This window comes from Pseudonocardia sp. Ae331_Ps2, assembly GCF_001932405.1.
Taxonomy (GTDB): domain Bacteria; phylum Actinomycetota; class Actinomycetes; order Mycobacteriales; family Pseudonocardiaceae; genus Pseudonocardia.
In genome coordinates this window covers 1,412,806-1,459,084 of the sequence record NZ_MCIM01000001.1, presented here as the reverse complement: position 1 = coordinate 1,459,084, position 46,279 = coordinate 1,412,806, and the positions used below count along the sequence as shown (strand labels likewise).

Below are 46,279 nucleotides of genomic sequence, written 5' to 3'. Positions count from 1 at the left end.
GAGGACAGCGGTGTAGGTGACAGGATCAGACATGCAGGACCTCGGTGACGGTGTCGATCTGTGCTGGACCGAACCGATCTACCGGGGTCCTGCCCCGTTCCCGCTCATCTCACCACCCTCGGCGTGTCGCCACGACCTGCCACCCCGCTACTGAGAACACCTCAATCTCACCGGTGGACAACAGCTGCAGGTCCAGGACTTTCCGATGGCCGCCGTGCGTGAAGCCGTCATGAACGCAGTGGCTCACGGAGACCACCGGACCGGCCGACCCATCCAGGTCGAACATTCGCCGGACTGGTTGACGATCACCTCGCCCGGTCCCCTTGTGGCGGGCGTGACTCCGGAGAACATCCTGCGTCACCCTCACCGGGCCCGGTTCCGATCGTTGTTCGGAGCGCTCCGCCATCTCGGGCTGGTGGAGCAGGTGGGGCTCGGGGTGGACCGCATGTACCGGGAGATGCTCAGGGTGGGCCGCAATCCCCCGAGAATCACGGAGGACCGCGACCAGGTCTCGGTGACTTTCGTCTCCGATCAGCCGAATATGAGGGTCGCACGGTATGTGAACCAACTCGGTCCGGAGCGGCGGGACGACCTGGATGTCCTGCTGATCCTCGCCGTCCTTCGCCGCAGGCGCAGCGTCGCGGCCTCCGCCGTGGCATCTGTCATCCAGCGTTCGCTCGACGACACGCAGGCTTTGCTGCGCCGGCTGGCGGAGGGAGAGGCCGCCGTTCTGGAACCGACTCAGGGGACCGCTCATCGGAGGCAGCCCAACTACCGGCTCCGCGGCCCCGTGCTTGCTGAGCTGGGATCCGCCGTCGCGTACCACCGAGCCCCGAGTGACGAGCGGGACCGCAAGATCGTCGAGCACGTCCAAGAGTACGGGTCGATCAACAACAGAACGGTGCAGAACCTGTTCGACGTGGACGTCCACCGCGGCTCCGCGATCCTTCGAGAGCTCGTGGAGCGAGGCGTCGTCATCCGTACCTCCGAGCAGACTCGGGGAAACGCGGTGAGGTACAGCCCAGGCCCAGAGTTCCCGGTCTCGGCTCGCCGCCGGCGGGAGCGGTAGTTGTCGGTGACCCGGGTAGCGTCGTGACGGCGCCGGCCACGAGCAGTTCCCGTGGATCGGAGCCCGTGCCGAGAGGAGCCCCGTGACCACCGACAGCGCCGCGCGTCCCACCACCGCGAGGAGCGAAGGCGGATCGCGTTCGACCACCGCGTACCGCGCCCTGGAGAACGACCTGCGTGCCGCCATCGGCGGGGAGGTCCGGTTCGACGCGGGCAGCCGTGCGATGTGGTCGGCGGACGCCTCGAACTACCGGGGCGTCCCGATCGGCGTGATCGCCCCGCGCGACGCCGCCGACGTCGAGGCCGCCATGGCCGTGTGCCGCGCGCACGACGTCCCGGTCATGCCGGTCGGGTCCCGCACCTCCATCGCGGGCCAGGCCGTCAACACCGCGGTCGCGATGGACTTCCGCACGCACATGGACGCGATCCTGTCCGTGGACCCCGACGCCCGCACCGCGACCGTGCAGCCCGGCGCCGTCTGCGACGCCGTGCGCGACGCCGGCAAGCCGCACGGGCTGACGTTCGGCCCGGACCCGTCGACGCACAACCGCTGCTCGATCGGCGGCATGATCGGCAACAACGCCTGCGGCTCGCACTCGGTGGCCTGGGGCAAGACCGTCGACAACGTCCGCGAGCTGGAGGTCCTCACCTACCGCGGTGAGCGGATCGTCCTCGGCGGCGAGGGCACCGAGACCGGCGCGATCCCGGACGCGCTGCGCGCACTCGGGACGAGGGTCGCCGGCGACGTCGAGAAGCACGTGCCCGAGCTGACCCGGCGGGTGTCGGGCTACAACCTCGACCAGCTCGTGCCGGGGAACGTGAACCTGGCGAAGGCACTGGTCGGCACCGAGGGGACCTGCGCGACGATCCTGTCCGCGACCGTCGACCTGGTCGAGTCCCCGCCCGCCCGTGCGCTGGCCGTGCTCGGCTTCCCGGACGCCTACCATGCCGCGGACAACGTGATGATCGTCCGCGAGCAGAAGCCGCTGACCATCGAGGGCATGGACGCCGGGCTGATCGCCTCGCTGCGGGCGCTGCGCCCCGACGAGACGACCAGCCGGATGCTGCCCGAGGGCAAGGGCTGGCTCTACGTCGAGACCGGCGGCGCCACCCGCGCCGAGGCCGAGGCCGCCGCGCAGGCCGTCGTCGACGCGATGAAGGCCTACACGACCGGCGCCGTCGTCGTCGGTGAGCCGAAGCAGATGGCCGCGCTGTGGAAGGTCCGAGAGGAGGGCGCCGGGCTGCTGACCCGCTCGCCCGAGGGCGGCGAGGCCTGGCCCGGCTGGGAGGACGCCGCCGTCCCGCCGGAGCGCTTCGGCGCCTACCTGCGCGAGTTCGACAAGGTCCTGGAGTCCCACGGCCGCAAGGGCATCTACTACGGCCACTTCGGCGACGGCTGCCTGCACGTGCGGATCGACTTCGACCTGCTCACCAAGCCCGGTGTGCAGAACTTCCGCGACTTCATGATCGCGGCCGCGGACCTCGTCGTCGCGCACGGCGGGTCGCTGTCCGGCGAGCACGGCGACGGCCAGGCCCGCGCCGAGCTTCTCCCGCGGATGTACCCGCCGCAGATCATCACCGCCTTCGAGGACTTCAAGGGGATCTGGGACCCGGACGACCGGATGAACCCGGGTCGCGTCGTGCGCCCGGCGACGATGGACGAGAACCTGCGCGTCCAGCTCGGCATGCCCACCATGCCGGACGAGCCGAAGCTGGCCTTCGGCCACGACCGCGGCAGCTTCCACCGGGCGACCCGGCGCTGCCTGGGTGTCGGCAAGTGCGCCGTCGACACCGGCTCCGGGGTGATGTGCCCCAGCTGGAACGTGACCAAGGAGGAGAAGCACTCCACCCGCGGCCGCGCCCGGCTGCTGTTCGAGATGGCGAACGGCGAGATCATCACCGCCGGCTGGCAGTCCGACGAGGTCGCCGAGTCGCTCGACCTGTGCCTGTCCTGCAAGGGCTGCAAGTCCGACTGCCCGGTCGGGGTCGACATGGCCTCGTACAAGACCGAGTTCCTCGCGAACCGCTACCACCGGAAGCTGCGCCCGCGCACGCACTACTCGATGGGTGCGCTCCCGCGCTGGCTGCGCGCGGTCGGGGTGCTGCCGGCCGCGGCCGTCGACGGGCTGAACCGGCTCGCGCAGGTCCCGTTCCTGGCGAAGGTCGCGAAGAAGGCGGGTGGCATCGACGCCCGCCGCGCCATCCCGCCGATCGCCCGGGAGACCTACACCGCCCAGGCCGCCCGCGGGCTGCCCATGTCGACGGTGCCGGACCTCGGTGTTCCGCCCGGCAGCCGCGGCCCGCTGCTGCTGTGGACCGACACCTTCACCGACCACTTCGACCCGGAGATCGCCGCCGATGCCGTCGCGGTGCTGACCGGGCTCGGGTACCGGGTGGAGCTGCCCCCGCGCAACGTCTGCTGCGGCCTGACCTGGACCTCCACCGGCCAGGTCACCGCGGCCCGCCGGGTGCTGGCGCGCAGCCTGCGCGCGATCGGCCCGGCGCTCGACGCCGGGATCCCGGTCGTCGGGCTGGAGCCGTCCTGCACCGCGGCGCTGCGCAGCGACGCCGCCGAGCTCCTGCCCGACGAGCCCCGGGTGAAGGCCCTGAAGAACCAGGTGTCGACCTTCGCCGAGCTGCTGGCCCGGCATGCCGACGAGCTGTCCGCCGTCGCGGGCGAGGGCAACGGCGCGGCGCTGGTGCAGATCCACTGCCACCAGCACGCCGAGCTGGGCTCCCAGCCCGACCGCGCGGTGCTCGCGGCACTCGGCGTCGACGCCACCGTGCTCGACTCCGGCTGCTGCGGTCTGGCCGGCAACTTCGGCTTCGAGGACGGCCACTACGACGTCTCGATGGCGTGTGCCGAGCGGGCCCTGCTGCCCGCGGTCCGGGCCGCCGACGAGTCCGTGGCCCTGCTGGCCGACGGCTACTCCTGCCGCACCCAGGTCCGCCAGGCCGGCGAACGGGAGCCGGTGCACCTGGCCCAGATCGCGTACCGCGCCCTGCGAGGGTGATCGTCGGGAGTGAGGGGCCCGGTGCCGGATCCGGAACCGGACCCCTCACCCGTGGTGATCATGCAGGGCGCCGACGAGGAGGACCCATGTCCGACGACCGACGGGCGCTGGTGCTGGGCGGCGGCGGGCTGACCGGCATCGCCTGGATGTACGGGCTGCTGGCCGGGCTCCTCGCCGACGGCGTCGACCTGCGGGACGCCGACCTCGTCGTCGGGACCTCGGCGGGGTCGGTGGTGGGCGCCAACCTGGCGGTCGGGCGTGACCCGGCCGCGCTCGCGCAGACCCAGCTCGCCCCGCCGTCCGGGGAGATCGCCGCGACCCTCGGGCTGCGGCTCGCGGTCCGCTACGGTCTCGCCGCGCTCGCCGGCCCGCGCGACGCGACCCGGGTGCGGGCCCGGATCGGCCGCCTCGCCCTCGACGCCGAGACGGTGCCGGAGGCGGATCGGATCGCGGTGATCCGGTCCCGGCTGGACGGCGCCGACTGGCCTGCCGACCGGGACCTGCGGGTGACCGCCGTCGACGCCCACACCGGCGCGTTCCGGGCCTTCGGCCGTGACGACGGCGTCGAGCTCGCCACCGCGGTCGCCGCCAGCTGCGCGGTGCCCGGCGTCTGGCCGCCGGTCACGGCCGCGGGCACCCGCTGGATCGACGGCGGGGCCCGCTCGGCCGCCAACGCCGACCTCGCCGCCGGGTACGGCCGGGTCGTCGTCATCGCGCCGCTCTCCCTGGGGCTCGGTGGGGCCGGGACACCGCGGGTGCAGGCCGAGGCGCTCGGCGCGCTGGCCCGGGTCGCCGTCGTCGAGCCCGACCGGCGTTCGCGCCGGGCGTTCGGGCGCAACCCCCTCGACCCGGCCCGCCGCCCCGCGTCGGCGCGGGCCGGCCGGGCGCAGGCGGCGGACGTCGCCGCCGAGGTCGCACGGGTCTGGCGCTGAGCCGGGCCCGCATTCCCGCCAGAGACGGATCCCACGGGCCGGTATGAGCGTGCGCCGGTGCGGGTAGCCGACGGACATGACTGTTCCCACGATCAAGCTGAACGACGGCCGGCAGATCTCGCAGCTGGGTTTCGGTGTCTTCCAGATCGAGCCCGGTGACACCGCGGACAAGGTCAAGGCGGCCCTGGACCTCGGCTACCGGCACATCGACACCGCGCAGATGTACGGCAACGAGGAGGGCGTCGGCAAGGCCGTCGCCGACTCCGGCATCCCGCGCGACGAGCTGTGGATCACCACCAAGCTGAACAACGACGGGCACAGCCGCGAGGCCGCGGTCCGCAAGCTCGACGAGAGCCTCACCAAGCTCGGCCTCGACCACGTGGACCTCTACCTGATCCACTGGCCGCAGCCGAAGCAGGACCGCTACGTCGAGACCTGGCAGGGCCTCGAGGACGCGCAGAAGGCGGGCAAGGCGCTGTCCATCGGCGTCTCGAACTTCCAGACCGACCACCTCGACCGGCTGGCGAAGGAGACCTCCACGGTCCCGGCGGTCAACCAGATCGAGTTCCACCCGCGCCTGGTGCAGCGCGAGCTGCGCGAGTACCTCCAGCAGCACGACATCGCGCTGGAGGCGTGGAGCCCGATCGGCCAGGGCAAGGGACTGCTCGAGGCGCCCGAGCTGACGGAGATCGCCCAGCGGGTCGGCAAGTCGGCCGCGCAGGTCGTGCTCCGCTGGCACATCCAGCTCGGGAACATCGTGTTCCCGAAGTCGAACAACCCGGAGCGCATCAAGGAGAACTTCGAGATCTTCGACTTCGCGCTGAGCGAGGACGACATCGCCGCGGTGGAGAAGCTCCACACCGGCAAGCGCATCGGCCCGGACCCCGACGACTTCGGCTGATCCGCGCCCCGCGACACCACGGCCCGGCACCCTCGCGCAGGGGCGCCGGGCCGTCGTCGTGACGGGGAGGGTGACGCGTGTCACTCCGGATGTTTCCGGTGGGCACGGCGCCGGTCGTCACCCGACGGGGGCCCGCCCCGGGGCGACCCGGTGGACGTGGGCGCACACGTCCGTACGGTGGGGACGATGTTGGCGATCACCGAGAACGCCGCCGAGGCGATCAAGACCCTGAGCACCGACGCCGAGCTGCCCGAGGACGGGGGCCTGCGCATCTCCGCGCCGGACCCGGCGCAGGGGCTGGAGCTGGCCCTCGCGCAGGCGGGCGACGCGCAGGACACCGTGCTGCGAGGGGAGGGCATCACCGTCTTCCTCGAGCCGGCCGCGGCCCAGCTGCTGGACGACAAGGTCCTCGACGTCCAGCCCGTGGCGACCGAGCAGGGCGAGCAGGAGCTGCGCTTCGCAATCGTCGAGCAGCCCGATGCTGCGGACGCCCCGCAGGCCTGACCCCACCCCGACCGCGCGTCGTGGCCCCACCGGACACCGGTGGGGCCACGGTCGTCCCGGAGCGACTCAGAGTTCGGTGACGGTCCCGTCGCGCACGTCCCAGCGGCGGGTGGCGCGCACCGTGTCGAGCATCCGCCGGTCGTGGGTCACCAGCAGGACGGTCCCGTCGAACTCCTCGACCGCCCGTTCCAGCTGCTCGATGGCGGGCAGGTCGAGGTGGTTGGTCGGCTCGTCGAGCACCAGCAGGTTCACCCCGCGTGCCTGGAGCAGCGCCAGCGCGGCGCGGGTCCGCTCACCGGGCGACAGCGACGCCGCCGTCCGCAGCACCTGGTCGGCGCCCAGGGAGAACTTCGCGAGCAGCGTCCGCACCTCGGACTCCGGCCAGTCCGGCACCTGCTCGCCGAAGGCGCGCAGCAGCGTCGCCTCCCCGAGGAAGGCCCCGCGGGCCTGGTCGATCTCGCCGACCAGCACCCCCGAGCCGAGACCGGCCGAACCCGAGTCCGGGGTGATCCGCCCCAGCAACAGCCCGAGCAGCGTCGACTTGCCCGCCCCGTTCGCACCGGTGACGACGACCCGGTCCGCCCAGCCCACCTGCACGGTGGCCGGGCCGAACGCGAAGTCACCGCGGCGCACGGCGGCGGCGTCGGCCCGCGCGACGACCGACCCGGACCGGGGCGCGGAGGCGATCTCCATCCGCAGCTCCCACTCCTTGCGGGGCTCCTCCACCACCTCCAGCCGCTCGATCGCCCGCTCGGTCTGCCGGGCCTTCGCGGCCTGCTTCTCGCTGGACTCCTGGCGCTGCGCGCGGACGTTCTTGTCCGGGTCCTTCGTCTTGCGCCGGGCGTTGCGCACGCCCTGGGCCATCCAGTTGCGCTGCATGACGGCGCGCTGCTGGAGGGACCCGAGCTTCCCTGCGTACTCCTCGTAGTCCTCGCGGGCGTGCCGCCGGGCCACCTCGCGCTCGGCGAGGTAGGACTCGTAACCGCCGTCGTAGACGTCGATCCGCTGCTGGACCAGGTCCAGCTCGACGATCCGGTTCACCGTGCGTGCCAGGAACTCCCGGTCGTGGCTGACCAGCACGGTCGGCGTGCCCTGCCGGGCGAGGCCGCCCACGAACCGCTCCAGCCGCTCCAGGCCGTCGAGGTCGAGGTCGTTGGTGGGCTCGTCGAGGAGCAGCAGGTCGTAGCGGGACAGCAGCAGCGCGGCGAGGTTCGCCCGCGCCGCCTGCCCACCGGACAGCCCGGTCATCGGGGCGTCCGGACCGACGGCCAGGCCCACCTCGCGCAGCACCTCCCCGGAGCGCTCGTCGAGGTCGGCGCCACCGAGGGCCAGCCAGCGGTCCAGCGCGGCGGCGTAGCGGTCGTCGGCGCCGGGGGTGCCCGACGCCAGCCCCTCCGCCTCGGCGTCCATCGTCGCCTGCGCGTCGGCGACGCCGGTCCGGCGCGCCAGGAACCCGGCGACCGTCTCCCCAGGACGCCGGTCGGGCTCCTGCGGCAGGTGCCCGACGGTCGCGTCGGGCGGGGCCAGCGTCAGCGACCCGTCGTCCGCGGGCCGCGAGCCGGCCAGCACCGTCAGCAGGGTGGACTTGCCGGCGCCGTTGGCACCGACCAGCCCGATGACGTCGCCGGGTGCGACGACGAGGTCCAGCCCGGAGAACAGGGGGCGGTCGCCGTGGCCCGCGGCCAGGCCCGTCACGTGAAGGGTCGCGCTCATGTCGAGCGCAGACGCTACCCCTACAGGTTCGCCCCGAAGAGGCGGTGCAGGGCCTCCCAGTGCCGCTGCTCGGCGTCGTCGTCGTGGGTGGGGGCGTCCGGCACCGCGAAACCGTGCGCGGCCGGGTAGGTCTCCAGGGTCGCCGACACCCCGGCGGCGGAGAACGCGTCGGCGAGGCGCTGCTTCTGCTCGTCGGGGAAGGAGGAGTCGTCGGTCGCGCTGGCCACGTACACCTCGGCCCGGATGCGGTCGGCGAGTCGGTGCACGCTGGTCGGGTCGTCGGTGGCGAGGTTGCCGCCGTGGAACGACGCCGCGGCCGCGACCCGCTCCGGCTGGGTCGCCGCGGTGCGCAGGCTCATCACCCCGCCCATGCAGTAGCCGGTGGTGCCGACCGCCCTGCCGTGGACCTCGGGGCGCGCCAGCAGCGCGGTCACCCAGGCCTCGGCGTCGACCGCCACGAGCTCGGGCGTCAGCGACCGCACCATGCCCATCAGCCGTTCCCGCTCGGGCTGGTCGGAGAACACGGTGGCGAAGTCGAACGGGGCCCAGTCGCCGTGCCGGTGGTAGACGTCGGGCAGCAGCACCGCGTAGCCCAGCGACGCCAGGTGTGCGGCCATGTCGTGGATGGCCGGCCGGACACCGCCGGCGTCGGGGTAGAGGAGCACGCCCGGCCACGGGCCGTCGCCGTCGGGGGTGTGCAGGACGGCGGCGGCGTCGCCGTCGGGGGTGCTGATCGTGAAGTCGGTGCGTGGCACGTCTCCGGCCTCCCGGGGGTGAGCGACGGGTCGACCCCGTTCTACGCCCCCGTTCTACGCCCGGCGAACCGCGTCCCGCCGGGGCGCGACGCGGTTCGGGCGGTACGTACCGGATCAGGTCCCCGGGCGGCGCGGTCCTGGTCGCCCGGGACCCGCGGTGTTCCGGCCTGCCGGGCTCGGACACGGTCCCTCCCCATCGACGGACTTCTGCGCCTGCGTCACGGTAGGGCCCTCGTGGGGCGATTTCACCGGTTCCGGCCGGATCGGTACCGGCCTGGTGCGGACCGCGGTCACCGCGCCGGTACCGTCGTCGCGAGGGGTGATGGGGTGAACGGCTCGACCGCGCAGGCGCGCGTCCTCGTCGACGAGCTGGCGCGAGCCGGTGTCACCGACGCGGTCCTGTGCCCCGGATCCCGCAACGCACCACCCGCGTTCGCGCTGGCCCGGGCCGACGCGTGCGGCACGGTCCGGCTGCACGTGCGCATCGACGAGCGTGCCGCGGGCTTCCTCGCGCTCGGCCTGTCGCTGGCGTCGGGCCGCCCGGTCCCGGTCGTCGTCACGTCCGGGACGGCGGTGGCGAACCTGCACCCCGCGGTGCTGGAGGCGTCGCACTCGGGGGTCCCGCTGCTGGTCCTGACCGCGGACCGGCCGCCGGAGCTGGTCGGCACCGGCGCCAGCCAGACCGTGGACCAGTCCGGTCTGTACGGCGGTGCGGTGCGCTGGGCCGGCGCGCTGCCGGTGCCGCTGGGCAGCACCGAGCCGGAGGCGCGGCGCTGGCGCGCGGTCGTCGCGCGGATGCTCGCCGCGGCCACCGGTGCCGGCGCGGGTGCCCCCGGCCCGGTGCACCTGGACCTGCCCTACACCGACCCGCTCGTGCCCGACGACGACCCGGCCGGGCCGGGCACCGGGCAGCACGACGCCGGTCCGCCGGGCGCGGACCTGCCCGCCGGGCGCCCCGGTGGCGCGCCGTGGACCGCGGTGTCCCGCCCGGTCCGCACGCTGCCGCCGCTGGAACTGGACCCTGGGGCGCGCACGCTCGTCGTCGCCGGGGCGGGCGGGCCCGCGCCGGACCCCGCGCTGCTCGGCGGGGCCCCGCTGGTCGCGGAGCCGTCCTCGCGCTGGTGGCCGCACGCGCTGCGCACCGGCCCGTGGCTGCTCGGCCGCCCCGGGCTGCGCCCCGCCCAGGTCGTCGTGCTCGGCAGGCCCACCCTGCACCGGGGGGTCGCCGCGCTGCTGGCCGACCCGTCGGTGGCGGTGTTCGCCGACCCCGGCCCGGACGGCGCTCCCTGGACCGACGTCGCCGGCACGGTCCGGGCCGTCGGCGCGCTGCCCGCGCTGTCCCCGCCCGAGGACTGGGTGCGGTCCTGGCGCGACGCGGACCAGGTCGCGGCCACGTCCCTCGACGCCGCGCTCGACGACGGCACCGCCGCGGGTGCGCCCGGCCTGCGGCTGGCCCGCGACCTGGTCGCCGCCCAGCCCGACGGCGGGCAGCTCGTCCTCGGCTCGTCGAACCCGGTGCGCGACGTCGCGTTGGCCGCCGTGCCCCGCCCCGGGCTCACCGTGCGGTCCAACCGCGGCGTCGCGGGCATCGACGGGACGGTGTCGACGGCCCTCGGCGCCGCGCTCGCGCACCCGGGCCCGACGGCGCTGCTGCTCGGCGACCTCACGCTGCTGCACGACACCACCGGGCTGGTCGTCGGACCGGGGGAGCCGTCCCCGGACCTGACCGTCACCGTCCTCGACGACGACGGCGGCGGCATCTTCCACCTGCTCGAACAGGGCGGCCCGGCGCACGCCCACGCCTTCGAGCGGGTCTTCGGCACGCCGACCGGGGTGGACGTCGTCGCGCTGGCCCGGGCGGCGGGCTGGGCGGCGACCGACTGGGGCGGCGACGCATGCGAACTCGCGGCCCGGCCGGGTTCGGGACGGCGGCTGGTCCGGGTCGCGGCGCGCCGCGACGGGCTGCGCGACGCGCACGCCGGGCTCCGCCGCACGCTCGCCGCAGCGCTCGACTGAGCCCTCCGGGCCCGCGGTTGCGGCCGGTCGGGGCTCAGCCCTCCAGGGACTCGCGGACCGCGCGCATCTTGGCGGCGGCCTCGCGCACCTCGCCGTCGGGATCGGAGTCGGCGACGATCCCGCACCCGGCGAACAGCCGTGCCGTGCGTCCCTGCAGCTCCGCGCAGCGCAGCGCGATGCCCATCTCGCCGGTGCCCTCGGCGTCGACCCAGCCGACCGGGCCCGCGTAGCGGCCGCGGTCGAGACCCTCGATCTCGGAGATCAGCGCCGTCGCGTCCGGGGTCGGGGTGCCGCCGACGGCGGCGGTCGGGTGCACGGCGCCGACCAGTGTCAGCAGCGACGCGGGCCGGGACGGGTCGAGGCGGGCGTGCACGTCGCTGGACAGGTGCGAGACGTTCGGGAGGGTGAGCACCGTCGGCGCGTCCGGTACGTGCAGCTCGGCCACCAGCGGGCGCAGGGACTCGGCGAGGGAGTCCACGGCGTAGGTGTGCTCGCGGCGGTCCTTCGACGAGCCGATCAGCGCGCCCGCGGTGTCGGCGTCCGGTCCGGACCCGGGCCACATCGTGCCGGCCAGCACCCGCGACTCCACGGTGCGCCCGCGCAGCCGCAGCAGCAGCTCGGGGGTGGCACCGACCAGGCCGTCGACCGCGTAGCTCCAGCACGTCGGGTAGCGCCGGGCCAGCCCGCGGAGCAGGAACCGTGGATCCAGCGGGCGGTCGGCGACGGCGAGCAGGTCGTGCGCGAGCACCACCTTCTCCAGCTCCCCGTCGCGCATCCGCCCGACCGCCGAGGCGACGGCGGCCCGGTACCGGTGCGCGGAGACCTGGCCGTCGGCGTAGCGCAGCCGTCCGCTGGGACGCACCGGCGACGGGACCGGCAGCCTGCCGGGAGTCTCCGGGGCGTCGGCGGTGGTGATCTCGGTGATCCAGGCGCGGTGCCCGCGCCGTCCCACGATCACCCGCGGGACGACGAGCACCGAGCCCGGGCAGCCGTCGGCGAAGGTGAACGAGGCGAACGCGAGGGCGCCGGTGCCGGGGAGGCGGACGTCGTCGTAGCCGGCGCCGGCGTCGAGCCGGTCGACCACACGGCGCCACCAGCGGTCGGCCTCGGCGAAGCGCTCGGGCCCCGACGCGGTGAACCGGGCGACCTCGCCCCAGCCGACCACGCCCTCGCCGTCGCGCACCCAGGACAGCGCCCCGGCGTCGGCGGGCAGCGCGTCCAGCAGCCGCCCGTCGAGTCGCAGGGGGCGTGTCCGGACGCGCAACGCGGTGCTGGCCGGTGCGACGGTCACCCTTCGAGAGTAGGCAACCTCCGCCCGGGAGGCTGGCGTGAGGGGGCGAGGCACCGGACACACCCGAGTGCCGGGGCGCTCCTAGAATCGGGTCCCGTGACCAGTCCGAGCGGCCGTCCCACCGGCGATGTGCTGACCGAGACCTCGGCCGTCGCGGCCCGGCTGCTCCGCCGGACGCGGTACCACCTGCCCGAGATCGTCCTGGTCGTCGCGCTGGTGTGGACGCTGGTCGCGCTGGTGGCGCTGGGCGGCGCGTTCCTGGAGGACGCGGCGATCGACGGCAACCGCGGCACCACCGCCGCGACCGTCCTGCCGGGCTCGGACTACTGGCGCACCCTGGTCAGCTTCGTCGACGACGAGGGCCGGCTGCAGACCCCGGCCGCGGGCATCTCCTACCCGGTCGGGCTCACCCCGGGCGAGAACATCTACGTGGAGTACGACACCGCCGACCCGACGCACGTGCGTGTCGCGGGTCGCACCGCCGTCGACGGGATCCTCCCGATCGCCGGGCTGATCGCGGGCGGCTGGGTCCTCCTCGGGCCGCTGTACGTGTGGCTGCGCCGCCGCCGGGCCCGCACCGGCACCGTCTGAGGCCGCCGGCCCGACCCGGCCCGCGCCGCCCGACTGTGTCGGGCGGTGGGCGGCGATGTCGTGCTTCAGCCCCGCCAGAGCGCCCCGACCTCGGCGACGACCTGCGGCGCCACGACGAGCAGCCCGCCCTCGGGCAGCGGCGTCGACCGGCCGTCGCGGCCCAGCACCAGCGCGCCGGCCTCGGTGGCCAGGCAGAGCGCCCCGGCGATGTCCCACTCGTGGTAGCGGGTCAGCACCGCGGCGACGGCGTTGCCGAGCGCGACCTGGGTGATCGCCAGCGCGGCGGAGCCGAGCACCCGCACGCCGACGTGCGCGGCGCGGGCGCGCTCGACGAACCCGGGCTCGGGATCCTCGGCGCAGATGAGCGACCCAGCGACCCGGGCGGTGCGCCGCTCCGGCACCGGCACGCCGTTGGCCCGGAAGCCGCGCCCGCGGGCGGCGGCGTAGATCTGCCCCCGGCCAGGGTCGGCGACGACGCCCACGGCCGGGCCGTCGCGGTCGACCAGGGCCAGGCTGTAGGCGCACCAGGGCAGGCCCGCGACGTAGTTCGCGGTCCCGTCGACCGGGTCGACGACCCAGCGCAGCGGCGCGGTGTCGGCACCGGCGTCGGCGCCGAACTCCTCGCCGACGACCGGGCAGCCGGGGAACTCCGCGGCCAGCACCCGGCGGGTGTGCCGCTCCAGGGTGCGGTCGGTGTCGGTGACCCAGTCGAAGGGGTTGGCCTTGGCGGAGGCGTCGAGGGAACCGGTGTGCTCGCGACCCAGCGTCGCGGTGATCACCTCGGCGGCGTCGTTGGCCAGCCGGCCCGCGGTCTCGAGGGCACGGGAGAGCAGTGCCGGGTCCACCGGCCGGGGGGACGGCACCAGGGGTGGCACCGTGTGTGGCGGGGTGTGGGGCACGGCCGTCATGCGCCCCGAGTGTCCGGGCGGGTGATGTCCCGGCGACGACGCGCGGGTGTCCACCTTGTGCCGGACGCGCCAACTCGTGACCCGCCCACCCGATGTTCTCCCAGGGTTGGGTGGTTGATCACGCCAGGGACCCGACCCGCTGTCCCGACCCCGTCACCGTTCCGGCCGTGCGCGTCGCAATCGTCTCGGAATGCTTCCTGCCGGTGGTCAACGGCGTCACCAACTCGGTGCTGCGGGTGTGCGAGCACCTGCGGGCAGGGGGTCACGACGTCGTGGTGATCGCGCCGGGTACCGGCGAGCCGGACTCCCACGAGGGGATCCCGGTCGTGCGGATCCCGGCCGTCGAGCTGCCGGTGGTGAACTCGATGCCGGTCGGTGTGCCCAGCAGGCGGATCCTGACCGCGCTGCGCCGGTTCCGGCCCGACGTGGTGCACCTGTCGGCGCCGTTCGTCGTCGGGGCGCGGGGGCTGGCGGCGGCGCGGCGCCTCGGCGTGCCGACGGTCGCGATCTACCAGACCGACGTCGCCGGGTTCGCCTCCGCCTACGGGCTCGGGCTGACCGCGCGGGCCGCGTGGCGCTGGACCTGCCGGCTGCACGGCATGGCCGACCGGACCCTCGCACCGTCGAGCTGGGCGACCGGGGCGCTGCGCGAGCGCGGTGTCCCGCGGGTGCACCAGTGGGCGCGCGGCGTCGACACCCGCCGGTTCACCCCGTCGCGGCGCAGCGACGCACTGCGCGGCCGGCTGGCCCCGAACGGCGAGCGGCTCATCGGGTTCGTCGGCCGCCTCGCCCCGGAGAAGCAGGTCGAGCGGCTCGCCGTGCTGGGTGAGCTGCCCGGGACGCGGCTGGTCGTCGTCGGCGACGGCCCCAGCGCCGACGGGTTGCGCGAGCGGCTGCCGTCGGCGGCGTTCCTCGGGCACCGCGGCGGCGACGAGCTCGCGCAGATCTACGCGAGCCTCGACGTATTCGTCCACACCGGACAGGCCGAGACGTTCTGCCAGGCCGTGCAGGAGGCGCTCGCCTCGGGCGTCCCGGTCGTGGCACCCGACGCGGGCGGCCCGCGCGACCTCGTGCTGCCCGACCGCACCGGCTACCTCGTGGCGCCCCGTCCGGACGGCGGAGCGCCCGGCGACCCGGCCACCGACGCCGCCGACCGTGAGCTGGTCGCCGCGGTCGCGGCGCTGTGCGAGCCGCAGCGCAACCGGGAGTTCGGCCTGGCCGCCCGCCAGTCGGTGCTGCGCCGCACCTGGACCGCGGTCGGCGACGAGCTGCTCGCCCACTACGGCGAGGTGCTCCGCGCTGCGGCGCCGGAGCGCGTCGCGGCCTGATCGTCGCGGCCTGATCGTTCTCAGCCTGATCGTTCTTAGCCCGATCGTCGGCCTGATCGTCTCAGCCCGATCGGGCCGGCTCCGTAGTCGTGCGGATCCGGGGCCACGGCAGGTCGGCGACGGTGGGTCCATGAGCCGCACCGTCGTCGTCGCGCCCCGTGGCGAGCTCGCCACGGTCGACACCTCCGCCGCCGTCCGCCTGATGTCCCACCTCCTCGACCCCGCGCCCACGGTCCGGTCCGCCGCCCGCGCCGAGGTCCTCGACGCCCCGCACCGGCAGATGCCGCCGGTGCTGTTCGCCCTGTCGGAGAACCTCGTCGCCGACGGCGAGATGGCCGAGGCCGCCCGCTGGTTCTACGCGGGCCAGCTGCGGGCCCGCTACGACGCCTGCCGCTGCACCGACACCACCGCGGCCCAGGCGCTGGCGGTGTTGCGCGACCGGTTCGGCGAGCCGGTGAACCGGTGGGCCTTCGCCGACCCGGCCCGGGTCCGCCGCGCCGCGATCCGCGCCGTCGCCTGGGACCGGGCGGCGCCCCACGACTACGACCACCGCTGGATCGCCCTGCACGGCATGGGCGCCCTCACCGGCGACGGCACCGGGGTGGCCACGCCGTCGGCCGAGTGGGCCGGCGTCGCCGCCCGGGTGCGCGCGGAGTACCTGAGGGGCCTGCGCGAGGTGCTGCGCGAGCAGTTCGGTCAGCGGTGAGGGTCTGCCGGGTCGCCTAAGCTGTGTCCGTGTCCCGCGCCGAGCTCGACAAGAACCCGACCGACGTCGCCCGCATGTTCGACGGCGTCGCCCGGCGCTACGACCTGACCAACACCGCGCTGTCGGGCGGCCAGGACCGCTACTGGCGGATCCAGACCCGCCGTGCCCTCGGGCTCCGCCCGGGAGAGAAGGTCCTCGACCTCGCCGCGGGCACCGCGGTCTCGACCGTCGAGCTGGCGAAGGACGGTGCCTGGTGCGTCGCCGCGGACTTCTCCCTCGGCATGCTGCGGGCCGGTGCCCGCCGGGACGTCCCGAAGGCCGCCGCCGACGCGCTGCACCTGCCCTTCGCCGACGGCAGCTTCGACGCCGTGACCATCTCTTTCGGCCTGCGCAACGTGAACGACACCGTCGCCGGCCTGCACGAGATGGCCCGCGTGACCCGCCCCGGAGGCCGCCTGGTCGTCTGCGAGTTCTCGACGCCGACCTGGGCCCCCTTCCGCGTGCTCTACCAGAACGCGGTCCTCGGTCACGCCCTCCCGGCGATCGCCCGGACGGTCTCGTCGAACCCCGAGGCCTACCTGTACCTGGCCGAGTCGATCCGGGACTGGCCCGACCAGCCCTCGCTCGCCGCCAAGATCGCCGACGCAGGCTGGGAGCGCCCCGCCTGGCGGAACCTGACCTTCGGAGCCGTCGCGCTGCACCGGGCGTACAAGCCGGCCTGACCCCGCCGGTCCTGCCCGCCGTTTCGCCCCGCCCCGCCCCGCCGTTTCGCCCCGTCTCGCCCCGCCCCGCCCCGCCGCGCCGTTCCCGCTCCGCCTCGCCGTCCCGCGCTCTGCCGTCCCGCGCTCTGCCGTCCCGCCCTCTGCAGGCCGGCCCTCTGCAGGCCGGCCCCTGGAGCTGGGATCCCCCCTGGACGCCGGGTTCTGAGGACCGGGACCTACGGATTCGCTTACCAGGTAAGCGAGTTCTCCCGACACTCCCTTGGCTCCAGGGCCCGGTCCGAGGTAGGCCGACTCTCCACCGCGCCGCGTCACGGAATCGCGCCCCCGGATCTCCCCTGGACCTCGTGGGACGGACGTGCTCGATCCGCCCTCCCGACGAGGAGCCGCGACGAGGAACCCGGCAGGGGAGGGGACCGGTATTCGCTTACCGGGTAAGCGAATACCGCGGTAGTAGGGCGTCGGGGCCGGGTCCGGGGCCGGGGCCGGGTCCGGGGCCGGGGCCGGGTCCGGGTCCGGGCCGCGGCGGGGCGCCCCGGGGCTTGTCGGGCCGGGCGGACCGATCGTCACCACCCGGTGACACCGCGTCGAGCCCCGTTGCGCCGCAAGGACTCCCCGAGCATCGCCCGATCCGCCCACGCGATCACCGCGGCACCGTCCTACACTGCTCGCGCAGTTCGTGAACTTTTTCACAAGGGTGGTGGGGGTCACGCGGCCCGCAGCGCGCCGACCTGCACGGATGCGGATCACATGTGACCTGCACCCCGTGCCAGGTAAGGCTCGCCTGGGTTCTTGGTCACAGGGGGCCGGACATAGGGTCGCCGCGACCGGCTCGTCGATCACCACCAACGACGGTGGCGCCGCGACAACGAAGGTGTAGGAATGCTCGATCCCTATCTCCCGCTCGTCCTGCTGTTCGTGTTGGCGGCGGGCTTCGCGCTGTTCTCGGTCGCGTCCGCGCCGCTGATCGGTCCGCGCCGGTTCAACCGGGCCAAGCTGGACTCCTACGAGTGCGGTATCGAGCCCTCGCCGCAGCCGGTCGTCGGTGGCGGTCGGGTGCCGGTCGCCTACTACCTCACGGCGATGCTGTTCATCCTGTTCGACATCGAGCTGGTGTTCATGTACCCGTACGCCGTCGTCGCCGATGCGGTCGGCGTCTTCGGGTTCGTGGCCATCACGCTCTACATCGCCACGATCGCCTTCGCGTACGCCTATGAGTGGCGTCGCGGCGGGCTCGAGTGGAGCTGAGGCCGTCATGGGACTCGAGGAGAACCTGCCCAGCGGCGTCCTGCTGACCAATGTCGAGAAGCTGGTCAACTGGACCCGGAAGTCGTCGCTCTGGCCCGCCACGTTCGGCCTGGCCTGCTGCGCCATCGAGATGATGACCACCGGCGCCCCGCGCTACGACCTCGCCCGCTTCGGCATGGAGGTCTTCCGGGCCTCGCCGCGCCAGGCGGACCTGATGATCGTCGCGGGCCGGGTGAGCAACAAGATGGCGCCGGTCCTGCGCCAGATCTACGACCAGATGCCCGAGCCGCGCTGGGTCCTGGCCATGGGCGTCTGCGCCAGCTCCGGCGGCATGTTCAACAACTACGCGATCGTCCAGGGCGTGGACCACGTCGTGCCGGTCGACATGTACCTGCCCGGCTGTCCGCCGCGGCCGGAGATGCTGATCGACGCGATCCTCAAGATCCACGCCAAGATCATGGACGAGCCGCTCGGCCCGAAGCGGGCCGCCGAGCTCGCCGAGTCCGGGTACCGGACGCCGATGGTGCCGTCGTCGGTCAAGTACGCGCCGAAGCACAAGCGGCTCGGCGCGCTGAAGACCACGCACACCCCCGACGTCCCGAACTACCTGGAGCCGGGCTCGCAGCCCAAGCCGGCCCCGAACGCGCTCGCGCCGGGGGAGACCATGGAGCTGCCGTCGCTGGCCGACGCCGCCCGCGGAGGTGACGCGACGTGACCGAGCCGACCGGCACCTCCAAGGACGGGACCGAGCCCACCGGCGGCGCGCACTCGTCGTCGCAGGAGAGCGGCGCCGCGGCCGAGCAGCGGCGGGCGGCGGGCGGCGAGGCCCCCGGCGACCTGGCCGGCCCCGAGGACGCGGCCACCCCGTCCGACGCGCTGGGCGGGGCCCGCCCCGCCCAGAAGATGACCGAGACCCGCACGCGCTCGGGCATGTTCGGCGTCCGCGGCTCCGGCGACACCTCCGGCTACGGCGGACTGCGCCTGCCCGGCTGGGCCCCGGCACCGGCCGAGCGGCCCTTCGGCGGCTGGTTCGACGAGTTCGCCGACGAGCTCGGCGCGGCCCTCGACGAACGCAGCATCCCGCGTTCGGCGATCGAGCAGGTCACGATCGACCGCGACGAGATGACCCTCTACGTCGAGCCCGCCCGGCTGCACGAGGTCGCCCGCACCCTGCGCGACGACCCGGGCCTGCGCTTCGAGTTCTGCTCCGGGGTGTCCGGTGTGGACTACTCGGCGCCGGACGGTGCGCCGGTCGACCGACCGCTGCACGTCGTCTACCACCTGCTGTCGATGACCTACCGGCGCCGGGTGCGCCTGGAGGTCGCCCTCGACATCGGAGACGCTGCGAACCCGCCCACCGTGTCCAGCGTCGTCGACGTCTACCCGACGGCCGACTGGCACGAGCGCGAGACCTGGGACATGTACGGCGTCGTCTTCGACGGCCACCCCGCGCTGACCCGGATCCTCATGCCGGACGACTGGGACGGCCACCCCCAGCGCAAGAGCTACCCGCTGGGCGGCATCCCCGTGGAGTACAAGGGCGCGGAGATCCCCCCGCCCGACGAGCGGAGGGCCTACTCGTGACCACCGAGAGCAGCGCACGCGGAACGAGCATCGGCACCGACGCGGACCCCACCACGGGCACCGACCCGTACGCCGCGCCCGGCCGGGAGACCACCGAGGGCACGGTCTACACCGTCACCGGCGGCGACTGGGACGACCTGCTCGAGGTCGAGCACGACGACCGGATCGTCATCAACATGGGCCCGCAGCACCCGTCGACGCACGGGGTGCTGCGCCTGGTCCTGGAGCTGGAGGGCGAGACCGTCACCCAGGGCCGCGCGGTCATCGGCTACCTGCACACCGGTATCGAGAAGAACTGCGAGTACCGGACCTGGACCCAGGGCGTCACCTTCGTGACCCGCGCGGACTACCTGTCCCCGCTGTTCAACGAGGGCGCCTACTGCATGGCCGTCGAGAAGCTGCTGGGCGTCGAGGTCCCGCAGCGGGCCGAGCACCTGCGGGTGCTGCTCTGGGAGCTGAACCGGATCGGCTCGCACCTCGTCGCGCTGGCCACCGGCGGCATGGAGCTGGGCGCGCTGACCGGTATGACCTCCGGCTTCCGGGAGCGCGAGGAGGTGCTCCACCTGCTGGAGTTCCTCACCGGCCTGCGGATGAACCACGCGTTCATCCGGCCCGGCGGGCTGGCCCAGGACATGCCCGAGGGCTGGCAGGACAAGGTCCGCGACTTCCTGAAGGTCATGAACTCCCGGCTGCCCGACTACGACCGGCTGCTCACCGGGCAGCCGATCTGGCGCCAGCGCCTGGAGGGCGTGGGCTATCTGCCCGTCGACGGCTGTCTGGCCCTCGGCGCGTCCGGCCCGATCCTGCGTTCGGCCGGGCTCGCCTGGGACCTGCGCAAGCACATGCCGTACTCGGTGTACGACCAGTACGACTTCGAGGTCCCGACGGCCACCGAGGCCGACTGCTTCGCCCGCTACCGGATGCGCGTCGCCGAGATCCACGAGTCGCTCAAGATCATGGAGCAGGCGGTGACCAAGCTCGACGAGCTGGGGCCGGGCCGCGTCATGGTCGACGACCCGAAGGTCGCCTGGCCCGCGCAGCTGTCGATCGGCAGCGACGGCATGGGCAACACCCTCGAGCACGTCCGCAAGATCATGGGTCAGTCGATGGAGTCGTTGATCCACCACTTCAAGCTGGTCACCGAGGGGTTCCACGTCCCGCCGGGGCAGGCCTACGCGGCCGTCGAGTCCCCGCGCGGCGAGCTCGCGGTGCACGCGGTGTCCGACGGCGGCACCCGCCCGGTCCGCATCCACGTCCGCGACCCCAGCTTCGTGAACCTGCAGACGATGCCCGCGATGAGCGAGGGCGGCCAGGTCGCCGACGTCATCGCGGCCGTCGCCTCGATCGACCCCGTGATGGGAGGTTGCGACCGATGACGGTCCCCCCGCAGGAGAAGAGCCCGGTCTCGCCGGTCTTCGACGAGCTGACCCGGCAGCGCACGGCGGAGATCATCTCCCTCTACCCGGAGTCCCGGTCGGCGCTGCTACCGCTGCTGCACCTGGTGCAGTCGGTCGAGGGCTACGTCAGCCCGGACGGCGTCCGCTACTGCGCCGAGGCCCTCGGGCTCACCACGGCCGAGGTGTCCGCGGTCGCGACGTTCTACACGATGTACAAGCGCTCCCCCTGCGGCGAGCACCTGGTCAGCGTCTGCACCAACACCCTGTGCGCGGCGCTGGGCGGCGACGACATCTACGCCCGCCTGCGCACGCAGCTGGGCACCGAGGACCGCCCGCTGGGCCACGAGGAGACCGCGGGGGAGCCCGGCACCACCGGATCGATCACCCTCGAGCACGCCGAGTGCCTCGCGGCCTGCGACCTCGCCCCGGTGCTGCAGGTCAACTACGAGTACTTCGACAACCAGACCGTCGAGTCCGCTGTGGAGCTCGTCGAGGCACTGCGTCGCGGTGAGCGCCCGCAGCCCACCCGCGGCGCGCCGCTGACCGACCTGCGGACCGTCGAGCTGGAGCTGGCCGGTTTCACCGACGACGCCGGAGGCGTCGACACGACGGCCCGTGTCGAGGGTCCGTCCGGCGCGATCGAGTCGGTGCGCGGGGCCCGGATGGCCCAGGAGAACGGCTGGACCGCTCCGGCGCTGCCCGACGAGCCGCCGGCGATGCCCGCGCTACCGGAGAAGAAGTGATCGCATGAGCACCACCGAGCCCGTGCGCAAGCCGGACCCGATCACACCCGTCCTGACCAGGCGCTGGCTGTCGCCGCGGTCCTGGTCGATCGACACCTACGAGCAGCTGGAGGGCTACACCTCCCTGCGGACCGCGTTCGCCGCCCACCCCGACCAGCTCATCCAGCTGGTCAAGGACTCCGGGCTGCGCGGCCGCGGCGGTGCCGGGTTCCCCACCGGCATGAAGTGGGGGTTCATCCCGCAGGACGACGGCAGCGGCAAGGGGCCCGGCGCGAAGCCGAAGTACCTGGTCATCAACGCCGACGAGGGCGAGCCGGGTACCTGCAAGGACATCCCGACGATGATGGCCGACCCGCACGCCCTCATCGAGGGCTGCATCGTCACCAGCTACGCGATCCGCGCGAACTTCTGCGCGATCTACGTCCGCGGCGAGGCGCTGCACTGCATCCGCAGGCTGCGCGCCGCCGTCCGCGAGGCGAAGGCGAAGGGCTACCTCGGGCGCGACATCCTCGGCTCCGGGTTCGACCTGGAGATCGTGGTGCACGCCGGCGCGGGCGCCTACATCTGCGGCGAGGAGACGGCGCTGCTCGACTCGCTCGAGGGTCGTCGCGGACAGCCCCGGCTCAAGCCGCCGTTCCCGGCGACCGCCGGGCTCTACGCCTGCCCGACCGTCGTCAACAACGTCGAGACCATCGCCAGCGTCCCCGCCATCGTCAACGGCGGCGCGGCCTGGTTCCGCTCGATGGGCCGGGAGAAGTCGCCCGGCCCGAAGATCTACTCGGTCTCCGGGCACGTCGAGCGGCCCGGCCAGTACGAGGCGCCGCTCGGCATCACGCTGCGAGAGCTCCTCGAGCTCGCCGGCGGGATGAAGGACGGGGTCCCGCTGAAGTTCTGGACCCCGGGCGGCTCGTCGACACCGCTGTTCACCGCCGAGCACCTCGACGTCCCGCTGGACTTCGAGGGCGCCGCCGAGGCCGGCTCCATGCTGGGGACGACCGCGGTGCAGGTCTTCAACGAGACCGTCTCGGTGCCGTGGGCGGTCATGAAGTGGACCGAGTTCTACAAGCACGAGAGTTGCGGCAAGTGCACCCCGTGCCGCGAGGGCACCTACTGGCTGGTCCAGGTGCTGCAGCGGATGGTGCGTGGCGAGGGCACCTCGACCGACATCGACACCCTGCTCGACGTCTGCGACAACATCCTCGGCCGCTCCTTCTGCGCCCTCGGCGACGGCGCGACGAGCCCCATCACCAGCGCCATCAAGTACTTCCGCCAGGAGTTCCTGGACCTCATCGCGGAGCAGCCCGATGTGGACCGCCCGGAGCAGCTGGCCGAGCTCACGGGAGCCACCGCATGACCCTCTCTCCCGAGAAGACGACGGAGACACCCGTCCCCGAGGGCCACGTCCGCCTCACCATCGACGGCCAGGTCGTCGACGCCCCCAAGGGCGAGCTGCTGATCCGCACCTGCGAGCGCCTCGGCATCGTGATCCCGCGGTTCTGCGACCACCCGCTCCTCGATCCGGCCGGCGCCTGCCGCCAGTGCCTGGTCGAGGTGGAGATGGGCGGCCGGCCGATGCCGAAGCCGCAGGCCAGCTGCACCATGACCGTCGCCGACGGGATGGTGGTGAAGACGCAAGCCACCTCCGAGCGGGCGGACAAGGCGCAGCAGGGTGTGATGGAGCTGCTGCTCATCAACCACCCGCTGGACTGTCCGATCTGCGACAAGGGCGGCGAGTGCCCGCTGCAGAACCAGGCGATGGCGCACGGTCGGGCGGACTCGCGGTTCGTGGAGAAGAAGCGGACCTTCCCGAAGCCGCTGCCGATCTCCAGCCAGGTGCTGCTCGACCGCGAGCGCTGCGTGCTCTGTCAGCGCTGCACGCGCTTCTCCGAGGAGATCGCCGGCGACCCGTTCATCGACCTGCTCGAGCGCGGGGCGAAGCAGCAGATCGGGATCGCCGAGGACCAGCCGTTCCAGTCCTACTTCTCGGGCAACACGATCCAGATCTGCCCGGTCGGCGCGCTGACCAGTGCCGCCTACCGGTTCCGGTCGCGCCCGTTCGACCTGCGCTCGACCGCGGGGACCTGCGAGCACTGCAGCTCCGGCTGCTCGATGCGCACCGACTCCCGGCGCGGGACCGTGCTGCGCCGCCTCGCCGGCAACGACCCGGAGGTCAACGAGGAGTGGCTCTGCGACAAGGGCCGGTTCGCCTTCCGCTACACCGGTAGCCAGGGCCGCATCACCCGGCCGCTGGTCCGGCGCGCGGACGGCACCCTGACCGAGGCCTCCTGGACCGAGGCGCTGGCCGTCGCCGCGGAGGGGCTGCTCGCGGCCCGCTCGGCCGGTGGGATCGGCGTCCTGCCCGGGGGACGGCTGACCGTCGAGGACGCCTACGCCTACGCCAAGTTCGCCCGCGTCGTCGCCGGCACCAACGACATCGACTTCCGTGCCCGGCCGCACTCGGACGAGGAGCTGGAGTTCCTCGCCGCGCACGTCGTCGGTGGGACGCCCGAGGACTCGGTCACGTTCACCGCGATCGAGAACGCCCCGGCCGTGCTCACCGTCGGCACCGACCCGGAGGAGGAGTCGGGCATCGTCTTCCTCCGCCTGCGCAAGGCGTACCGGAAGAAGGGCCTGCGTCACTTCCAGGTCGGTCCGTTCACCAGCTACGGCGCGGAGAAGACCGGCGCCACCGTGCTGCACGCGGTGCCCGGCGCGGAGGCCGCGGTCGTCGCCGACCCGGGCGCCGACGTCGTCGCCGCGCTGGAGCAGCCGGGTGCGGTGATCCTGGTCGGGGACCGGGCCGCGGAGTCGCCGGGCCTGTACTCGGCGGTGTCCGCGCTCGCCGCCCGCACCGGCGCGGCGATCGGCTGGCTGCCGCGCCGGGCCGGGGACCGCGGTGCGGTCGAGGCGGGCGCGCTGCCCACCCTGCTGCCCGGCGGCCGGCTCGTCACCGACGCCGCCGCCCGCGCCGAGCTGGAGCAGGTCTGGGGTGCCCCCGTGCCGGCCACGCCCGGCCGCGACGGCGACGCGATCCTCGCCGCCGCGGCGAGCGGGGCGCTCGCGGCCCTGGTGGTGGGCGGGGTCGACCCGCAGGACATGGCCGACCCGACGGCGGCGATCACCGCGCTGCGGGAGGTCGGTTTCCTGGTCAGCCTGGAGATCCACACCTCGGCGGTCACCGAGCTCGCCGACGTCGTCCTCCCGGTCGCCCCGGACGCCCAGCGCTCCGGTGCCTACGTCAACTGGGAGGGCCGCCGCCGCGAGTTCGCCGTCGCACTGGACGCGACCGGCGTGCTGCCGGACTGCCGGGTGCTCGACACCCTCGGCGTCGAGATGGACGCGGACCTGTTCACCCAGACCCCGGCCGCCGCGGCGGGGGAGCTGGAGCGGCTCGGTTCGCGCCGCCCCGGCGCCGCCGCGCCGGACCACACGGCGGGCCGGCCCCGGCGTCCCGGCTACGGCCAGGCGGTCCTCGCCACCTCCCGCCAGATGATCGACGACGGCAGCCTCCAGATCGACGAGCCCGCGCTCGCCGGCACGGCGCGGCGGCCCTACGTCAAGGTCAACGCGGCCACCGCGGAGCGGCTCGCGCTGGTCGAGGGTGCCGAGGCGACGGTCCGCACCGACCACGGGGCGATCACCCTGCCGGTCGCGCTGACCGACCTGCCCGACGGCGTCGTCTGGCTGCCGGCCTGCTCGCCCGGCTCGCACGTCCGCCCCACGCTCGGGGTGGGCCACGGTGACCTCGTGACGGTCGGTCCGGCCGGGAACGGAAGCGCGTCGTGAACCTGTCCCAGGTGCCGCCCACCCCGGTGGACCAGCTGACGCACACCCAGGCGCTGCTCGCCGACGACCCGATCTGGCTGATCCTGATCAAGGTCGTCGGGCTGTTCGCGCTCGGCGTCGTGCTGACCCTGTTCATGATCAACTGGGAGCGCAAGGTCGTCGGCCGGATGCAGCACCGTCCGGGCCCGAACCGGACCGGCCCCGGCGGCTGGCTGCAGAGCCTCGCCGACGGTCTGAAGCTGGCGTTCAAGGAAGACATCATGCCGGCGATGGCCGACAAGAAGGTCTACTTCATCGCCCCGGTCATCTCGACGATCCCCGCGTTCGTCGCCTTCTCGGTGATCCCGTTCGGCGGCGAGGTCACGATCTTCGGCGAGCCGACGGTGCTCCAGCTCGTCGACGTCCCGGTCGGCGTGCTCGTGGTGCTGGCCTGTTCCTCGATCGGCGTCTACGGCATCGTGCTCGGCGGCTGGGCATCGGGCTCGCCGTACTCGCTGCTGGGCGCGCTGCGCTCGGCCGCCCAGGTCATCTCCTACGAGATCGCGCTGGGCCTGGCCGTGGTCGGCGTCGTCCTCTACTCCGGCTCGCTGTCCACCGCGACGATCGTCGGGGCGCAGGCGTCGGGCTGGTACTTCTGGCTGCTGCTGCCGAGCTTCGTGGTCTTCGTGATCGCGATGGTCGGCGAGACCAACCGGGCCCCGTTCGACCTCCCCGAGGCCGAGTCGGAGCTGGTCGGCGGGTTCCACACCGAGTACTCGTCGCTGAAGTTCGCACTGTTCTTCCTCGCCGAGTACGTGAACATGGTGACCGTCTCGGCGATGGCGGTGACGCTGTTCCTCGGCGGCGGCATGTGGCCCTGGCCGCTGAGCTTCCTCAACGCCTACGGCTGGATGCAGTTCGTCGCCTTCATCATCAAGGTGCTGCTGTTCCTGTTCGTGTTCATCTGGCTGCGCGGGACGCTGCCGCGGTTCCGCTACGACCAGTTCATGAAGCTGGGCTGGAAGGTCCTGGTCCCGGTCATGCTGGTCTGGATCGTCGCGATCTTCGGCATCCGGGCCTTCGTCAACACCGGCTCGGACAACTACGTGCTGCTGCTGTCGCTGATCGGCTTCGTGCTGGCCGTCGTGCTGGCGGTGGCGTTCCTGCTGCCCGACCGGCAGACCGAGGCACCGCCGGTCGAACCGGCGTCGGACTACCCCGTCCCGCCGCTGGACCTGGTGGTCCCCGACTCACCCCCGAAGCGTCGGAAGGCCGTCACGGCCGGAAAGGACGCGCGCTAGATGTTCGACTTCTTCAAGGGTTTCGGCGTCACCTTCTCGACGATGTTCAAGAAGGTCGTCACCGAGGAGTACCCCGAGGACTTCCCGCCGGCGGCACCGCGCTACCACGGGCGCCACCAGCTCAACCGGCACCCGGACGGGCTGGAGAAGTGCGTCGGCTGCGAGCTGTGCGCCTGGGCCTGCCCGGCCGACGCCATCTACGTCGAGGGCGGGGACAACACCGAGGAGGCGCGGTACTCGCCGGGTGAGCGCTACGGCGCGATCTACCAGATCAACTACCTGCGGTGCATCGGCTGCGGCCTGTGCATCGAGGCCTGCCCGACGCGCTCGCTCACGATGACGAACTTCTACGAGCTGGCCGACGACAACCGGCAGGACCTCATCTACACCAAGGAGCAGCTGATGGCCCCGCTGCTGCCGGGCATGGAGCAGCCGCCGCACCCCATGCGCCTCGGCGAGGACGAGCAGGACTACTACGTCTCCGGCCCGACGCTCGCTGTGCCATCGCCTTCCGGGGCCGCCGCCCAGGACCAGACCAAGGAGCAGGCCCGATGACCACGGCCGCCGCGGTCCTGGCCCAGGCGGCCGGGGAGGTGAGCACCGGCGAGGCGGTCGCGTTCTGGATCCTCGGACCGGTTGCGCTGGCCGGTGCGCTCGGCCTGGTCTTCGCCCGGCACGCGGTGCACGCCGCGCTGCTGCTGGTCCTGACGATGTTCTCGATCGCGGTGCTGTACCTGGTGCAGTCCGCCCCGTTCCTCGGGTTCGTGCAGATCATCGTCTACACCGGCGCCGTGATGATGCTGTTCCTGTTCGTCCTCATGCTGGTCGGACGGGACTCCAAGGACTCGGTGATCGAGGTCCTGCGCGGGCAGCGGGCCGCGGCGCTGGTGTTCGGCGTGGCGCTGGCCGCGCTCCTGGTCGGCGGGCTGGCCCGCGGCCTGACCAGCGTCACCCCCGCGGGGCTGGCGCAGGGCGGGCTCGGGTGGAACGGCAACGTCCCCGGCCTCGGCCGGCTGATCTTCACCGACTACCTGCTGGCGTTCGAGCTGACCGCGGCCCTGCTGATGGTCGCCGCGCTCGGCGCGATGGTGCTGTCCGGCTCGCAGAGCAGCCAGCACACCAAGATCGGCCAGCGCGCGACGGTGCTGAAACGGCTGCGCGGCGAGCACGCCCGCATCTCCCCGCTGCCCGGCCCCGGCGTCTACGCGACGGCGAACTCGGTCGCGGTCCCGGCGATCCTGCCCGACGGCTCGATCGCCCCGGAGTCGCTGTCGGAGATCATCGAGTCGGTCGCGGTCGACGTGCCGGACACGACGACCCCGGACGCGCACGCGCTGACCGGCCGCCCCGCACCCGACCGGACCGCCGCCTCCGGTGAGGCCGCCGACACCGGGGAGCACCGATGAGGCCCGAGTACTACCTGCTGCTCTCGGCGCTGCTGTTCACCATCGGCGCCGTCGGCGTCCTGGTGCGGCGCAACGCCGTGGTCGTGTTCATGTGCATCGAGCTCATGCTGAACGCGGTGAACCTGACCCTGGTCACGTTCTCGCGCATCAACGGCAACCTCGACGGCCAGGTGATGGCCCTGTTCGTGATGGTCGTCGCGGCCTGTGAGGTCGTCGTCGGGCTCGCGATCATCACGGCCATCTTCCGCACCCGCCAGTCGTCGTCGGTGGACGACGCGAACCTCTTGAAGTACTAGGAGCGCGCTGGTGACCGTCCTTCTCGCACAGGCCGCCCCGCAGGCGACCGGCGCCGCTTCGCTGGCCTGGTTGCTGATCGCGCTCCCCGCGGCCGGTGCACTCGTGCTCTTCCTCGCCGGACGGCGGGCCGACGCCTGGGGCCACTGGCTCGGCGTCGCGACCGTCGTCGGCGCGTTCGTCGTCGGTGTGACGATATTCCTGCAGACCCTCGGTCTCCCCGCCGACGAGCGCCTGCGCGAGCAGTCGCTGTGGTCCTGGATGTCCTCCGGCGCGCTGGAGGTCGACTTCGGGCTCCGGATCGACACGCTGTCGCTGACGTTCGTACTGCTGATCACCGGGGTCGGGGCGCTCATCCACCTCTACTCGGTGGGCTACATGAGCCACGACCCGAACCGGCGGCGGTTCTTCGCGCAGCTGAACCTGTTCGTCGCCGCGATGCTGGTGCTGGTCCTCGGCAACAACTTCGTGATGCTCTACCTCGGCTGGGAGGGCGTCGGTCTGGCGTCGTACCTGCTGATCGGCTTCTACCAGGACCGGCCGTCGGCGGCGACGGCGGCGAAGAAGGCGTTCCTGATGAACCGGGTCGGCGACGTCGGCCTGGCGATCGCGATCTTCCTGCTCTGGCTGGAGCTCGGGACCCTGCAGTACACGGAGGTGTTCGCGCGCATCGGCGAGGTCGGCGGCGGCACGGTCCTCGCGATCACGCTGCTGCTCCTGCTCGGCGCCTGCGGCAAGTCCGGCCAGTTCCCGCTGCAGTCCTGGCTCCCGGACGCGATGGAGGGCCCGACCCCGGTCTCGGCCCTGATCCACGCGGCCACGATGGTCACCGCGGGCGTCTACCTCATCGCCCGGGCGTCGCCGATCTACAACCTGTCCGAGACCGGACGGCTGGTCGTCGCGCTCATCGGTGTCGTCACGCTGATGATCGGCGCGATCATCGGCTGCGCCTACGACGACATCAAGAAGGTCCTGGCCTACTCCACGGTCAGCCAGATCGGCTACATGATCCTCGCCGTCGGGCTCGGGCCGGCCGGCTACGCGCTGGGCATCCTGCACCTGCTGACGCACGGCTTCTTCAAGGCCGGGCTCTTCCTCGGCGCCGGTTCGGTCATGCACGCCATGAACGACGACGTCGACATGCGCCGCTTCGGCGGCCTGTGGCGGAAGATGCCGGTCACCTTCGTGACCTTCGGCCTCGGCTACCTCGCGCTGATCGGCTTCCCGTTCCTGTCCGGCTACTTCTCCAAGGACGCGATCATCGAGGCCGCGTTCGCCCAGGAGGGCTGGCAGGGCTGGGTGTTCGGCGGGCTCGCGACGCTCGCGGCCGGTCTCACCGCGTTCTACATGACCCGCCTCATGATCATGACGTTCTTCGGTGCGGAGCGCTGGCGCACGGTGCGGTCCACCGACGGCCGCGACTACCACCCGCACGAGTCCCCGGCGACGATGACCGTCCCGATGATCGTGCTGGCCGTCGGCTCCGTCTTCGGCGGTGGCGTGCTCTACGGGCTGATCCCGGAGTGGCTCGCCCCGGTGGTGGGGGAGCGCGTCGAGCTCGAGGGCGGCGCCCTGCCGCACGCGGTGATCCCGTGGCTGGTGGTCGGCGTCTCGCTGCTCGGCGTGCTGGCGGGTTACCTGTTCGTCGGGCGCTCCCCGGTGCCGGTGCAGCGCCCGCAGCGGGTGTCGCCGGTCGTCGCCGCGGCCCGCGCGGACCTCGGCGCGAACGCCTTCAACGAGGCGTTCATCGAGCGGCCCGGCATCGCGCTGACCCGGCTGCTGGCCTGGTTCGACGACCGCGGCATCGACGGGGCCGTCAACGGCACCGCGTCGGCGTTCGGCGGCGGGTCCGGCCGCCTGCGCCGGCTCCAGACCGGCTTCGTCCGGTCGTACGCACTCTCGATGCTCGGCGGGGCGGTCATCGTCGTCGCCGCGATGCTGGCGGTGAGGTTCGTCTCATGACTCCCCTGGACACGGCTCCCATCGTCCCCGGCTCCGGGGGCAACCCGTTCCTGATCGCCCTGCTGCTGGTGCCGGTGCTCGGCGCACTGGTCATGTACCCGCTGCGTGCCAACACCGGGGCCGCCAAGGCGGTCGCGATGGCGACGGCGCTGCTCGAGCTGGTGCTCGTCGTCGTCGCGTGGGCGCTCTACTCCATCCCCGCGGCGCAGGCCGGCGCCCGGTTCCAGCTCGAGTTCTCGATGTCCTGGATCCCCGCGTTCGGCACGCACATCGCGTTCGGCGTCGACGGGATCGCGCTGGCGCTGATCGGGCTCACCGCGTTCCTGGTGCCCGGGCTGATGCTGTTCGCGTGGGCGGAGAAGCTGCCCGAGGGCCGCTCGGCCGCCGGGTACTTCGCACTGCTGTTGGCGACCCAGGCGACGCTGGTCGGCGTCTTCGCCGCCACCGACGTCTTCCTCTTCTACGTGTTCTTCGAGGCCATGCTGGTCCCGATGTACTTCCTGATCGGCCGTTTCGGCGGGCCGCGACGGCAGTACGCGGCGGTCAAGTTCTTCCTGTACTCGCTGCTCGGCGGCCTGATCATGCTGGCGTCGCTGATCGGGCTGTTCGTCGTCAGCGAGCAGCAGCTGGGCCAGGGCACGTTCACCTGGGCCGAGCTGCAGGCGATGGCGTCGAGCGTGCCGGAGTCGACCCAGGTCTGGCTGTCCCTCGGCTTCTTCGTCGCGTTCGCGATCAAGGCGCCGCTGGTGCCGTTCCACACCTGGCTGCCCGACGCGGGTGCCGAGGCCCCGATCGTGGGTGCGGTGCTGCTGGTCGGCGTGCTCGACAAGGTCGGCACCTACGGCTTCCTGCGCTACCTGCTGCCGCTGTTCCCGCAGGCCAGCCAGGTCCTCGCGCCGCTGGTGCTGGTGCTCGCCGTCGCCGGGATCGTCTACGCCGCGCTGCTGGCGGTCGCCCAGACCGACATGGGTCGGTTCGTCGCCTACACCTCGGTGGCACACTTCGGCTTCATCGCGCTCGGGGTGTTCGCGTTCTCCAGCCAGGCCTTCGCCGGCGCGACGCTGTACATGGTCAACCACGGTCTCTCGACCGGCATGCTGTTCGTGATGGTCGGCGTGCTGATCAGCCGCGGCGGCTCGCGCCTGATCGCCGACTACGGCGGCGTCGCGAGGATCGCGCCGGTGATGGCGGGCTGCCTGCTGCTGGCCGGGATGAGTTCGCTGGCGCTGCCCGGCACGAACTCGTTCGTCTCGGAGTTCCTGGTGCTGGTCGGGTCGTTCCCGAACCGGCCGGTGTTCACCGTGATCGCGACGATCGGCATCATCTTCGCCGCTCTCTACGTGCTCTGGTTCTACCAGCGCACGATGCAGGGCCCGGTGCGCGGCACCGCGGTCATGGCGGCGCTGGAGCGCGGTGGCGCGGGCGGCCCGGGGTCGATGATCGACCCGGCGGTCGCCGCGCAGCGCACGGGCTCCGGCTTCCCCGACCTCACGGCCCGTGAGATCGGCGTGCTCGCGCCGCTGGTCGTCGCGATCGTGGTGCTCGGCTTCTACCCGGGCCCCGTGCTCGACCTGATCAACCCGTCGGTGACGGCGACGATGACCGAGCTCGGCCTGCCCGACCCGGTCGTCGCTGGAGGGATCGCTCGATGAGCTCGTTGGTTCTCCCCGCCCAGGTGGCCCCGATCGAGATGCCCGCGGTCGACTGGGCGGCCACCGCGCCGCTGTGGATCGTGTTCGCGGGTGCCTGCGTGTCGGTGCTGCTGGAGGCGTTCCTCCCGCGGCACCAGCGCTGGCCCGTGCAGGTGCTGCTGACCGGCCTGACGCTGGTCGCGGCGCTCGTCGCGCTGGCCGGGTACGCGCTCGGGTCCCCGGCCGCCGTGCTGACCTTCGGCACCGCGTTGTCGGTGGACGCGCCCTCGCTCTTCCTGTGGGGCACGTTGATCGTCCTCGCGATCCCCAGCCTGCTGCTGATCGCGGACCGGTCGGTGGAGCCGGGCGGGGTGTTCGTCGCCTCGGCCGCCGAGCGGGCCGCGGTCCGCGCCGGCGGCGGCCCGGCCACCCCGGTCGGCGGTGAGCACGTCGACCGCTCCTACGGGGCGCCCGACGAGGCACCGACGATGCAGACCGAGCCGTTCCCGTTCGTGCTGTTCGCGCTCGGCGGCATGATGGCCTTCGTCGCGGCGAACGACCTGCTGACGATGTTCATCGCGCTCGAGGTCCTGTCGCTGCCGCTGTACCTGATGTGCGGGCTGGCGCGCCGCCGCCGGCTGCTGTCGCAGGAGTCCGCGGTCAAGTACTTCCTGCTGGGTGCGTTCGGCTCGGCGTTCTTCCTCTACGGCATCGCGCTGCTCTACGGCTACGCGGGCTCGGTGCGCCTCTCGGCGATCTCGCAGGCCGCCGCGGGCACCCTGGCCTCGGACACGCTGCTGTTCGCGGGTCTGGCGCTGCTGCTGGTGGGGCTGCTGTTCAAGGGCTCGGTGGCCCCGTTCCACACCTGGACCCCGGACGTCTACCAGGGCGCCCCGACGCCGGTCACGGCGTTCATGGCGGCCTGCACGAAGGTCGCCGCGTTCGGCGCGATCGCCCGGGTGCTCTACGTCGGCTTCGGCAGCACCGTGTGGGAGTGGCGCGGCGTGCTGTGGGTGGTCGCGGTCGTGTCGATGGTCGTCGGCGCGGTGCTGGGGCTCACCCAGACCGACGTGAAGCGCATGATCGCCTACTCCTCGATCGCGCACGCCGGGTTCATCCTGCTCGGCGCGATGGCGCTGACCCCGCAGGGCACCGTGGGCCTGATGTTCTACCTGCTGGCCTACGGCTTCACGACGGTCGCGGTCTTCGGGATCATCTCGCTGGTCCGCACCGGTGACGGCGAGGCCTCGGACCTGGCGGCCTGGGCGGGCCTGGCGAAGCGGTCCCCGCTCGTCGCCGGGATCATGACGTTCCTGCTGCTCGCGCTCGCCGGGATCCCGCTGACCAGCGGGTTCACCGCCAAGTTCGCGGTGTTCTCGGCGGCGTCGGCGGACGGCATGGTGCCGCTCGTGGTGATCGCGCTGGTCGCGTCCGCGGTGGCCGCGTTCTTCTACCTGCGCATCGTGGTGCTCATGTACTTCTCCGAGCCCGCCCAGGACGGTCCGGCCGTCGTCGTGCCCGGGGCGTTCACCACCGTGGCCATCACATTGGGCACGCTGGCGACCCTCGTTCTCGGGATTCTTCCCACACCTGTCCTCGAATGGGCCGCCAGCGGCGCGTTCGCGGGCTGAGATTCGTACGCTGTGGGGGTGGAGACACAGAGCGTGGCCGGGATCCGGATGGCCGATCCGGTCCTGGCCGAGGCCACGGCGGACGGGCTGAAGCGGGTCGAGGACCTGCTGCACCGCGAGGTGCACAGCGACTACGAGTTCGTCACCGAGACCTCGTTGCACCTCATCGAGGCCGGCGGGAAGCGGTTCCGGCCGCTGTTCACGCTGCTCGCGGCCCAGGTGGGACCGCATCCCGAACGCGACGAGGTGATCACGGCGGCCGCCGTGGTGGAGCTGATCCACCTGGCGACGCTGTACCACGACGACGTGATGGACGAGGCGTCCATGCGGCGGGGCGCGGAGTCCGCGAACTCCCGCTGGGACAACTCGGTCGCGATCCTGACCGGGGACTTCCTGTTCGCACACGCGTCGCGGCTGGTGGCCGACCTCGGCCCGGACGCGGTGCGGATCATCGCCGAGACGTTCGCCCTGCTGGTGACCGGCCAGATGCGCGAGACCCGCGGCCCCAAGGCGTCGGACGACCCGGTGCAGCACTACCTGCGGGTGGTCGCGGAGAAGACCGGGTCGCTCATCGCGACCTCGGGTCGTTACGGCGGCATGTTCTCCGGTGCGCCGACCGAGCACGTCGAGGCGCTGCGGACCTTCGGCGAGGTCATCGGGGCCGCGTTCCAGATCTCCGACGACATCATCGACATCGCGTCGCCGTCGGACGACTCGGGCAAGACGCCCGGCACCGACCTGCGCGAGGGCGTGCACACCCTGCCGATGCTCTACGCCCTGCGCGACGGCGACGACTCCGCCGACGCGCGCAGGCTGCGGCAGCTGCTGGCCGCCCCGATCAGCGACGACGACGAGGTGGCCGAGGCGCTGGAGCTGCTCCGCTCCGGTGACGCGCTGGTCAAGGCCCGCGAGACCGTCGCCGGGTACGCCGCCCGCGCGCGTGCCGAGCTGGCGGTGCTGCCGCCGTGCCCGGCGATCGAGGCGCTGCGGACGCTGACCGACTACACGGTGGAGCGGGTGGGCTGAGCCGCCGGTGGGCGTCGCCGTCGCAGCAGGTCGACGGTGAACACCACCAGAGCCAGCCAGACGAGGGCGAACCCCGCCCAGCGGGCCGGGGCCATCGGCTGTCCGACGACCAGCACGCCCCACAGGAACTGCAGCGTGGGGTTGACGTAGAGCAGCACCCCGAGGGTCGTGAGCGGCAGCCGTCGCGCCGCGGCGCCGTAGAGCAGCAGCGGCAGCGCGGTCGCCGGACCCGCGGACAGCATGAGCAGCAGGTGCCACGGCCCGTGCCCGGTGAACGTGCCGCCGCCGGTGAGCGCCAGGACGACGAGGAACACCGCGGCCGGTACGACGAGCACGAGGCCCTCCGCGGTCAGCCCGGCCGCGGCGGGCAGCGGCGCGGTCGCCTTGAACAGCCCGTAGATCCCGAACGAGCAGGCCAGGGCCATCGACAGCCACGGCACCGTGTCGTTGCCGACGGCGATGACCACGACGGCCGTCGCCGCCAGCCCCAGCGCCACCCACTGCGCGGGCCGCAGCCGCTCCCGCAGGACGAGGACGCCGAACAGCACCCCGACCAGCGGGGTCATGTAGTAGCCGAGCGCGGACTCGACGACCAGCCCAACCGAGACGCCCCAGATGAACAGGCCCCAGTTCACCGCGATGAACACCGCGGCGGCGGCCGTCGCGAGCCACCGGCGGAGACCGAGCCCGCGCACGTCGCCCCAGCCGCGCAGCACGGTCAGCACCACCGCCATCAGCACGGCGGTCCACAGCACGCGGTGGGCGAGGACCTCCAGCGGCGCCGCGGGGTCCAGCAGCGGCCAGAACGCCGGGAACAGACCCCACAGCACGTACGCGCCGACGCCCGCGGCGAGCCCGGCGGGGTTCCGCTCACTTCGTTCGGGTGTGGTTCGTTCGGGGGAACGGGCGGCGGTCATGGTCGCTTCGGGTGGTGGGTCACGGGCACGATGATCCGGTACGGGTGTGCCACCGCGCGCGGTGACGGCGAGGCGGGCACGATCCGTGATACCAAGCACGGCGACAGCGGTCCGGGAGGGTCCCGGGCGGACGGAGGTCCGGCATGGGCTGGATGTGGGTACTGCTGGCGGTGCTCGTGGTACTCGTGGCGGCAGGGGTGCTGGTGTCCCGCCGCCGCGCAGGGGCCGTCGAGGACGGTCCGGAGGCCACGGGTGCGCCCGACACGGTGGAGGCGTCCGACGGGCCCGGCCCGGGGAGCGGACCCGGGACCGTGGGGCTGTTCGAGCCCGTCGGGGAGGCCGACCCGGACCGGGTGACCGGGGCGACCACACCGCCGCCGGACGGCGCACCGCCACCGTCCGCCGTGGCCGACGGTGCGGGGGAGCAGGTCGTCCCCCCGGCAGCCCGCCCCGGGGTGGCCGCGGACGTGCCGGCCGGCTCCGAGGCGCCCGGTCCCTCGCCGGCCGCCGCGAGCGGGACCGCGGCCACGGGTGGGACCGCCGCCGTGGGCGGGACCGGCCCCACCGGGGCTGACGGACCCGTCGGCCTCACCGGGGCGGACGGACCCGCGACCGACGGACCCGCGACCGACGAACCCGTTGCCGTAGCCCAGGACGCCCCGGCCCACGGCGACCTGGCCCACGGGCACGACAGCGCTGCCCAGGATGAGCCGGCCGAGGGCGATCTGGCCGAGAGCGGTCCGACCGAGGAGGCCCCGGCCGAGGACGGCCCGGCCGACGGCAGCGCGGCTCACGACGCCCCGGCCCAGGTCGCCGCGGCTCGCGATGATCTGGCCGAGGGCGGTCTGACCGAGGACGCGTCGGCCGAGAAAGCCCCGGCCGACGGCGACGCGGCCCAGGACGACGCGGCAGCCCCCGCCGCACCGGTCGTGGGGGAACCGGGCGGCAGCGCCGGAGCACCGGACGGTGCCACGGCCCCCGCGGTGCCCCTTCCTCGCCCCGAGAGCAACCCCGCGCCGCAGGACGGGGTGGCCGAGGACGACGACGAGCCGTCCGGCCGGCACGCCCTGCGCGACGACGTCGAACCGGCGCCGCTGCCCGAGCCGGCCCCCGCGTCGGACGACGACGGCCCGCCCGCACCGTTGCCGATCCCGTCGCGGACGCGGCAGCCCGCCGGTGGTTCGGCGCTGGCGGCGCTCGACTCCCTGATCATCGGCCCGTCGGCGGCGTCCGAGCCGCTGCCCCCGGGCGTGCGGCCCGGCCCGTACCCGGACTCGGTGCTCGCACCCGCCGACGGCGGCGACCCTCCCGAGACGCACCGGGTGAAGGTGCACAGCGGGTCGCGGCGGTTCCACCCGCCCGAGTCGCCGTACTACGTCCGTACGCGGGCGGACCTGTACTTCACCGCGGAGGGCGCCGCCCGGGCGGCCGGGTTCATCGCGTGGAACGAACGTCCCGGGGCCCGCTGAGCCCGGACACCGGTGGACGCACGACGGCCCCGGTACTCCCTGGAAGGAGTGCCGGGGCCGTCGTCGGTCGCGGGCCGGTCCTAGACGATGGTCCAGGTGTCGCGGCCGTTGAGCAGGGCCTGCAGGTCGGCGTCGGGCTTGGCGTCCTTCGCGGCCTGGACCTGGGCGCGTGCGGCGTCGTCGTAGGTGGGGCGGTCGGTGCTGCGGAAGACCCCGGTGACGGTGTGGGTGAGGTCCTGGTCCGAGAGCCGGGACAGGGCGAAGGCGAGCTCGTGGTCGGTCTGGTCGTGGACCACGATCGTCGCGGGGTCGACCGACGCGGTCTCGACGACGGCGAGGCCGAACCCGTCCTGGACGACCGCGTGCGAGCCGCGTCCGTCCTCACCCGGGGCGCCGAAGGTGATCGGCTCGCCGTGGGTGAGGGGGATGAGCCGGTTCTCGTTGTCGCCGCGGCGCAGGACGTCGAAGCTGCCGTCGTTGAAGATGGGGCAGTCCTGGAAGATCTCGACCAGGGCGGAACCGCGGTGCTCGGCGGCGGCCTGCAGCACGGCGGTGAGGCTCTTGCGGTCGGAGTCCAGGGCGCGCCCGACGAACGACGCCTCGGCGCCCAGCGCCAGCGAGATCGGGTTGAACGGGTGGTCGAGCGAGCCCATGGGGGTGGACTTGGTGACCTTCCCGACCTCGGAGGTGGGCGAGTACTGGCCCTTGGTCAGGCCATAGATCCGGTTGTTGAACAGCAGGATCTTGATGTTGACGTTGCGGCGCAGCGCGTGGATGAGGTGGTTGCCGCCGATGGACAGGGCGTCGCCGTCACCGGTGACGACCCACACCGACAGGTCCTCCCGCGAGGTCGCCAGCCCGGTCGCGATCGTCGGGGCACGCCCGTGGATGGAGTGCATCCCGTAGGTGTTGAGGTAGTACGGGAAACGGCTCGAGCAGCCGATCCCGGAGACGAACACGGTGTTCTCGCGCTTGATGCCCAGGGTGGGCAGGAACTGGCGGACCGCGGCGAGGACGGCGTAGTCGCCGCAGCCGGGACACCAGCGGACCTCCTGGTCGGAGGTGTAGTCCTTCGCGGTCTGCTTCGCGTCCGTCGTCGGGACCCCGTCGAGGCCGCCGATGGACGGCAGACCGAGATCGGTGGCGGTCATGCCTGCGCTCCAGTGGTCTCGTTGGCGGGCCGTGGGGTGGTGTCGGCCGCGGACTCCGGGTGCTTGCCGGTGAGGTAGTCCAGGAACACGTCCTGCAGCTCCTCGGCGCCGAAGGGGAGCCCGGCGACCTTGGTGTAGCTCTTGACGTCGACCAGGTGGCGGGCGCGCAGCAGCATGGCGAGCTGGCCGAGGTTCATCTCGGGGCAGAGCACCGTGCGGTAGCGGCCCAGGATCTCGCCGAGGTTGGCCGGCATCGGGTTGAGGTTGCGCAGGTGCACCGTGGCGACCGAGTGGCCGAGCTTGCGCACCCGCCGCGCCGCGGCGTTGATCGGGCCGAAGGTCGACCCCCAGCCGACGACGAGGAAGTCCGCGTCGCCGTCGGGGTCGTCGACCACGAGGTCCGGCACCTCGATGCCGTCGATCTTGGCCTGGCGCAGCCGGACCATGCGGTCGTGGTTGTCGGGGTCGTAGGAGATCGAGCCGCGCCCGTCGGCCTTCTCCAGCCCGCCCACGCGGTGCTCCAGACCCGCGGTGCCGGGGATCGCCCACGGCCGGGCCAGGGTCTCGGGGTCACGCAGGTACGGCCAGAACTCGCCGGACCCGTCGGGGGCGTTGGGCTCGGTCGCGAACCCCGGGTCCACCGTCGGCAGGGTCTCGACGTCGGGGATCTTCCACGGCTCGGAGCCGTTGGCCAGCGCGCCGTCGGACAGCAGCATCACCGGGGTGCGGTAGCGCACGGCCATCGCGGCGGCCTCGACCGCGGCGATGAAGCAGTCGCCGGGGGTGCAGGGGGCGATCACCGGGAGCGGGGCCTCGCCGTTGCGCCCGTGCAGGGCCTGGAGCAGGTCGGCCTGCTCGGTCTTGGTGGGCAGCCCCGTCGAGGGGCCGCCGCGCTGCACGTCGATCACCAGCAGCGGAAGCTCCAGGGCCACGGCCAGGCCGACGGTCTCGGCCTTGAGCGCGATCCCCGGACCCGAGGTGGTGGTGACGCCGAGCGCGCCGCCGAACGACGCGCCCAGCGCCGCGCCGACGCCGGAGATCTCGTCCTCGGCCTGGAAGGTGGTCACGCCGAAGGCCTTGTGCTTGGACAGCTCGTGGAGGATGTCCGAGGCCGGGGTGATCGGGTAGGTGCCCAGGAACACCGGCAGGCTCGTCGTGCGTCCGGCGGCGATGATCCCGTACGCCAGCGCGACGTTCCCGGTGATCTGCCGGTAGGTCCCCGGCGCCAGCCGGGCCGGGGCGACCTCGTAGGTGACCGCGAACGCCTCGGTCGTCTCGCCGTAGGCGTGCCCGGCGCGGAAGGCCAGGATGTTGGCCTCGGCGATGTCGGGCTTCTTCGCGAACTTCTCCCGCAGGAACCGCTCGGTCGACTCCGAGGGCCGGTGGTACATCCACGACAGCAGACCCAGGGCGAACATGTTCTTCGCCCGCTCGGCGTCCTTCTTGGACAGCCCGGTCTCCTCCAGGGCGCCTCGGGTCAGGGTCGCCATCGCGACCCCGTGCACCGCGTAGGGCTCCAGGGAGCCGTCCTCGAGCGGGTTCGCCGCGTACCCGACCTTGGTCAGGTTCCGCTTGGTGAACTCGTCGGTGTTCACGATCAGCACGCCGCCGTGGGGCAGGTCGCCGATGTTGGCCTTCAACGCCGCCGGGTTCATCGCGACCAGCACGTCCGGGCGGTCCCCCGGAGTGAGGATGTCGTAGTTCGCGAAGTGCAGCTGGAACGACGACACCCCGGGCAGCGTCCCGGCAGGAGCCCGGATCTCCGCGGGGAAGTTCGGCAGCGTCGACAGGTCGTTGCCGAAGTTCGCGGTCTCGGAGGTGAAGCGGTCACCCGTCAGCTGCATGCCGTCACCGGAGTCGCCGGCGAACCGGATGACCACCCGGTCGCGCTGCACGACCTCGGAGTCGCGTGCCTCGACGGGAGTGTCGCTGGTCGTCATGGGCTGATGGTCCCCAGTTCGGCGTCGAATTGTCCCTCGATACATCGAGGTTAACTCCCGGTTCGTCCCCCTGTCCGGAGACCCGGGATCACGTCACATGGCCCGCGTCACGTTCGTGCCGCGGGTCACTTCCTGCTGATCTTCTTCTGCAGCGCCGCGACGCGTTCCGCGAACGCCTCGGAGTGCACGGTCTCGGCCTGGGCGCGGACCTCGATGTCGGTGGCGTCGGCGTGCGCGTCGAGCCGGGCGGTGATCCGCATCGTCGCCTTGGTCGTGACGATCAGGTCCCGCGGCGCGGCGGCGGCCCGGCCCGCGAGCTCACGGGCGCCGGCCATCAGGTCCTCGTCGCTGTCGTAGGCGCGCCAGACCAGACCGACGCGCTCGGCCTCGCGGGCGTCGAGGACGTCGCCGAACAGGGTCATCGCGGCGCTGCCCTGGGCGCCGAGAGCGCGCTGGGCCATCCACGTGTAGCCGCCGCCGGGGTGCAGGCCCAGCTGCATGAAGCGGACGTCGAACCGTGCGGTCGGGCCGGCCAGCCGGACGTCGCAGGCCAGGGCGAGGTTGATCCCCGCGCCGACGGCGGCGCCGTTGACCGCGGCCAGGGTCGGCAGCGGGGAGGAGGCGATGGCGAGGAACCCGGAGTAGACGCGCTTGAGCGTCGCCGGGTCGGCCTGCTGCAGCTCCGCGAGGTCGCCGCCGGCGCAGAACGCGGGCTCCTGACCGGTGACGACGATCGCGCCGACCGAGTCGTCGGCGTTCGCGGCCTCGACGGCGGCGACGAGCTTCTGCGACAGGTCCAGGTTCAGCGCGTTGCGTCGTGCCGGGTTCGACACGGTGAGCACCGCGACACCGTCGGTGACCTCGGTCCGGACCTCTGTCGTGACATCGCCGTCGCTCATGGGCCCGACTCTTCCACGCCGGGCCGGCCTCCCGCACGTGGCGGGTGCCCCGGGCCGGGCCCCGGTCACACCCGGGAACGCGCTGCCCGGTTCGTCCGTTGAGAAGGGTGACCCCAGCAGGACCGCACGGAAAGGTGACCCCGGCGTGCACAGCCACATGAACGGTCTGAAGACGGCCGTCCTCCTCGGCGCGATGAGCGCCCTGATCCTCGCGATCGGCGGGGTCCTGGGTGGCCGCGGCGGACTGGTCATCGCCCTGGTCGTCGCGTTCGCCGTGAACGGGTGGGCCTACTTCAACTCGGCGAAGATGGCGCTGCGGTCGATGCACGCCCAGCCGATCACCGAGGCCGAGTACCCCCAGCTGTTCCGGATCGTCCGCGAGCTGAGCCAGCGGGCCCGCCAGCCCATGCCGTCGCTGCACATCAGCCCGACCGACGCACCCAACGCGTTCGCCACCGGCCGCAACCCGCGGCACGCCGCGGTGTGCGTGACCACCGGTCTGCTGCACCTCCTCGACGAGCGCGAGCTGCGCGCGGTCATCGGCCACGAGCTCAGCCACGTCTACAACCGCGACATCCTGATCTCGTCGATCGCCGGAGCGCTCGCCTCGGCGGTGTCGTTCCTCGCGAACTTCGCGATGTTCGCCTCGATCTTCGGCGGCAACGACGAGGACCGCCCGAACCCGATCGCGATCATCCTGGTCGCGCTCCTCGGCCCGATCGCGGCCGGCGTGGTGCAGATGGCCGTCAGCCGGTCGCGGGAGTACCAGGCCGACGCCTCGGGGGCCGAGCTCACCGGGGACCCGTTGGGCCTGGCCTCGGCGCTGCACAAGCTCAAGTACGGCACCGCGGCCGCCCCGCTGCCCCCGGACCCGCGGCTCACGGCGCAGTCGCACCTGATGATCGCGAACCCGTTCCGGCCCGGCGAGAAGATGGCGAGGTGGTTCTCCACCCACCCGCCGATCGAGGACCGGATCGCGCGGCTCCAGCAGATGGTCCGCCGCTGACCGGACCGTTCCGGGGGTGGTTGCGCGACCCCGGGTCGCTGTTCCGTAACGGTTCGGGGTGCCGGGAGCGATGAAGCTCTCAGAGCAGAGCTCCCCCTGCGGAAGAGGACCCATGAGCGAGACCCCGTCCCAGAAGCCCCGCCACGCGCTCACCGACACCGGTGAGACCCCGTCGGTGCCGCTCCAGGGTGGCCCGGTCGAGGTCCCGTCACCGGCCCGCCCGGGGGACGACGTGGTCACCGAGGCCGGCCCGGACGAGCCGGTCGTGCTGCCGTCGGCCCGACCGTCCTCGGACGCCGACACCCCGGTCGCGCCGACGGTCGCCGAGGCGGACACCACGACCGCCTCCGACCCGGACCCGGTCACGGACGCTCCTGCCGCACCCACCCCCGCCGCGGGAACGACGCCGCCGGAGCCCCGCTCCTCCCGCCCCGCGGCGCCGCACACGGCGCCGGGCGGCGGGTCCTCCGACGACGCACCGACCACCGCGCTGCCCGTCGTCCCGCGCCCCCGCGACGCAGTCGGGCCCGGCGGCCGGCGTCCCGGCCAGGTCCCGCCACGGCAGGTCCCGGGCGGCTACGTTCCCGGCCACGTTCCGCCCCGGCAGGCCCCGGGCGGTCACGTCCCCGGGCAGTACGCCCCGGCGGGCCCGCGACACCCGGCCCGCCCGCCCGCGGCCCGGCATCCCCTCACGGGCCGGCCCCCGGCGGGCCAGCGCCCGCCCGTGCGGTTCCCGTCGGGCCCCCCGGCCCAGGCCCCGACCGTCCGGCGGCACCCCGAGCCGGTCCGCCGGGCCCCGCTTCCCGAGCCGGTCCGTCAGGCCCCGCTCCCCGAGGGTGGCGCGACCCGGACCTCCGGCGGATTCCGGCTGCCCGACTTTCCGGCTCGCACCCGGCCGGTGCTGCCGGCCGTCCTGGGTGCCGCGGCCGCGGTCGTCATGGCTCTCGGCATCGTCGCCGGGGTCACCGGTACCTCGGACGCGTCCCCGGCGCCGGTGCCCGCCCCGGTGTCCACCCCCTGACCGATCTGTTTGTATCCCCGCCGTGGGGATCTCCTGGGACGACTACCGCAACCACGACGCCGTCGGGCTGGCCGCGCTCGTCGCGGCGGGTGAGGTGAGCGCAGCCGACCTTCTGGAGGCCGCCGTCGCCCGTGCCGACGCCGTCGAGCCGGGCATCAACGCCATCCGGCTGCGGCTCGACGACGCCGCCCGCTCCCGCGCACGCGGCCCGCTGAGCGGGCCGTTCGCGGGTGTCCCGTTCCTGGTGAAGGACCTCGCCCAGCACATCGCCGGGGTCCCGACGGCGTCCGGTTCCCGCCCGCTCGCCGACCACCCGCGACCCGAGACGTCGACGGTGGTCCGACGCTGGACCGAGGCCGGTCTCGTGGTGTTCGGACGGACGGCGACTCCCGAGTTCGGCGCCCGTGCCGTCACCGAGCCCGCGCTCGGCGGGCCGACCCGCAACCCGTGGGACCCCGCCCGCACCCCCGGCGGCAGCTCCGGGGGGTCCGCCGCGGCCGTCGCCGCCGGGATCGTCCCCGCGGCCGGCGCGAGCGACGGCGGCGGCTCCATCCGCATCCCGGCCGCCGCCTGCGGGCTGTTCGGGCTCAAGCCCGGCCGCGGCGTGACGCCGTCCGGGCCGGACGTCGCGGAGGGCTTCCACGGCGCGGCGGTACAGGGCGTGCTGTCGCGGACCGTGCGGGACTCGGCCGCGCTGCTCGACGTGACGGCCGGGCCGGAACCGGAGGGTCCCTACGTCGTGCGCCCGCCGGAGCGCCCCTACGCCGACGCCGTCCGGGACGACCCGGCGCCGCTGCGGATCGGGCTGGCCACCGCGTCGCCGCTGGGTACCGAGGTCGACCCGGAGGCGGTCGCCGCGGCCACCGACGCCGCCGAGCTGTTGACCTCGCTCGGGCACGTCGTGGAGGAGTCCGCCCCAGCCCTCGACGGCCGGGCGCTGGCCACCGACTTCCTCACCACCTGGTTCTCCACGATCTCGGCCCAGGTGGCCTCGGCGCGGGCGCTGACCGGCTGCGGCGACGACGCCTTCGAGACGGAGACGCGGGTGATGGCCGCCATCGGGCGTGCCACCCCCGCGCCGGACTACCTCGCCGCGCTCGCCCGCCGCCAGGACCACACCCGCGCACTGGCCACGTTCCACGAGCGCTACGACCTGCTCCTCACCCCGACCCTGGCCCGGCCGCCGTGGCCGATCGGGGAGCTGGGGCTGCCGGCCGTGGCCCGGATCGGGGCGCAGGCGCTGCTGCGGGCCGGCGCGTCCGGCCTGTTCGGACGGCTCGGGCTGGTGGAGAGCCTGGTCGACGCCAACTTCGCCCCGGTCCCCTTCACCCAGCTGGCGAACCTGACCGGCCGGCCCGCGTCCTCGGTGCCGCTGTACCGGACGGCGTCCGGGCTGCCGCTGGGCGTGCAGTTCGTCGGGCGGCCGGGCTCGGAGCCGCTGCTGCTGGCGCTGGCGGCGCAGCTGGAGCGGGCGCGGCCGTGGGCGCACCTGCGGCCGGCGCCGCCGGCCTAGGGGAGCCGGGTCAGGTCACGGACACGGGTCGCTGCACGGCTGCGTCCGCCGGGGAGTGGTCCAGCAGCCCGTCGACGGCGGGCACCAGCGTCCGCGCGAACTCCAGCCGGCCCCGCCACCTGGTCCGTACCCGGCACCCCTGAGCCAGGGCTTCAGCAGCTCAGGGCCGGTTGGTCACCGGTAGTTGGTGAACTGCAGCGCGATGCCGAAGTCCTTGGACTTGAGCAGCGCGATGACGGCCTGCAGGTCGTCCTTCTTCTTGCCCGAGACGCGCAGCTGGTCGCCCTGGATCTGCGCCTGGACGCCCTTGAGCTTCTCGTCGCGGATGGCCTTGCTGATCTCCTTGGCCTTGTCCTGCGCGATGCCCTGGAGGATCTTGCCGCTCGCCTTGTAGGTCTTGCCGGAGATCTGCGGCTCATCGGCCTCGAACGCCTTCAGGGAGATCTGCCGCTTGATCAGCTTCTCCTTGAAGACCTCGATCCCGGCGAGCAGTCGCTCCTCGGTCTCGGACTCGAAGGTCAGCGCCTCCTCGCCGGCCCAGGCGATCGTGGTGTTGGTGCCGCGGAAGTCGAAGCGCTGCGACAGCTCCTTCGCGGCCTGGTTCAGGGCGTTGTCGACCTCCTGGCGGTCCACCTTGCTCACGACGTCGAACGACGGGTCGGCCATCGTCTCTCCTCCGGGTCGGTCGGGGACCCCTCGGCGGGGTCGTTCAGGTCGTGTCGTATCCTCGTTCACGCACTCAGCGAGACCGAGATGCACCCCGGCTGGTTGCCCGAGCGGCCAAAGGGAGCGGACTGTAAATCCGTCGGCGTAGCCTTCCCAGGTTCGAATCCTGGACCAGCCACAGCACGTGAAAGAGACCCCCGACCAGCGGAAACGCCGGAGCCGGGGGTCTCTTTCGTTGTCCGGGTGTGTCCGGTCGCCTACGGCCAGATACGGGCATCTGTGGGCCCTCCGTGGGCCAAGCCCACGCGGGGGCGCTCGCTCCTCTCGCTCGCGGGCGAGAGGAGCGTCGACGACGCCTGGCCGTAGAGCGCTACCGTCGAACGATTCCGGGGCCCGCCGGGTGACAGAGTGACAGTGTCACTGGCCTGTCACTCGAACTGTCACTCTCGTTTGTGCTGGTCAGGGGCGGTGTAGTGACAGAGTGACAGAAGAAGAGTGGGGGAACGGCACCTGACGGTCCGTGCCTGGCCCCGCGTCGGGGCATGCGGTCTCAGCGCCGTTCTGGTGCTGCGACAGCTCCGCGGCGCCACCTGAGTGGCAGGAGGCGTCTGCGGTGGTCTCAGGGCCCTGGACGGTCTCGTTCTGGAGACCGTCCTCGTTCGGGAGGAGAATCTATCGGTCTTCATCGGTCGTCTCGCCGGGTTCGTCATCGCGCACGACCGTGACGACGACGGTGAATACGAGACCGTCGCCCACATCTGGACAGCGGCCTCCCGACGACGCCGGGGCATTGAGGTGTTCTCAGTAGCGGGTTGATCATGTCGTGCGGTCGTACTCGGTGTGGAGTAGTACGAGCGCAGCTGCGGTGATCGCGCCGGTGCGCCAGGGACATAGCGTGACTCGCCGCAACGCGGCGAAGGTGGTCTTGAGCAGGGCGTTTCCGCGTTCGGCCAGAGCACGAAGGGCTGAGTGCAGGGTGTTGACGGTGCGCTGGTTGACCGTCTGCCCGCGGCCGGGGGCGGGTTTGATGGGCACGGTGAGCCGGTCGGCTTCGCCTTCGTAGCCGAGGTCGCCCAGCGCGGCGTGGGTGTCGTCGGTGAACGCGGCCAGGCCCTCGAGCAGCCCGGGGTGGGTACGGGCGCAGCGGGTGTCGTGCTCGCGGCCCGGCCGCACGTCGCTGGTCCATAGCGGCCATCCATCAGGTGCGGTGAGGACCTGGATGTTCCCGCCGTGGCGGCGGTGCTTGCCCGACCACCACAGGTC

The 46,279-nt window shown here is 73.1% G+C and carries 40 protein-coding genes and 1 tRNA gene; 31 read left to right on the top strand and 10 right to left on the bottom strand.

Annotated features, from left to right (window positions below; all coding sequences use genetic code 11):
• The first annotated feature begins 205 nt into the window (after positions 1 to 205).
• The 5 genes from Ae331Ps2_RS06885 to Ae331Ps2_RS06865 all read left to right on the top strand — a co-directional run bounded on the left by Ae331Ps2_RS06885 (position 206) and on the right by Ae331Ps2_RS06865 (position 6,419).
• The gene (locus tag Ae331Ps2_RS06885; RefSeq protein ID WP_075310016.1) at positions 206 to 1,069 is read left to right on the top strand and encodes an ATP-binding protein; all 864 of its coding nucleotides are present in this window, start codon (positions 206 to 208) and stop codon (positions 1,067 to 1,069) included.
• An 82-nt stretch (positions 1,070 to 1,151) separates the two neighbouring features.
• Complete coding sequence (locus Ae331Ps2_RS06880) at positions 1,152 to 4,082, top strand: FAD-binding and (Fe-S)-binding domain-containing protein (protein ID WP_249265629.1); 2,931 nt, start codon at positions 1,152 to 1,154, stop codon at positions 4,080 to 4,082.
• Positions 4,083 to 4,168: 86 nt separating this feature from the next.
• Entirely contained in the window at positions 4,169 to 5,014 is an 846-nt protein-coding gene (locus Ae331Ps2_RS06875) for a patatin-like phospholipase family protein (RefSeq protein ID WP_075310018.1), read from the top strand.
• Between the two features lie 76 nt (positions 5,015 to 5,090).
• A complete protein-coding gene (locus Ae331Ps2_RS06870) occupies positions 5,091 to 5,915 on the top strand; it encodes an aldo/keto reductase (RefSeq protein ID WP_075310020.1) in 825 nt (274 codons plus the stop codon).
• A gap of 186 nt (positions 5,916 to 6,101) precedes the next feature.
• Entirely contained in the window at positions 6,102 to 6,419 is a 318-nt protein-coding gene (locus Ae331Ps2_RS06865; RefSeq protein WP_043279789.1) for an adhesin, read from the top strand.
• Positions 6,420 to 6,485: 66 nt separating this feature from the next.
• Here the strand turns inward: Ae331Ps2_RS06865 and Ae331Ps2_RS06860 are convergent, their stop codons facing one another.
• Positions 6,486 to 8,132 carry an ABC-F family ATP-binding cassette domain-containing protein gene (locus Ae331Ps2_RS06860; protein WP_075310022.1) on the bottom strand — a complete coding sequence of 549 codons (1,647 nt, stop codon included), beginning with the start codon at positions 8,130 to 8,132 and terminating at the stop codon, positions 6,486 to 6,488.
• A 20-nt stretch (positions 8,133 to 8,152) separates the two neighbouring features.
• Positions 8,153 to 8,887: a dienelactone hydrolase family protein gene (locus Ae331Ps2_RS06855; protein ID WP_075310024.1), complete on the bottom strand. Its 735-nt coding sequence runs from the start codon at positions 8,885 to 8,887 to the stop codon at positions 8,153 to 8,155.
• Positions 8,888 to 9,214: 327 nt separating this feature from the next.
• Between Ae331Ps2_RS06855 and menD the strand changes: the two genes are divergently transcribed.
• A complete protein-coding gene (gene menD, locus Ae331Ps2_RS06850; protein WP_075310026.1) occupies positions 9,215 to 10,903 on the top strand; it encodes a 2-succinyl-5-enolpyruvyl-6-hydroxy-3-cyclohexene-1-carboxylic-acid synthase in 1,689 nt (562 codons plus the stop codon).
• 34 nt (positions 10,904 to 10,937) lie between these two features.
• Here the strand turns inward: menD and Ae331Ps2_RS06845 are convergent, their stop codons facing one another.
• Entirely contained in the window at positions 10,938 to 12,194 is a 1,257-nt protein-coding gene (locus Ae331Ps2_RS06845) for an isochorismate synthase MenF (RefSeq protein WP_083695299.1), read from the bottom strand.
• A gap of 96 nt (positions 12,195 to 12,290) precedes the next feature.
• Here Ae331Ps2_RS06845 and Ae331Ps2_RS06840 point away from each other — a divergent pair, with 96 nt between their 5' ends.
• Positions 12,291 to 12,785, top strand: a complete 495-nt coding sequence (locus Ae331Ps2_RS06840) for a DUF3592 domain-containing protein (RefSeq protein ID WP_139318916.1) — start codon at positions 12,291 to 12,293, stop codon at positions 12,783 to 12,785.
• Between the two features lie 65 nt (positions 12,786 to 12,850).
• Here Ae331Ps2_RS06840 and Ae331Ps2_RS06835 read toward each other — a convergent pair whose 3' ends face one another.
• Positions 12,851 to 13,693, bottom strand: coding sequence for an inositol monophosphatase family protein (locus Ae331Ps2_RS06835; protein WP_075310028.1), 843 nt, complete (start codon positions 13,691 to 13,693; stop codon positions 12,851 to 12,853).
• 167 nt (positions 13,694 to 13,860) lie between these two features.
• On the opposite strand from Ae331Ps2_RS06835, the gene Ae331Ps2_RS06830 reads away from it, so the two are divergent.
• The 18 genes from Ae331Ps2_RS06830 (at position 13,861) to Ae331Ps2_RS06745 (ending at position 34,434) form a co-directional block, all read left to right on the top strand.
• Positions 13,861 to 15,021, top strand: a complete 1,161-nt coding sequence (locus Ae331Ps2_RS06830; protein ID WP_075310030.1) for a glycosyltransferase family 1 protein — start codon at positions 13,861 to 13,863, stop codon at positions 15,019 to 15,021.
• A gap of 130 nt (positions 15,022 to 15,151) precedes the next feature.
• On the top strand, positions 15,152 to 15,727 hold the full coding sequence (locus tag Ae331Ps2_RS06825; protein ID WP_075310032.1) for a hypothetical protein: 576 nt from the start codon (positions 15,152 to 15,154) through the stop codon (positions 15,725 to 15,727).
• A 29-nt stretch (positions 15,728 to 15,756) separates the two neighbouring features.
• Positions 15,757 to 16,449 carry a demethylmenaquinone methyltransferase gene (locus Ae331Ps2_RS06820; protein WP_075312763.1) on the top strand — a complete coding sequence of 231 codons (693 nt, stop codon included), beginning with the start codon at positions 15,757 to 15,759 and terminating at the stop codon, positions 16,447 to 16,449.
• An 879-nt stretch (positions 16,450 to 17,328) separates the two neighbouring features.
• Positions 17,329 to 17,694: an NADH-quinone oxidoreductase subunit A gene (locus Ae331Ps2_RS06815; RefSeq protein ID WP_020622119.1), complete on the top strand. Its 366-nt coding sequence runs from the start codon at positions 17,329 to 17,331 to the stop codon at positions 17,692 to 17,694.
• Between the two features lie 7 nt (positions 17,695 to 17,701).
• Positions 17,702 to 18,409 carry an NADH-quinone oxidoreductase subunit B family protein gene (locus Ae331Ps2_RS06810; protein ID WP_083695297.1) on the top strand — a complete coding sequence of 236 codons (708 nt, stop codon included), beginning with the start codon at positions 17,702 to 17,704 and terminating at the stop codon, positions 18,407 to 18,409.
• A 122-nt stretch (positions 18,410 to 18,531) separates the two neighbouring features.
• Positions 18,532 to 19,278 (top strand): NADH-quinone oxidoreductase subunit C, encoded by a 747-nt coding sequence (locus Ae331Ps2_RS06805; protein WP_233147804.1) that lies wholly within the window; start codon positions 18,532 to 18,534, stop codon positions 19,276 to 19,278.
• A gap of 29 nt (positions 19,279 to 19,307) precedes the next feature.
• Complete coding sequence (locus tag Ae331Ps2_RS06800; RefSeq protein ID WP_075312765.1) at positions 19,308 to 20,654, top strand: NADH-quinone oxidoreductase subunit D; 1,347 nt, start codon at positions 19,308 to 19,310, stop codon at positions 20,652 to 20,654.
• Positions 20,651 to 21,418: an NADH-quinone oxidoreductase subunit NuoE gene (nuoE, locus tag Ae331Ps2_RS06795; RefSeq protein ID WP_020628046.1), complete on the top strand. Its 768-nt coding sequence runs from the start codon at positions 20,651 to 20,653 to the stop codon at positions 21,416 to 21,418. The genes Ae331Ps2_RS06800 and nuoE overlap by 4 nt, the downstream gene beginning before the upstream one ends.
• Positions 21,419 to 21,422: 4 nt before the next feature.
• The gene (gene nuoF / locus Ae331Ps2_RS06790; protein WP_020628047.1) at positions 21,423 to 22,772 is read left to right on the top strand and encodes an NADH-quinone oxidoreductase subunit NuoF; all 1,350 of its coding nucleotides are present in this window, start codon (positions 21,423 to 21,425) and stop codon (positions 22,770 to 22,772) included.
• On the top strand, positions 22,769 to 25,204 hold the full coding sequence (locus Ae331Ps2_RS06785; RefSeq protein ID WP_075310036.1) for an NADH-quinone oxidoreductase subunit G: 2,436 nt from the start codon (positions 22,769 to 22,771) through the stop codon (positions 25,202 to 25,204). The genes nuoF and Ae331Ps2_RS06785 overlap by 4 nt, the downstream gene beginning before the upstream one ends.
• Before the next feature lie 35 nt (positions 25,205 to 25,239).
• Entirely contained in the window at positions 25,240 to 26,484 is a 1,245-nt protein-coding gene (gene nuoH / locus Ae331Ps2_RS06780) for an NADH-quinone oxidoreductase subunit NuoH (protein ID WP_043277392.1), read from the top strand.
• A complete protein-coding gene (gene nuoI, locus Ae331Ps2_RS06775; RefSeq protein ID WP_075310038.1) occupies positions 26,485 to 27,039 on the top strand; it encodes an NADH-quinone oxidoreductase subunit NuoI in 555 nt (184 codons plus the stop codon).
• Positions 27,036 to 27,890, top strand: coding sequence for an NADH-quinone oxidoreductase subunit J (locus Ae331Ps2_RS06770; protein ID WP_075310040.1), 855 nt, complete (start codon positions 27,036 to 27,038; stop codon positions 27,888 to 27,890). The genes nuoI and Ae331Ps2_RS06770 overlap by 4 nt, the downstream gene beginning before the upstream one ends.
• On the top strand, positions 27,887 to 28,186 hold the full coding sequence (gene nuoK / locus Ae331Ps2_RS06765) for an NADH-quinone oxidoreductase subunit NuoK (protein WP_060710483.1): 300 nt from the start codon (positions 27,887 to 27,889) through the stop codon (positions 28,184 to 28,186). The genes Ae331Ps2_RS06770 and nuoK overlap by 4 nt, the downstream gene beginning before the upstream one ends.
• A 7-nt stretch (positions 28,187 to 28,193) precedes the next feature.
• Positions 28,194 to 30,146 carry an NADH-quinone oxidoreductase subunit L gene (gene nuoL, locus Ae331Ps2_RS06760; protein ID WP_369804881.1) on the top strand — a complete coding sequence of 651 codons (1,953 nt, stop codon included), beginning with the start codon at positions 28,194 to 28,196 and terminating at the stop codon, positions 30,144 to 30,146.
• Entirely contained in the window at positions 30,143 to 31,798 is a 1,656-nt protein-coding gene (locus tag Ae331Ps2_RS06755; protein ID WP_075310044.1) for an NADH-quinone oxidoreductase subunit M, read from the top strand. Before nuoL ends, Ae331Ps2_RS06755 begins: the two co-directional genes overlap by 4 nt.
• Positions 31,795 to 33,408, top strand: coding sequence for an NADH-quinone oxidoreductase subunit NuoN (nuoN, locus tag Ae331Ps2_RS06750; RefSeq protein WP_075310046.1), 1,614 nt, complete (start codon positions 31,795 to 31,797; stop codon positions 33,406 to 33,408). Before Ae331Ps2_RS06755 ends, nuoN begins: the two co-directional genes overlap by 4 nt.
• Before the next feature lie 48 nt (positions 33,409 to 33,456).
• The gene (locus tag Ae331Ps2_RS06745; protein WP_075312766.1) at positions 33,457 to 34,434 is read left to right on the top strand and encodes a polyprenyl synthetase family protein; all 978 of its coding nucleotides are present in this window, start codon (positions 33,457 to 33,459) and stop codon (positions 34,432 to 34,434) included.
• Here the strand turns inward: Ae331Ps2_RS06745 and rarD are convergent.
• The gene (rarD, locus tag Ae331Ps2_RS06740) at positions 34,410 to 35,351 is read right to left on the bottom strand and encodes an EamA family transporter RarD (protein ID WP_075310048.1); all 942 of its coding nucleotides are present in this window, start codon (positions 35,349 to 35,351) and stop codon (positions 34,410 to 34,412) included. The two genes, Ae331Ps2_RS06745 and rarD, sit on opposite strands and share 25 nt — an antisense overlap.
• Positions 35,352 to 35,494: 143 nt before the next feature.
• Between rarD and Ae331Ps2_RS06735 the strand changes: the two genes are divergently transcribed.
• Entirely contained in the window at positions 35,495 to 36,820 is a 1,326-nt protein-coding gene (locus Ae331Ps2_RS06735) for a hypothetical protein (protein WP_075310050.1), read from the top strand.
• Positions 36,821 to 36,900: 80 nt separating this feature from the next.
• Here the strand turns inward: Ae331Ps2_RS06735 and Ae331Ps2_RS06730 are convergent, their stop codons facing one another.
• From Ae331Ps2_RS06730 to Ae331Ps2_RS06720, 3 genes are all read right to left on the bottom strand, one after another.
• On the bottom strand, positions 36,901 to 37,971 hold the full coding sequence (locus tag Ae331Ps2_RS06730) for a 2-oxoacid:ferredoxin oxidoreductase subunit beta (RefSeq protein ID WP_020627672.1): 1,071 nt from the start codon (positions 37,969 to 37,971) through the stop codon (positions 36,901 to 36,903).
• Positions 37,968 to 39,911, bottom strand: coding sequence for a 2-oxoacid:acceptor oxidoreductase subunit alpha (locus tag Ae331Ps2_RS06725; RefSeq protein WP_075310052.1), 1,944 nt, complete (start codon positions 39,909 to 39,911; stop codon positions 37,968 to 37,970). Before Ae331Ps2_RS06725 ends, Ae331Ps2_RS06730 begins: the two co-directional genes overlap by 4 nt.
• A gap of 125 nt (positions 39,912 to 40,036) precedes the next feature.
• Positions 40,037 to 40,810: an enoyl-CoA hydratase gene (locus Ae331Ps2_RS06720; protein WP_075310054.1), complete on the bottom strand. Its 774-nt coding sequence runs from the start codon at positions 40,808 to 40,810 to the stop codon at positions 40,037 to 40,039.
• Positions 40,811 to 40,955: 145 nt separating this feature from the next.
• On the opposite strand from Ae331Ps2_RS06720, the gene htpX reads away from it, so the two are divergent.
• From htpX to Ae331Ps2_RS06705, 3 genes are all read left to right on the top strand, one after another.
• A complete protein-coding gene (htpX, locus tag Ae331Ps2_RS06715) occupies positions 40,956 to 41,816 on the top strand; it encodes a zinc metalloprotease HtpX (protein ID WP_075310056.1) in 861 nt (286 codons plus the stop codon).
• A gap of 112 nt (positions 41,817 to 41,928) precedes the next feature.
• Positions 41,929 to 42,837 carry a hypothetical protein gene (locus tag Ae331Ps2_RS06710; RefSeq protein WP_075310058.1) on the top strand — a complete coding sequence of 303 codons (909 nt, stop codon included), beginning with the start codon at positions 41,929 to 41,931 and terminating at the stop codon, positions 42,835 to 42,837.
• A gap of 28 nt (positions 42,838 to 42,865) precedes the next feature.
• Complete coding sequence (locus tag Ae331Ps2_RS06705; RefSeq protein WP_075312768.1) at positions 42,866 to 44,350, top strand: amidase; 1,485 nt, start codon at positions 42,866 to 42,868, stop codon at positions 44,348 to 44,350.
• Between the two features lie 174 nt (positions 44,351 to 44,524).
• Here Ae331Ps2_RS06705 and Ae331Ps2_RS06700 read toward each other — a convergent pair whose 3' ends face one another.
• The gene (locus Ae331Ps2_RS06700) at positions 44,525 to 45,016 is read right to left on the bottom strand and encodes a YajQ family cyclic di-GMP-binding protein (RefSeq protein WP_020624857.1); all 492 of its coding nucleotides are present in this window, start codon (positions 45,014 to 45,016) and stop codon (positions 44,525 to 44,527) included.
• Positions 45,017 to 45,112: 96 nt separating this feature from the next.
• Between Ae331Ps2_RS06700 and Ae331Ps2_RS06695 the strand changes: the two genes are divergently transcribed.
• A tRNA-Tyr gene (locus tag Ae331Ps2_RS06695) sits at positions 45,113 to 45,194 on the top strand.
• Between the two features lie 416 nt (positions 45,195 to 45,610).
• Positions 45,611 to 45,832, top strand: coding sequence for a hypothetical protein (locus Ae331Ps2_RS06690; protein WP_075310060.1), 222 nt, complete (start codon positions 45,611 to 45,613; stop codon positions 45,830 to 45,832).
• Here Ae331Ps2_RS06690 and Ae331Ps2_RS33080 read toward each other — a convergent pair.
• Positions 45,833 to 46,279: transposase family protein (locus tag Ae331Ps2_RS33080; RefSeq protein WP_254864905.1), on the bottom strand; the 447-nt coding region annotated here is incomplete at its 5' end.

Excerpts from the sequence above, each read along its gene's own strand:
- Ae331Ps2_RS06745 (WP_075312766.1), top strand. The coding sequence starts at position 33,457 with ATGGCCGATCCGGTCCTGGCCGAGGCCACGGCGGACGGGCTGAAGCGG.
- rarD (WP_075310048.1), bottom strand. The coding sequence starts at position 35,351 with ATGACCGCCGCCCGTTCCCCCGAACGAACCACACCCGAACGAAGTGAG.
- Ae331Ps2_RS06700 (WP_020624857.1), bottom strand. The coding sequence starts at position 45,016 with ATGGCCGACCCGTCGTTCGACGTCGTGAGCAAGGTGGACCGCCAGGAG.
- Ae331Ps2_RS06770 (WP_075310040.1), top strand. The coding sequence starts at position 27,036 with ATGACCACGGCCGCCGCGGTCCTGGCCCAGGCGGCCGGGGAGGTGAGC.
- Ae331Ps2_RS06725 (WP_075310052.1), bottom strand. The coding sequence starts at position 39,911 with ATGACGACCAGCGACACTCCCGTCGAGGCACGCGACTCCGAGGTCGTG.
- Ae331Ps2_RS06825 (WP_075310032.1), top strand. The coding sequence starts at position 15,152 with ATGAGCCGCACCGTCGTCGTCGCGCCCCGTGGCGAGCTCGCCACGGTC.
- Ae331Ps2_RS06835 (WP_075310028.1), bottom strand. The coding sequence starts at position 13,693 with ATGACGGCCGTGCCCCACACCCCGCCACACACGGTGCCACCCCTGGTG.
- Ae331Ps2_RS06730 (WP_020627672.1), bottom strand. The coding sequence starts at position 37,971 with ATGACCGCCACCGATCTCGGTCTGCCGTCCATCGGCGGCCTCGACGGG.
- Ae331Ps2_RS06755 (WP_075310044.1), top strand. The coding sequence starts at position 30,143 with ATGACTCCCCTGGACACGGCTCCCATCGTCCCCGGCTCCGGGGGCAAC.
- Ae331Ps2_RS06710 (WP_075310058.1), top strand. The coding sequence starts at position 41,929 with ATGAGCGAGACCCCGTCCCAGAAGCCCCGCCACGCGCTCACCGACACC.
- Ae331Ps2_RS06865 (WP_043279789.1), top strand. The coding sequence starts at position 6,102 with ATGTTGGCGATCACCGAGAACGCCGCCGAGGCGATCAAGACCCTGAGC.
- Ae331Ps2_RS06735 (WP_075310050.1), top strand. The coding sequence starts at position 35,495 with ATGGGCTGGATGTGGGTACTGCTGGCGGTGCTCGTGGTACTCGTGGCG.
- nuoF (WP_020628047.1), top strand. The coding sequence starts at position 21,423 with ATGAGCACCACCGAGCCCGTGCGCAAGCCGGACCCGATCACACCCGTC.
- nuoE (WP_020628046.1), top strand. The coding sequence starts at position 20,651 with ATGACGGTCCCCCCGCAGGAGAAGAGCCCGGTCTCGCCGGTCTTCGAC.
- Ae331Ps2_RS06815 (WP_020622119.1), top strand. The coding sequence starts at position 17,329 with ATGCTCGATCCCTATCTCCCGCTCGTCCTGCTGTTCGTGTTGGCGGCG.
- nuoN (WP_075310046.1), top strand. The coding sequence starts at position 31,795 with ATGAGCTCGTTGGTTCTCCCCGCCCAGGTGGCCCCGATCGAGATGCCC.
- nuoK (WP_060710483.1), top strand. The coding sequence starts at position 27,887 with ATGAGGCCCGAGTACTACCTGCTGCTCTCGGCGCTGCTGTTCACCATC.
- Ae331Ps2_RS06860 (WP_075310022.1), bottom strand. The coding sequence starts at position 8,132 with ATGAGCGCGACCCTTCACGTGACGGGCCTGGCCGCGGGCCACGGCGAC.
- nuoI (WP_075310038.1), top strand. The coding sequence starts at position 26,485 with ATGTTCGACTTCTTCAAGGGTTTCGGCGTCACCTTCTCGACGATGTTC.
- Ae331Ps2_RS06720 (WP_075310054.1), bottom strand. The coding sequence starts at position 40,810 with ATGAGCGACGGCGATGTCACGACAGAGGTCCGGACCGAGGTCACCGAC.
- Ae331Ps2_RS06875 (WP_075310018.1), top strand. The coding sequence starts at position 4,169 with ATGTCCGACGACCGACGGGCGCTGGTGCTGGGCGGCGGCGGGCTGACC.
- Ae331Ps2_RS06785 (WP_075310036.1), top strand. The coding sequence starts at position 22,769 with ATGACCCTCTCTCCCGAGAAGACGACGGAGACACCCGTCCCCGAGGGC.
- Ae331Ps2_RS06870 (WP_075310020.1), top strand. The coding sequence starts at position 5,091 with ATGACTGTTCCCACGATCAAGCTGAACGACGGCCGGCAGATCTCGCAG.
- Ae331Ps2_RS06810 (WP_083695297.1), top strand. The coding sequence starts at position 17,702 with ATGGGACTCGAGGAGAACCTGCCCAGCGGCGTCCTGCTGACCAATGTC.
- Ae331Ps2_RS06885 (WP_075310016.1), top strand. The coding sequence starts at position 206 with ATGGCCGCCGTGCGTGAAGCCGTCATGAACGCAGTGGCTCACGGAGAC.